The sequence below is a fragment of the Streptomyces sp. NPDC017448 genome, from assembly GCF_044330565.1.
Taxonomy (GTDB): domain Bacteria; phylum Actinomycetota; class Actinomycetes; order Streptomycetales; family Streptomycetaceae; genus Streptomyces.
The window spans coordinates 158417-215451 of the sequence record NZ_JBIRLM010000009.1 but is presented as its reverse complement, the minus strand read 5'-3'; the positions used below and the strand labels follow the sequence as shown (position 1 = coordinate 215451).

At 72.7% G+C, this 57035-nt stretch carries 48 protein-coding genes, 1 tRNA gene and 1 pseudogene (1 of these 50 cut by a window edge); 33 read left to right on the top strand and 17 right to left on the bottom strand.

Going from position 1 to position 57035, the window contains the following annotated elements; all coding sequences use genetic code 11:
• The 3 genes from ACH4K1_RS17720 to ACH4K1_RS17710 all read left to right on the top strand — a co-directional run.
• Window positions 1–1231 carry the 3' portion of a nitrate/nitrite transporter gene (locus tag ACH4K1_RS17720; RefSeq protein WP_398090214.1) on the top strand. The gene continues 101 nt to the left of window position 1, outside the view, so 1231 of the gene's 1332 nt are visible here — the last part of the coding sequence; the start codon falls outside the window, past its left edge; its stop codon occupies window positions 1229–1231.
• Between the two features lie 172 nt (window positions 1232–1403).
• On the top strand, window positions 1404–2546 hold the full coding sequence (locus ACH4K1_RS17715; protein ID WP_398090213.1) for a uroporphyrinogen-III synthase: 1143 nt from the start codon (window positions 1404–1406) through the stop codon (window positions 2544–2546).
• Between the two features lie 204 nt (window positions 2547–2750).
• Window positions 2751–3314 (top strand): GNAT family N-acetyltransferase, encoded by a 564-nt coding sequence (locus ACH4K1_RS17710; RefSeq protein WP_398090212.1) that lies wholly within the window; start codon window positions 2751–2753, stop codon window positions 3312–3314.
• Here ACH4K1_RS17710 and ACH4K1_RS17705 read toward each other — a convergent pair.
• Complete coding sequence (locus tag ACH4K1_RS17705) at window positions 3247–3915, bottom strand: GNAT family N-acetyltransferase (protein ID WP_398090211.1); 669 nt, start codon at window positions 3913–3915, stop codon at window positions 3247–3249. The genes ACH4K1_RS17710 and ACH4K1_RS17705 overlap by 68 nt on opposite strands.
• Before the next feature lie 132 nt (window positions 3916–4047).
• Here ACH4K1_RS17705 and ACH4K1_RS17700 point away from each other — a divergent pair, with 132 nt between their 5' ends.
• The 4 genes from ACH4K1_RS17700 to ACH4K1_RS17685 all read left to right on the top strand — a co-directional run bounded on the left by ACH4K1_RS17700 (window position 4048) and on the right by ACH4K1_RS17685 (window position 9836).
• Window positions 4048–4746 (top strand): CGNR zinc finger domain-containing protein, encoded by a 699-nt coding sequence (locus ACH4K1_RS17700; RefSeq protein ID WP_398090210.1) that lies wholly within the window; start codon window positions 4048–4050, stop codon window positions 4744–4746.
• Between the two features lie 139 nt (window positions 4747–4885).
• Window positions 4886–7273, top strand: a complete 2388-nt coding sequence (locus ACH4K1_RS17695) for a HelD family protein (RefSeq protein WP_398090209.1) — start codon at window positions 4886–4888, stop codon at window positions 7271–7273.
• Window positions 7274–7741: 468 nt separating this feature from the next.
• The gene (locus ACH4K1_RS17690; RefSeq protein WP_398090208.1) at window positions 7742–9178 is read left to right on the top strand and encodes an NAD-dependent malic enzyme; all 1437 of its coding nucleotides are present in this window, start codon (window positions 7742–7744) and stop codon (window positions 9176–9178) included.
• 376 nt (window positions 9179–9554) lie between these two features.
• Window positions 9555–9836: an HU family DNA-binding protein gene (locus ACH4K1_RS17685; protein WP_017237029.1), complete on the top strand. Its 282-nt coding sequence runs from the start codon at window positions 9555–9557 to the stop codon at window positions 9834–9836.
• A gap of 222 nt (window positions 9837–10058) precedes the next feature.
• Here the strand turns inward: ACH4K1_RS17685 and ACH4K1_RS17680 are convergent, their stop codons facing one another.
• Window positions 10059–10523 carry a DUF2000 family protein gene (locus tag ACH4K1_RS17680; protein ID WP_398090207.1) on the bottom strand — a complete coding sequence of 155 codons (465 nt, stop codon included), beginning with the start codon at window positions 10521–10523 and terminating at the stop codon, window positions 10059–10061.
• A 49-nt stretch (window positions 10524–10572) separates the two neighbouring features.
• Here ACH4K1_RS17680 and ACH4K1_RS17675 point away from each other — a divergent pair, with 49 nt between their 5' ends.
• The gene (locus ACH4K1_RS17675) at window positions 10573–11394 is read left to right on the top strand and encodes an AraC family transcriptional regulator (protein ID WP_398090206.1); all 822 of its coding nucleotides are present in this window, start codon (window positions 10573–10575) and stop codon (window positions 11392–11394) included.
• Between the two features lie 123 nt (window positions 11395–11517).
• Here ACH4K1_RS17675 and murA read toward each other — a convergent pair whose 3' ends face one another.
• Window positions 11518–12858, bottom strand: coding sequence for a UDP-N-acetylglucosamine 1-carboxyvinyltransferase (gene murA, locus ACH4K1_RS17670; RefSeq protein ID WP_228991643.1), 1341 nt, complete (start codon window positions 12856–12858; stop codon window positions 11518–11520).
• A gap of 286 nt (window positions 12859–13144) precedes the next feature.
• Here murA and ACH4K1_RS17665 point away from each other — a divergent pair, with 286 nt between their 5' ends.
• From ACH4K1_RS17665 to ACH4K1_RS17610, 12 genes are all read left to right on the top strand, one after another.
• Window positions 13145–13705: a YqgE/AlgH family protein gene (locus ACH4K1_RS17665; protein ID WP_398090205.1), complete on the top strand. Its 561-nt coding sequence runs from the start codon at window positions 13145–13147 to the stop codon at window positions 13703–13705.
• A 76-nt stretch (window positions 13706–13781) separates the two neighbouring features.
• Window positions 13782–14075 (top strand): DUF3039 domain-containing protein, encoded by a 294-nt coding sequence (locus ACH4K1_RS17660; RefSeq protein ID WP_003968816.1) that lies wholly within the window; start codon window positions 13782–13784, stop codon window positions 14073–14075.
• A 241-nt stretch (window positions 14076–14316) separates the two neighbouring features.
• Window positions 14317–15621 (top strand): extracellular solute-binding protein, encoded by a 1305-nt coding sequence (locus tag ACH4K1_RS17655; RefSeq protein ID WP_398090204.1) that lies wholly within the window; start codon window positions 14317–14319, stop codon window positions 15619–15621.
• Between the two features lie 2 nt (window positions 15622–15623).
• Window positions 15624–16610 carry a carbohydrate ABC transporter permease gene (locus ACH4K1_RS17650; protein WP_398090203.1) on the top strand — a complete coding sequence of 329 codons (987 nt, stop codon included), beginning with the start codon at window positions 15624–15626 and terminating at the stop codon, window positions 16608–16610.
• Window positions 16611–16630: 20 nt separating this feature from the next.
• Window positions 16631–17518 (top strand): carbohydrate ABC transporter permease, encoded by an 888-nt coding sequence (locus ACH4K1_RS17645; RefSeq protein WP_398090263.1) that lies wholly within the window; start codon window positions 16631–16633, stop codon window positions 17516–17518.
• 4 nt (window positions 17519–17522) lie between these two features.
• Window positions 17523–19232, top strand: a complete 1710-nt coding sequence (locus tag ACH4K1_RS17640) for a beta-N-acetylhexosaminidase (protein ID WP_398090202.1) — start codon at window positions 17523–17525, stop codon at window positions 19230–19232.
• Window positions 19233–19554: 322 nt separating this feature from the next.
• Window positions 19555–20451, top strand: a complete 897-nt coding sequence (locus tag ACH4K1_RS17635; protein ID WP_073766548.1) for a xanthine dehydrogenase family protein subunit M — start codon at window positions 19555–19557, stop codon at window positions 20449–20451.
• Window positions 20448–22580: a 2Fe-2S iron-sulfur cluster-binding protein gene (locus ACH4K1_RS17630; protein WP_398090201.1), complete on the top strand. Its 2133-nt coding sequence runs from the start codon at window positions 20448–20450 to the stop codon at window positions 22578–22580. Before ACH4K1_RS17635 ends, ACH4K1_RS17630 begins: the two co-directional genes overlap by 4 nt.
• 103 nt (window positions 22581–22683) lie before the next feature.
• Window positions 22684–25044, top strand: coding sequence for a xanthine dehydrogenase family protein molybdopterin-binding subunit (locus ACH4K1_RS17625; RefSeq protein WP_398090200.1), 2361 nt, complete (start codon window positions 22684–22686; stop codon window positions 25042–25044).
• A gap of 328 nt (window positions 25045–25372) precedes the next feature.
• On the top strand, window positions 25373–25798 hold the full coding sequence (locus tag ACH4K1_RS17620) for a hypothetical protein (RefSeq protein WP_398090199.1): 426 nt from the start codon (window positions 25373–25375) through the stop codon (window positions 25796–25798).
• Between the two features lie 15 nt (window positions 25799–25813).
• Window positions 25814–28126, top strand: a complete 2313-nt coding sequence (locus ACH4K1_RS17615; RefSeq protein WP_398090198.1) for a hypothetical protein — start codon at window positions 25814–25816, stop codon at window positions 28124–28126.
• A complete protein-coding gene (locus ACH4K1_RS17610; RefSeq protein WP_228991633.1) occupies window positions 28126–28782 on the top strand; it encodes a hypothetical protein in 657 nt (218 codons plus the stop codon). Before ACH4K1_RS17615 ends, ACH4K1_RS17610 begins: the two co-directional genes overlap by 1 nt.
• Before the next feature lie 115 nt (window positions 28783–28897).
• On the opposite strand, the gene ACH4K1_RS17605 is transcribed toward ACH4K1_RS17610, so the two are convergent.
• Window positions 28898–28972: transfer RNA gene (locus ACH4K1_RS17605), tRNA-Cys, on the bottom strand.
• Window positions 28973–29210: 238 nt separating this feature from the next.
• Between ACH4K1_RS17605 and ACH4K1_RS17600 the strand changes: the two genes are divergently transcribed.
• The 5 genes and pseudogenes from ACH4K1_RS17600 to ACH4K1_RS17580 all read left to right on the top strand — a co-directional run bounded on the left by ACH4K1_RS17600 (window position 29211) and on the right by ACH4K1_RS17580 (window position 35199).
• Complete coding sequence (locus tag ACH4K1_RS17600) at window positions 29211–30716, top strand: MFS transporter (protein ID WP_398090197.1); 1506 nt, start codon at window positions 29211–29213, stop codon at window positions 30714–30716.
• Between the two features lie 42 nt (window positions 30717–30758).
• Window positions 30759–30978: pseudogene (locus ACH4K1_RS17595) on the top strand (type II toxin-antitoxin system death-on-curing family toxin); the annotation flags it as partial.
• A 156-nt stretch (window positions 30979–31134) separates the two neighbouring features.
• A complete protein-coding gene (locus ACH4K1_RS17590) occupies window positions 31135–32919 on the top strand; it encodes a DEAD/DEAH box helicase (protein ID WP_228991629.1) in 1785 nt (594 codons plus the stop codon).
• 676 nt (window positions 32920–33595) lie between these two features.
• The gene (locus ACH4K1_RS17585) at window positions 33596–34240 is read left to right on the top strand and encodes a helix-turn-helix domain-containing protein (RefSeq protein ID WP_308187645.1); all 645 of its coding nucleotides are present in this window, start codon (window positions 33596–33598) and stop codon (window positions 34238–34240) included.
• Between the two features lie 170 nt (window positions 34241–34410).
• Window positions 34411–35199: a S16 family serine protease gene (locus tag ACH4K1_RS17580; RefSeq protein WP_398090196.1), complete on the top strand. Its 789-nt coding sequence runs from the start codon at window positions 34411–34413 to the stop codon at window positions 35197–35199.
• Here ACH4K1_RS17580 and ACH4K1_RS17575 read toward each other — a convergent pair.
• The 8 genes from ACH4K1_RS17575 to ACH4K1_RS17540 all read right to left on the bottom strand — a co-directional run bounded on the left by ACH4K1_RS17575 (window position 35129) and on the right by ACH4K1_RS17540 (window position 41915).
• Window positions 35129–36556, bottom strand: coding sequence for an MFS transporter (locus ACH4K1_RS17575; protein ID WP_398090195.1), 1428 nt, complete (start codon window positions 36554–36556; stop codon window positions 35129–35131). The two genes, ACH4K1_RS17580 and ACH4K1_RS17575, sit on opposite strands and share 71 nt — an antisense overlap.
• 25 nt (window positions 36557–36581) lie before the next feature.
• On the bottom strand, window positions 36582–36776 hold the full coding sequence (locus ACH4K1_RS17570) for a hypothetical protein (protein WP_398090194.1): 195 nt from the start codon (window positions 36774–36776) through the stop codon (window positions 36582–36584).
• Between the two features lie 45 nt (window positions 36777–36821).
• Window positions 36822–37439 carry a helix-turn-helix domain-containing protein gene (locus tag ACH4K1_RS17565; protein WP_398090193.1) on the bottom strand — a complete coding sequence of 206 codons (618 nt, stop codon included), beginning with the start codon at window positions 37437–37439 and terminating at the stop codon, window positions 36822–36824.
• Window positions 37440–37512: 73 nt separating this feature from the next.
• On the bottom strand, window positions 37513–38403 hold the full coding sequence (locus ACH4K1_RS17560) for a glycine betaine ABC transporter substrate-binding protein (protein ID WP_398090262.1): 891 nt from the start codon (window positions 38401–38403) through the stop codon (window positions 37513–37515).
• A gap of 227 nt (window positions 38404–38630) precedes the next feature.
• Entirely contained in the window at window positions 38631–39497 is an 867-nt protein-coding gene (locus ACH4K1_RS17555) for an ABC transporter permease (RefSeq protein WP_398090192.1), read from the bottom strand.
• Window positions 39494–40759 carry a betaine/proline/choline family ABC transporter ATP-binding protein gene (locus ACH4K1_RS17550; protein ID WP_398090191.1) on the bottom strand — a complete coding sequence of 422 codons (1266 nt, stop codon included), beginning with the start codon at window positions 40757–40759 and terminating at the stop codon, window positions 39494–39496. The genes ACH4K1_RS17555 and ACH4K1_RS17550 overlap by 4 nt, the downstream gene beginning before the upstream one ends.
• Entirely contained in the window at window positions 40752–41399 is a 648-nt protein-coding gene (locus tag ACH4K1_RS17545; protein ID WP_398090190.1) for an ABC transporter permease, read from the bottom strand. Before ACH4K1_RS17545 ends, ACH4K1_RS17550 begins: the two co-directional genes overlap by 8 nt.
• Window positions 41400–41441: 42 nt before the next feature.
• Complete coding sequence (locus tag ACH4K1_RS17540) at window positions 41442–41915, bottom strand: Lrp/AsnC family transcriptional regulator (protein WP_003968841.1); 474 nt, start codon at window positions 41913–41915, stop codon at window positions 41442–41444.
• Between the two features lie 122 nt (window positions 41916–42037).
• Here ACH4K1_RS17540 and hppD point away from each other — a divergent pair, with 122 nt between their 5' ends.
• Window positions 42038–43183, top strand: coding sequence for a 4-hydroxyphenylpyruvate dioxygenase (gene hppD, locus ACH4K1_RS17535; RefSeq protein WP_398090189.1), 1146 nt, complete (start codon window positions 42038–42040; stop codon window positions 43181–43183).
• A gap of 100 nt (window positions 43184–43283) precedes the next feature.
• Here the strand turns inward: hppD and ACH4K1_RS17530 are convergent, their stop codons facing one another.
• A complete protein-coding gene (locus ACH4K1_RS17530) occupies window positions 43284–44984 on the bottom strand; it encodes a tetratricopeptide repeat protein (RefSeq protein ID WP_398090188.1) in 1701 nt (566 codons plus the stop codon).
• Window positions 44985–45082: 98 nt separating this feature from the next.
• Between ACH4K1_RS17530 and ACH4K1_RS17525 the strand changes: the two genes are divergently transcribed.
• Window positions 45083–46450 (top strand): FAD-binding oxidoreductase, encoded by a 1368-nt coding sequence (locus ACH4K1_RS17525; protein WP_398090187.1) that lies wholly within the window; start codon window positions 45083–45085, stop codon window positions 46448–46450.
• Window positions 46451–46472: 22 nt separating this feature from the next.
• On the opposite strand, the gene ACH4K1_RS17520 is transcribed toward ACH4K1_RS17525, so the two are convergent.
• Entirely contained in the window at window positions 46473–46955 is a 483-nt protein-coding gene (locus ACH4K1_RS17520) for an SsgA family sporulation/cell division regulator (protein WP_398090261.1), read from the bottom strand.
• 248 nt (window positions 46956–47203) lie between these two features.
• On the opposite strand from ACH4K1_RS17520, the gene ACH4K1_RS17515 reads away from it, so the two are divergent.
• Window positions 47204–48991 carry an RDD family protein gene (locus ACH4K1_RS17515; protein ID WP_398090186.1) on the top strand — a complete coding sequence of 596 codons (1788 nt, stop codon included), beginning with the start codon at window positions 47204–47206 and terminating at the stop codon, window positions 48989–48991.
• A 165-nt stretch (window positions 48992–49156) separates the two neighbouring features.
• Window positions 49157–49822, top strand: a complete 666-nt coding sequence (locus ACH4K1_RS17510) for an RDD family protein (RefSeq protein WP_398090185.1) — start codon at window positions 49157–49159, stop codon at window positions 49820–49822.
• A 63-nt stretch (window positions 49823–49885) separates the two neighbouring features.
• Here ACH4K1_RS17510 and ACH4K1_RS17505 read toward each other — a convergent pair whose 3' ends face one another.
• Window positions 49886–50188, bottom strand: a complete 303-nt coding sequence (locus ACH4K1_RS17505; RefSeq protein WP_398090184.1) for a hypothetical protein — start codon at window positions 50186–50188, stop codon at window positions 49886–49888.
• A gap of 410 nt (window positions 50189–50598) precedes the next feature.
• On the opposite strand from ACH4K1_RS17505, the gene ACH4K1_RS17500 reads away from it, so the two are divergent.
• Complete coding sequence (locus ACH4K1_RS17500) at window positions 50599–53001, top strand: immune inhibitor A domain-containing protein (protein WP_398090183.1); 2403 nt, start codon at window positions 50599–50601, stop codon at window positions 52999–53001.
• Window positions 53002–53125: 124 nt separating this feature from the next.
• Window positions 53126–53590: a hypothetical protein gene (locus ACH4K1_RS17495; protein ID WP_398090182.1), complete on the top strand. Its 465-nt coding sequence runs from the start codon at window positions 53126–53128 to the stop codon at window positions 53588–53590.
• 54 nt (window positions 53591–53644) lie between these two features.
• Here ACH4K1_RS17495 and ACH4K1_RS17490 read toward each other — a convergent pair whose 3' ends face one another.
• Window positions 53645–54235 carry an isochorismatase family protein gene (locus ACH4K1_RS17490; protein ID WP_398090181.1) on the bottom strand — a complete coding sequence of 197 codons (591 nt, stop codon included), beginning with the start codon at window positions 54233–54235 and terminating at the stop codon, window positions 53645–53647.
• 219 nt (window positions 54236–54454) lie between these two features.
• Window positions 54455–55783 (bottom strand): nicotinate phosphoribosyltransferase, encoded by a 1329-nt coding sequence (locus ACH4K1_RS17485; protein WP_398090180.1) that lies wholly within the window; start codon window positions 55781–55783, stop codon window positions 54455–54457.
• 79 nt (window positions 55784–55862) lie between these two features.
• Between ACH4K1_RS17485 and clpS the strand changes: the two genes are divergently transcribed.
• Both clpS and ACH4K1_RS17475 read left to right on the top strand, forming a co-directional pair.
• Window positions 55863–56180 carry an ATP-dependent Clp protease adapter ClpS gene (clpS, locus tag ACH4K1_RS17480; RefSeq protein WP_145800297.1) on the top strand — a complete coding sequence of 106 codons (318 nt, stop codon included), beginning with the start codon at window positions 55863–55865 and terminating at the stop codon, window positions 56178–56180.
• A 72-nt stretch (window positions 56181–56252) separates the two neighbouring features.
• Window positions 56253–56864 carry a DUF2017 domain-containing protein gene (locus tag ACH4K1_RS17475; protein ID WP_398090179.1) on the top strand — a complete coding sequence of 204 codons (612 nt, stop codon included), beginning with the start codon at window positions 56253–56255 and terminating at the stop codon, window positions 56862–56864.
• Window positions 56865–57035: the final 171 nt, after the last annotated feature.

Here is a 57035-nt window from a genome sequence, read left to right as displayed (position 1 = left end):
CTCCGAGCACATCGGATTCTCCGTCTGGACCCTGTGGTCGGTGATGGTCCTGTTCATGGGACCGGAGTACGGCATCGACCCGGCCGGAAAGTTCTTCCTCATCTCCACCGCCACCCTCGTCGGGGCGCTGGTGCGGGTGCCCTACACCTTCGCCGTCGCCCGGTTCGGCGGCCGCAACTGGACGGTCCTCAGCGCGCTGGGCCTGCTCGTCCCGACCCTGGCCGCCTTCTGGGTGATGGAGCCCGGCACCTCGTACGGGACGTTCGTCGCGGTCGCGGCGCTCACCGGGATCGGCGGCGGCAACTTCGCCTCGTCGATGACCAACATCAACGCCTTCTTCCCGCTGCGCGAGAAGGGCTGGGCGCTCGGCCTGAACGCGGGGGGCGGCAACATCGGCGTCCCCGTCGTCCAACTCGTCGGCCTGCTCGTCATCGGCACCCTGGGCGCCTCGCACCCCCGGATCGTCCTCGGCGCCTACCTCCCGCTGATCGTCGTCGCCGCCGTCTGCGCCGCCCTGTACATGGACAACCTCCGGCCCGTGGCGAACGACACCGGGGCCGTGCTGGAGGCCGTCCGGGACCGGCACACCTGGATCATGGCCGTCCTCTACCTCGGCACGTTCGGCTCGTTCATCGGCTACAGCTTCGCCTTCGGCCTGGTGCTCCAGAGCCAGTTCGGCCGCACCCCGCTCCAGGCCGCCTCGCTCACCTTCGCCGGGCCGCTGCTGGGCTCCCTGGTCCGGCCGCTGGGCGGACGGCTCGCCGACCGGTACGGCGGCGCGCGCATCACCCTGGCCGCCTTCGCCGCGATGGCCGCCGCCACCGGAGTCGTCATCCACGCCTCCCGAGCCGCCTCGCTGCCCGCCTTCCTCACCGGCTTCACCGCCCTGTTCCTCCTGACGGGCGTCGGCAACGGATCGACGTACAAGATGATCCCCGGCATCTTCCACACCAAGGCGCTGGGCCTGGGGCTGGACGGCGAGGCGGCCGCCGCCCACGGCCGCCGCCTCTCCGGCGCGGCCATGGGCCTCATCGGGGCCGTCGGCGCGCTCGGCGGCCTGGCCGTCAACCTCGCCTTCCGCCAGTCCTTCCAGGCGTACGGCACCGGAACCGCGGCGTTCTGGTCCTTCCTCGCTTTCTACGGAGTCTGCTCCGCCCTCACCTGGGCGGTATACCTTCGCCCCACCACGCCCGTGCCCGCACGGCCCCGGCCCGGTTACGCGGAGGTGTGAGGACGGCACGGGCGGAGGGCGCGGGAAGGAGACGGTCCGGCGACGGCCGACGTAACGGCGGGGAAATACGGGGGAACCGAGACCGTCACGCGCGGTTGGCAGGCTCGGGCCTTCCGTACCGGCGCGCAGGACCGGACGAGCCGTCGGCGGAGACACGGGAGCGGGAACACGCATGCAGGACGACGACACAGCGCACGGCCCCCTGGCGGGCTTCACCGTCGGGGTGACCGCGGCCCGCCGCGCCGAGGAGTTGGGCGCCCTCCTCCGCCGACGCGGGGCCGCCGTCCTGCACGCCCCCGCACTGCGGATCGTGCCGCTCGCGGACGACGGCGAACTCCTCGCCTCCACACGGAAGTTGATCGAGCACGCCCCGGACGTGGCCCTCGCCACCACCGCGATCGGGTTCCGCGGCTGGCTCGAGGCGGCCGACGGCTGGGGGATCGGCGACGCCCTGCGGGAGACGCTGCGGGCGGCCGAACTCCTCGCCCGGGGCCCCAAGGTCAAGGGTGCCGTCCGGGCCGCCGGGCTGACCGAAGCCTGGTCGCCCGGGTCCGAGTCGATGGCCGAGGTCCTCGACCGCCTCCTCGCCGAAGGCGTCGCCGGCCGCCGGATCGCCCTCCAACTGCACGGCGAACCGCTCCCCGGCTTCGTCGAGTCCCTGACGGCCGCGGGCGCGGAGGTCGTCGTGGTCCCGGTCTACCGCTGGATGCCCCCGCGGGACGTCGCCCCGCTCGACCGGATGCTCGACGCCACGGCCGCCCGGGGCCTGGACGCCCTCACCTTCACCAGCGCCCCCGCCGCCGCCTCGTTCCTGGGACGCGCCGAGGCGCGCGGCCTGCTCCCCGAGGTCCTCGGCGCCCTGCGCGACGACGTCCTGGTCGCCTGCGTCGGACCGGTCACCGCCCTCCCGCTCCAGGACCGCGGCGTCCCCACCCACCAGCCGGAACGCTTCCGGCTCGGCCCCCTCGTCCAGCTGCTCTGCGCCCGGCTCCCGCCCACCGCCCGGGTCCTGCCGGTCGGCGGCCACCGGGTCGAGATCCGGGGCCACGCCGTCCTCGTCGACGACGAACTGCGCGCGGTGCCGCCCGCCGGCATGGCGCTCCTGCACACGCTGGCCCGCCGCCCCGGCTGGGTGGTGACCCGCGCCGACCTGCTGCGGGCCCTGCCCGGCAGCGGTACCGACGAGCACGCGGTGGAGACGGCGATGGCCCGGCTCCGCTCGGCGCTGGGCGTGCCCCGGCTGATCCAGACGGTCGTCAAACGCGGCTACCGGCTGGCGCTTGACCCCTCGGCGGAGACCGGGCACGGGCGGTGACCTCCCGCCCACCGTGCCCTGCCGGGGGCCGGGGGAGGAGGGGTCGCGCGGCGAGGCGGCGCGGAGGCGGCGACGCGGGGCGGGGCGGGGACGGCGCGGCCGGGCGGGGCAGTGCGGCGGTCAGGGCGGCGGGGCCGTACCGGGGCGGCGGTCCGTGCTCCGGCCCGGTGGGCCGCGTCCGGCCGCCCCCGCTAGCGTGACCGGATGGACGATCACAGCCGCCTCCTCGCCCCCGAAGTGACCTTCCGGCCCGCCGAACTCGCGGACGCGCCCTCCTTCGCCGCGGCCCTCACCCGTAACCGCGCCTCCATGCGCCGCTGGGAGCCGGTACGCCCCGAGACCTTCTACTCCGTCGAGGGCCAGGCCGCCCGGCTCACCGCGCTGCTGGCCGACCGGGACGCCGGACGGGCCATGCCCTGGGTCCTGGCCGACGCCCGGGGGCGGGTGATCGGGGCGTTCACGCTCTCCGCCATCGAGCGGGGCCCCTTCCGCAACGGCCGGCTCGGCTACTGGGTCGACGCCGACCACGCCGGACGCGGACTGGCCACCGCCGCCGTCGGCGCGGTGTGCGACGCGGCCCACGACCTGCTGGGCCTGCACCGCGTCGAGGCGGCCACCGTCACCGACAACGCCGCATCCCAACGCGTGCTCGCCAAGGCCGGGTTCGAGCGGACCGGCACCGCACCGGGCTACCTGCACATCAACGGCCGGTGGCGCGACCACCATCTGTTCCAGCGCCTACTGCACGACGACCCGCCGACCGGTTGAGCGCCGCCGCCGGGGCCCGGCGCGCGTGCACATGGCCCTCCAGCGGATAGTCGGGCGGCAGCGCCGGGATCACGCGCGCCAACGCGTACCCGCCCTTCTCCGCCACCCGGCAGGAGGCCGCGTTGTCCACCTGGTGCAGCAACTCCAGCCGCGTCAGCCCCGATACGGCGAACCGCGTGAACGCCCAGTCGGTCAGCGCCGCCAGCGCCCGTGACGCCACGCCTCGCCCCCGTGCCGGAGCGGCCGTCCAATAACCCACCTCCGCCGTTCCGTTCAGCGGGTCCGGCCGCTTCAGGGCGATGTTGCCGAGCAGTTCGCCGCCCGGACCGCCGCCCTCCCCGTCCGCCTGCCCGGCTTCCGTCACGGCGAAGCCGTAGCGGGTGCCCGTCTCCCACCCCGTACGCTGCGCCTCCAGCCAGGCCGCCGCCCCCTCCGGTCCGCAGACCTGGACGGCCAGCCACCGCCGCATCGCCGGATCGTCGTAGGCCCGCAGCAGTGCGGGCAGGTCCTCCGGCCGCCACCGGCGCAGCAGCAGTCCGCCGGCGCCGAGCACCGTGTCCCCGTCGATCCGGTCCATGGGCGGCTCCCCCTCGTGATCCATGACCGCCACGGTACGGGGGCCGGACCGGGGGACGGGGGCCGGACCGGGGCGGCGGCGGGGGTTCCGGCCGGGCCCCGGCGGGTCCACTCTGGGGGTGGCCGTTCCACCGGCGACCGAGGCGGTGACAGGAGTATGGCTACGGGCAGGGGTACGGGGGCGGGGCGCTTCGACGCGGGCCGGATCTGTCTCGAACTGCTGGCCACGGAGCCTACGGGCGGAGCGCCGGGCGCCGGTGAACAGCTCGGCTCCCCCGCCCGGTTGGCTCGGTGGCTGACCGAGGTCCGGCTCGTCCCGCCCGGCACCGGGCTGACGGCGGTGGACGCCTCCTGGGTGGACCGCTTCCACGCACTGCGGTTCGACATCGGCCGGCTGATGGCGGCTCAGCTCGGCGGGCCCGGCGCCGAGGGCGCGCTGGAGCGGGTCAACTCCCTGGCCTCCGGGCCCCCTCCGGGCCACCGTGCGGTACGCGGCGCGGACGGGGTGCTCGTACGGGCCCTGAACGCCGCGCCCGACTGCGCGGGCCTCCTGGCCGTCGTCGCCCGGGACGCGGTGGACCTGCTCACCGACCCGGTCGCCCGGGCGGCCCTGCGCCGCTGCCAGGGCGAGGCGTGCCACCGGCTCTACCTGGACACCTCGCGCGGCGGACGGCGGCGCTGGTGCTCCGGCGAGGTCTGCGGCAACCGCGCACGGGTCGCCCGCCACCGCCGCAGAAGCCTGGGGGAGTCCGGCGGCGAGGGCCCGGGAGCCGCCGAGGCGGAGGGCTCCGGCGGGGCTCCGGGAACCCCCGGCGCCGCCGGGCCGGGGACGGAAGGTCAGCACGGCGTCGAATGAACCGCCCGCCCGCCCCGTACCGATGGCCGAGGCGGCGGGCCGGGCGGCGCGCGGTCCCGGCTCCTGGTCGGCAGGTGCGCTCGGGCCCCCCTTCGCATAGGGTTGACGGCTGCCCAGTGCCGTGAAGAAAGGGGCCTCGGTGGCCGCGCAGGATGCCGCTGTCGAATCGCTGCGGGACCGGGAAATCGGTGTCGAACAGGAACATCTCGACCGTGTTTACCACCGTCTCGAAGAGAAGATCGACGAGGCGGAATTCCTCATGAAGGACGCCGTGCAACGCGGCCAGGTCGGTACCCCCGGCGCGCTCGCGGAGCGGGACGCCCAGGTGTTCCGGGCGGGAATCCACCTCAACCGGCTGAACAGCGAGTTCGAGGACTTCCTGTTCGGGCGGATCGACCTGCTGCTCGGCAAGGACGGGGAGCGCGGCCCGGACGGCGCGTACACCTCCGTCGAGCCGGCCGACGACGCCGTACGCGACGACGCCACCGCCGACATCGCCGAGACGCTCCACATCGGCCGGATCGGGGTCCTGGACTCCGACTACGCGCCGCTGGTGATCGACTGGAGGGCACCGGCCGCCGCCCCGTTCTACCGCTCCACCCCGAAGGACCCGGGCCGGGTCGTACGCCGCCGGGTCATCCGCTCCAAGGGGCGCCGGGTGCTCGGGGTCGAGGACGACCTGATGCGCCCGGAGCTGACGGCGTTCCTGGACGGCGGGAAGCTGCCCGTCATCGGGGACGGCGCGCTGATGGCGGCGCTCGGCCAGGCCCGCAGCCACACCATGCGGGACATCGTCTCCTCCATCCAGGCCGAACAGGACCTGGTCATCCGGGCCCCCGCCGCCTCCGTCACCGAGGTCACCGGCGGCCCCGGCACCGGAAAGACCGCGGTCGCCCTGCACCGGGCGGCCTACCTGCTCTACCAGGACCGGCGGCGGTACGCGGGCGGCATCCTGATCGTCTCCCCCACCCCGCTCCTGGTCGCGTACACCGAAGGGGTGCTGCCCTCGCTCGGCGAGGAGGGCCAGGTCGCGATCCGCGCGATCGGCTCGCTCTCCGACGACGCGGCGGGCCTCGAAGGCGCCACCGCCTACGACGAACCGGCCGTCGCCCGGGTCAAGGGCTCCTCCCGGATGCTCCCCGTGCTGCGCAAGGCGGCCCGTGGCGCGCTGGAGCAGGGTCGGCCCGCCGCGCCCCGCCGGGAGACGGGTCAGCTCTCCTTCGGCGAGGAGCCCGAGGAGGGCCCGGCCCCCGCGGCCGCGGCCCCGGACCGGCTGCGCGTGGTCGCCTTCGGGGCCCGGGTCGAGCTGGAGGCCGACGAGCTGCGGCGCATCCGCAACAACGTGCTGGGCGGCACCGCCCCGGTCAACCTGCTGCGCCCGCGCGCCCGCAAGCTGCTGCTGGACGCCCTGTGGAACAAGTCGTCCGGACGCGGTCGGTACACCGATCCCGAACTCGCCGCCGAGCTGCGGTCCTCGTTCGACGAGGACGTCTCCACCGAGACCCCGTTCCTGGAGTTCCTGGACGCCTGGTGGCCCGAGCTGACGCCGCGCCGGGTGCTGGCCGCGATGGCCGACGAGAGGCGGCTGGCCCGCTGGTCCCGGCGGGTCCTCAACCAGGGCGAGGTGCGCCGCCTGGCCCGGTCGCTGAAGCGGCTCGACGCGGCGGGCGAGGGGCCGCTCTCCGTCCACGACGTGGCGCTCCTGGACGAACTCCAGGCGCTGCTGGGCACCCCGGCCCGGCCCCGGCGCAAGCGCGAGGCCGACCCGCTGGACCAGCTCACCGGTCTGGAGGAGCTGATGCCGCAGCGCGAGGAGACCCAGTGGGAGCGGGCCGAGCGGCTGGCGGCGGAGCGCACCGAGTACGCCCACGTCATCGTCGACGAGGCGCAGGACCTCACGCCGATGCAGTGGCGCATGGTCGGCCGCCGGGGACGGCACGCCACCTGGACGGTCGTCGGCGACCCGGCCCAGTCCTCCTGGTCCGACCCCGACGAGGCGGCCGCCGCCCGGGACGAGGCGCTGGGCTCCCGGCCGCGCCGCCGTTTCACGCTGACCGTCAACTACCGCAACCCGGCGGAGATCGCGGAGCTGGCCGCGAAGGTGCTGGCGCTGGCCATGCCCGGCATGGAGTCCCCGGCGGCGGTGCGCTCGACCGGGGTGGTGCCGCGCTTCGAGCCGGTACGCGACGGGGAGCTGGCCGCCACCGTCCGCGCGGAGGCGGCCCGGCTGCTGGCGGAGGTGGACGGCACGGTCGGCGTGGTCGTCGCGATGAACCGGCGGGCCCAGGCCCGCGCATGGCTCGCGGAGCTGGGGGACCGGGTGGTGGCGCTGGGCAGTCTGGAGGCGAAGGGCCTGGAGTACGACGCCACGGTGGTGGTCTCGCCCGCGGAGATCGCGGACGAGTCCCCGGCCGGCCTGCGGGTGCTGTACGTGGCGCTGACCCGGGCGACGCAGCAGCTCACGGTGGTCTCGGGGGAGCGGGACCTGCCGGACGGGAACGGGGTTCCGGACCTGCTGCGGGACTGACCGCGGGCCGTCGGACGCGGCCGCGCCCGGCGGCCGGCCGGGCGGCCCGGGCGGATTTCCTCCGTCAACCCGTCGCACGGGAATCACTTTTCCGGGGTCTTTGTTACCGTGGTACTGGCACCGGCTCGATCCAAGCCCCCGGGCCCAACCTTCGTCGCTTCGAGCGACCACTTGCCGCGAGGCGAGCATGGCGGGCCGGTGCCACCCCAACGTAGAAGAACCGAAGAGGACAGGCCCGCGTCACCCCCAGGTGACGCGGGCCTGTCCTCTTTCAGGTCCCGTCCGCCGCCTTCTCCGGCCCTCGGGGGTTCCGCTGAACGGGTGACTTCTCGTATGGTGGAAACTACTTTCCGAAAGGCGGCAGTCATTACCGGCTACCCGCCGGTAGGTGCGACGATCGGGAAGCGCATCCGGAGCGTGGGTTCCGTATGTGCGGCAATGAAGCTCGGAAAAGCGAAGGACTCGGCCATGGCAACGGCGCCCAGCGTCTCGTACTCGATGACGGTCAGGCTGGAGGTGCCCGCGAGCGGCACCGCGGTCTCCCAGCTCACCACGGCCGTGGAGTCGTCCGGGGGCTCGGTCACCGGCCTCGACGTGACCGCGTCCGGCCACGAGAAGCTGCGGATCGACGTCACCATCGCCGCCTCCTCCACCTCGCACGCGGACGAGATCGTCGAGGGCCTGCGCGACATCGACGGCGTGGTGCTGGGCAAGGTCTCCGACCGTACGTTCCTCATGCACCTCGGCGGCAAGATCGAGATGGCGTCCAAGCACCCCATCCGCAACCGCGACGACCTCTCGATGATCTACACCCCCGGCGTGGCCCGGGTCTGCATGGCCATCGCGGAGAACCCCGAGGACGCGCGCCGCCTCACCATCAAGCGCAACTCCGTCGCAGTCGTGACGGACGGTTCCGCCGTGCTCGGCCTCGGCAACATCGGCCCGAAGGCCGCGCTGCCCGTGATGGAGGGCAAGGCGGCCCTCTTCAAGCGCTTCGCCGGCATCGACGCCTGGCCGATCTGCCTGGACACCCAGGACACCGATGCCATCGTGGAGATCGTCAAAGCGATCGCCCCCGGCTTCGCCGGCATCAACCTGGAGGACATCTCCGCGCCGCGCTGCTTCGAGATCGAGGCGCGGCTGCGCGAGGCCCTCGACATCCCCGTCTTCCACGACGACCAGCACGGCACCGCGATCGTCGTGCTGGCCGCCCTGACCAACGCCCTGCGCGTGGTGGGCAAGGACATCGGGGACGTGCGGGTCGTCATGTCCGGCGCGGGGGCGGCCGGCACGGCCATCCTGAAGCTGCTGCTCGCCGCGGGCGTCAAGCACGCCGTGGTCGCCGACATCCACGGCGTCGTGCACGCCGGGCGCGAGGACCTGGTCGCCGCCGACCCCGACTCGCCGCTGCGCTGGATCGCCGACAACACCAACCCGGAGGGCGTCACCGGCACCCTCAAGCAGGCCGTGGCCGGCGCCGACGTCTTCATCGGCGTCTCCGCCCCGAACGTCCTGAACGGCGACGACGTGGCCGCGATGGCGGACGGCGCGATCGTGTTCGCGCTCGCGAACCCCGACCCCGAGATCGACCCCGCGGTCGCCCGCCGGACGGCGGCGGTCGTGGCCACCGGCCGCTCCGACTTCCCCAACCAGATCAACAACGTGCTGGTCTTCCCGGGTGTCTTCCGCGGCCTGCTGGACGCCCAGTCCCGCACCGTCAACACGGAGATGATGCTCGCCGCGGCCGGCGCCCTCGCCGACGTGGTCGCCGAGGACGAGATCAACGCGAACTACATCATCCCCTCGGTCTTCAACGACAAGGTCGCGGGCGCCGTCGCCGACGCCGTCCGGGCCGCCGCGAAGGCCGCCGGAGCCTCCGCGACCACCCCCTCCACGATGGTCTGATCTCCCTGTTTCGGCCCCCTTTCGGGGGGTACGCGCGAAGTACCCCGGCCCGCACCCGCCCGCGCCGCACGGCGCGTCGCGGGTCGCGGCGCCCCAAACGCCCCTTTAGGGTGGGCGGGCAGCGGGCCCTGCGGGGCCCGGCATCCGCTGCGGACCGCTCGGCCAAGTCGACGGAGCGTCACCACGAGCAGACCGTGGCGCTTTTCATCGACCTCGAAGGGTTCCGGATTGGCTTTCCCGCCGCTGGTGGGGGCAGGATGCGTAATCGGGCGAGAGGGTCTGACATCAGACCCGGGTCCGGGGACTGTCAGAGGGCCCTGGCAGCATCGGCTTCGATCTCACGCCTCACAGGCAAGAAGAACACGGGAGTAACAACATGAACCGCAGTGAGCTGGTGGCCGCCCTGGCCGACCGTGCCGAGGTGACGCGCAAGGACGCCGACGCCGTGCTGGCCGCGCTCGCCGAGACCGTCGGTGAGGTCGTCGCCAAGGGTGACGAGAAGGTCACCATCCCCGGCTTCCTGACCTTCGAGCGCACCCACCGTGCCGCTCGCACCGCTCGGAACCCGCAGACCGGCGACCCGATCAACATCCCGGCCGGCTACAGCGTGAAGGTCTCCGCGGGCTCGAAGCTCAAGGAAGCCGCCAAGGGCAAGTAACCCCACGGCACGGCGAGGGCGGCCACTCCTGACCGGGAGTGGCCGCCCTTCCGCATGCCAGGGGCACATGCGGACCGGCCGCGGCCCGGCGGGCACGCCCCGGGCACATGCGCCTCGCATGTGCCCCCGGCGACGAGGGCTCCGCGCGGCCCGCCCGGGGCGTACGCGCTCCGCGGCAGCCTGCCGTCACGCCCCGTCACGCGCTCCGTACGCGCCCGGAGGCTACGGATGCATCCGCGCGCCCTTGATGACCTTGTCCACGGCGTTGCGCGGTCCGTACACGGCCAGGCCCACCAGGTCCAGCGCGTCCCGCCCCACCGCCCGCACGGCCGCCCGGTTGTCCCGGTCGTTCCCCGTGGCGAAGAGATCCGAGGTGAAGACCGAGGTCGCCAGCGACCGCGACAGCGCCTTGGCGTGCGCGCCGGTCAGCGTCTCCTTCGCCCCCTCGAAGACCAGGACGGGCTGGCGGAGCATCGGCAGGTACGCGGTCGCGTCGGCGTCCTCGTAGGGCTCCCCGACCACCTCCGGGACCACCGTGCCGAGACCGCTCACCAGGAAGGCGGTCACGTTCAGGCGCTGCCAGCTCTCCAGGTCGTCGCGGAGCAGCACCGCGATCTTCGTGTCGAAGCGGACGGGGGCGTGTTCGCCGCCGGGAACCCCGTCGGCCTGCGTCGTCGTGTTTCTCATGGTTCGAGACTGGCCGCTGCCCCCGGCCCCGGTCTTGTACGTTGTGAGCATGGTGGCGCGGCAGGAGGTCTCGGCCTGGCGCCCGGCCGTCGCCGGCATCGTGGAGGTCTTCCACGCCCGCTTCACCGAGCACGCCTACCCGATGCACGTCCACGACGCCTGGACGCTCCTGATCGTCGACGACGGGGCCGTCCGCTACGACCTGGACCGCCACGAGCGCGCCACGCCGGGCGGCACGGTGAGCCTGCTGCCGCCGGGTGTCCCGCACAACGGGTCGCCCGCCACCGCCGACGGCTTCCGCAAACGGGTCCTCTACCTCGACATGACGCTCCTCGACGCGGGCCTCGTCGGCCCCGCCGTCGACACCCCGGACCTCGCCGACCCGCTGCTTCGCACCCGCGTCGGCCGGCTGCACCAGGCCCTGGCGGACCCGGGAGACGCGTTCGAGGCGGAGAGCCGGCTGGCGTTCGTCGGCGAGCGGCTGCGGGGCCACCTGCGCCCCGGCCGGGCCCCCTCCGGCCCGCCGCCCGGCCGGGGCGTCGCCCGGGACCTGCGCGACCTGCTCGACGCGCGGCTGCGCGAGGGCGTCACCCTCGCCGAGGCCGCCCGCCTGGTCCACGCCCACCCCGTCCACCTCGTACGGGCGTTCAGCGCGGCCTACGCCATCGCGCCGCACCAGTACCTGACGTCCCGCCGGGTCGACCGGGCGCGCCGGCTGCTGCTCGACGGGGTGCCGCCCGGCCGGGCGGCCGTCGCCGTCGGCTTCCACGACCAGTCCCACCTCACCCGGCACTTCAAACGGATCGTGGGCACCACCCCCGGGCGCTACGCCCGCCAGGCCCGCCCGTACGGCCCCCCAGGGCCCCTCTGACGCCGGACAGCCCGCCGCCCCGGCTCCGAGACCGGAACCGGGGCGGCGGGCTGCTCACGGGGACCGCGCGGTGCGCAGTGCTGTGTGCGGCAGCACTGTGCGCCCTACGGGCGCGTGGGAGGGTCAGACGAGCGAACCGCCCGGCAGCTCGACCTTCGCCCCGAGCTTCTCCAGCTTCTCCATGAAGTTCTCGTAGCCGCGGTTGATCAGGTCGATGCCGTGCACCCGGGAGGTGCCCTGCGCCGCCAGCGCCGCGATCAGGTACGAGAAGCCGCCCCGCAGGTCGGGGATGACCAGGTCGGCGCCCTGGAGCCTGGTCGGGCCCGAGACGACCGCCGAGTGCAGGAAGTTGCGCTGGCCGAAGCGGCAGTCCGAGCCGCCCAGGCACTCGCGGTAGAGCTGGATGTGCGCGCCCATCTGGTTGAGCGCGGAGGTGAAGCCGAGGCGCGACTCGTACACCGTCTCGTGGACGATGGACAGCCCCGCCGCCTGCGTGAGGGCCACCACCAGCGGCTGCTGCCAGTCGGTCTGGAAGCCGGGGTGCACGTCCGTCTCCAGGGCGATGGCGTTGAGCGCGCCGCCCGGGTGCCAGAAGCGGATGCCCTCGTCGTCGATCTCGAAGGCCCCGCCGACCCTGCGGTAGGTGTTCAGGAAGGTCATCATCGAGCGCTGCTGGGCGCCGCGCACGTAGATGTTGCCCTCGGTCGCCAGGGCGGCCGACGCCCAGGAGGCGGCCTCCAGGCGGTCCGGGATCGCCCGGTGGGTGTATCCGTCGAGCCGGTCGACACCGGTGATCCGGATGGTCCGGTCGGTGTCCATGGAGATGATCGCGCCCATCTTCTGCAGAACGCAGATGAGGTCCTCGATCTCCGGTTCGACGGCGGCGTTGGACAGCTCGGTGACGCCCTCGGCGAGGACGGCGGTGAGCAGCACCTGCTCGGTGGAGCCCACCGAGGGGTACGGCAGGCGGATCTTGGTGCCGCGCAGCCGCTGCGGGGCCTCCAGGTACTGGCCGTCCGCCCGCTTCTCGATGGTCGCGCCGAACTGGCGCAGCACCTCGAAGTGGAAGTCGATCGGCCGACCGCCGATGTCGCAGCCGCCGAGGCCGGGGATGAAGGCGTGGCCGAGGCGGTGCAGCAGCGGGCCGCAGAACAGGATCGGGATGCGCGACGACCCCGCGTGGGCGTCGATGTCGGCGACGTTGGCCGATTCGACGTGCGAGGGGTCGAGGATCAGTTCGCCGGGCTCGTCGCCCGGGCGGACGGTGACGCCGTGCAGCTGGAGGAGCCCCCGGACCACCCGTACGTCACGGATGTCGGGAACGTTGCGGAGGCGGCTGGGCCCGCTGCCGAGCAGCGCGGCGACCATGGCCTTCGGCACCAGGTTCTTGGCGCCTCGGACGCGGATCTCGCCCTCCAGCGGGGTGCCGCCGTGGACAAGCAGGACATCGTCTGTGCCGGTCATGTATCTCGCGTTCCGGAGTGGTCGGGCAGGGGGCCAACGAAAAGGGTAATGGCCTCCTACCCCCGTTCCGTAAGGCGAAGGGGGGTGTCCGGCCATCGCCTACGCACCGCGACACCCTCCGCGTACCCGATCTTGCGGAGGGTCACCGTCCGGATGGGCGACGGGGGCCGGGGGCCCGCTGCGCTCCCCGTGCCCCCGTGCGCCCTGAGCTGCGCTCGCTCTCGTGAGGGCGGTATCACGGTCGCTCGGCCCCCGCGGCGGCCGAAGATGCGGGATCATTCGAGCCATGACCGAGGTGTCCTCGCTCACAGGGCGGCTGCTCGTGGCCGCACCCGCCCTCACGGACCCGAATTTCGACCGCGCGGTGGTGCTGCTCCTCGACCACGACGAGGAGGGCTCCCTCGGCGTGGTCCTCAACCGCCCGACCCCGGTGGGCGTCGGCGACGTCCTGGCGCCGTGGGCCGCCCTGACCGGTGAGCCCGACGTCGTCTTCCAGGGCGGGCCCGTCTCGCTCGACTCGGCGCTCGGCGTGGCGGTGATCCCCGGTGAGGAGGGGCCGCTCGGGTGGCGGCGGGTGCACGGGGCGATCGGCCTGGTGGACCTGGAGACCCCGCCGGAGCTGCTGGGCCCCGCCATCGGCTCGCTGCGGATCTTCGCCGGGTACGCGGGCTGGGGACCGGGCCAGCTGGAGGGCGAGCTGGCCGAGGGCGCGTGGTACGTGGTCGAGTCGGAGCCCGGCGACGTCTCCGCCCCGCACCCCGAGCGGCTCTGGCGGGCGGTGCTCCGCCGCCAGCGCAGCGAACTCGCGATGATCGCCACGTATGCGGACGATCCGTCGCTCAACTGACCGGACGGCCCTCCGTTCGACCGGGGGTGGCCCTTCCCTCCGCCGAAGGCCGTCTCTTTCAGTACCCTTGGCGGTTATGAGCACTCTTGAGCCCGATCGCGGGGCAGGTACGGGGACCCTCGTCGAGCCGACGCCGCAGGTGTCGAGGGGCGACGGCGACCACGAGCGCTACGCCCACTACGTCCAGAAGGACAAGATCATGGCGAGCGCCCTGGAGGGCACTCCCGTGGTCGCGCTGTGCGGCAAGGTCTGGGTACCGGGACGCGACCCCAAGAAGTACCCGGTCTGCCCCATGTGCAAGGAGATCTACGAGTCCATGGGCGCCGGCGGCGACAAGGACAAGGGCAAGGGCGGCAAGGACAAGAAGTAGGACCGGCCCCTCCCTCTGCCCCGAGGCCCCCGGGGCGCACGACACCGTGCGCCCCGGGGGCCTTTCGTGCGCCCGCTCACGGACGGTGACCGTCCCGTGGCGTTGCACGGGCTGCATTCGCTGGTCACAGAGTGGTCGAGACCACTTGTCGTCACCGGAACGCGGATCTACTCTCCTGCCAGTTGTGCAGAACGAAACGCACGTTGCACATGATGCAACACATGACCGGTAGGGGTTCCGGATGAAGCTTTCTGCCCGAATTGCCGCCCCGGCTGCGGCGCTTGTGCTGGCCGGCCTCACCGCCACCGCCTGCGCGCCGCAGACCTCCGACACGAGTGCGAAGGGTGACGACAAGAGCGGCACCCTCCGTGTCTGGCTCTTCCAGGAGGTCGGCAACAAGCCCAAGGAGAAGGTCGTCGAGGCGGCCGTCGCCGACTTCGAGAAGGCCCACGAGGGCGCGGAGGTCGAGGTCGAGTACATCCCCGTCGACACCCGCGCCCAGCGCATCAAGGCCGCCTTCAACGACCCCGAGAGCGCCCCCGACCTCGTCGAGTACGGCAACAGCGACACCGCCGGATACGTCAAGGACGGCGGACTCGCGGACATCACCGAGGAGTTCGGCGCCTGGGACGAGGCCAAGGACACCGACCCGATCGCCAAGCAGTCCGTCACCGTGGGGGACAAGGTCTACGGCGCACCCTTCTTCGTCGGCGTCCGGGCCCTCTACTACCGCACCGACGTCTTCGAGGACCTCGGCATCGACGCCCCCAAGTCCCAGGCCGAGCTGATCTCCACCGCCAAGAAGATCCGCAAGGCCAAGCCCGACCTCTACGGCCTCGCGGTGGGCGGCGCGTACACCTACGGCGCGATGCCCTTCATCTGGGCCAACGGCGGCGAACTCGCGGGCGAGACCGGCGGCACGTACAAGTCCGGCATCAACAGCGAGAAGTCCCGCAAGGGCATCGAGGCGTACACCTCCCTCTTCGGCGACGACAACTGCCCGGCCGCCAAGTGCGCCTCCATGGGCGGCAACGCCACCGTGACCGCCTTCGCCTCCGGCAAGGCCGCCATGGCCATCGGCGGCGACTTCAGCCACGCGGCCGTCGAGGCCGGCGCGGTCAAGGGCAAGTACGCCGTCGTCCCGCTGCCCGGCGTCGCCGAGGGCTCCATCGCCCCGGCCTTCGCGGGCGGCAACAACCTCGGCGTCCTCAAGAGCAGTTCCCACCGCACCCTCGCCGTGGAGCTGATGAAGTCGCTGTCCGGCAAGAAGACCCAGGCCGCGATGTTCGACGCGATGGGCTTCCTGCCCACCTACACCGACGTCCTGGACAACGCCGCGAAGAAGGAGCCGTTCGTCGCCCCGTTCGTCCGGACCCTGGACGCGGGCGCCAAGTTCGTCCCCGCCTCCCCGGCCTGGGGCCAGATCGACGCCTCCCTGATCCTGCCGACGATGTTCCAGGAGATCGTCTCCGGCCGTAAGGACGTGGCGACCGCCTCGGACGACGCGGCGAAGAAGATGGACGCGGCCTTCACCGAAGCCGGCTGACGATGACCACGCACACCTCTCCGCTCAAGGCCCCGCCCGCGGGCGGGGCCGGGGCGGCCGGCAACCCCCCGGCCGCCCGCCCGCCCCGGCGCGGCCGGACCGTCTCGCCCAAGGGCCACTCCGGCTGGACCCCCTGGCTCTACCTGCTGCCCGCCCTCGTCCTGCTCGCCGGGCTGCTGGTCTACCCGATCTACCAACTCGGCCTGATCTCGTTCCTGGAGTACACCCAGGCCCAGGTCAGCGGCGGCGAACCCACCACCTTCCAGGGCTTCGGCAACTACGCCGCGCTCTTCGAGGACAGCCAGTTCTGGCAGGTCCTCCTCGCCACCGTGGTCTTCGCGGCGGCCTGCGTGGTCTCCACCCTGTTCGTCGGCTGCGCGCTCGCCGTCCTGCTCACCCGCATCCGCGCCCTGCCCCGGCTCGCGCTGATGATGGCCGCGCTCGGCGCCTGGGCCACCCCCGCGATCACGGGCTCCACCGTCTGGGTCTTCCTCTTCGACCCCGACTTCGGACCGGTCAACAAGGTGCTGGGGCTCGGCGACTTCTCCTGGACGTACGGCCGCTACAGCGCCTTCGCGCTCGTGCTGCTCGAAGTCCTGTGGTGCTCGTTCCCGTTCGTGATGGTCACCGTGTACGCGGGCATCCGGGCCATCCCCACCGAGGTGCTGGAGGCCGCCTCCCTGGACGGCGCGTCCCAGTGGCGGATCTGGCGCACCATCATGGCGCCGATGCTCAAGCCCATCCTCATCGTCGTCACCATCCAGTCGATCATCTGGGACTTCAAGGTCTTCACCCAGATCTACGTCATGACCAACGGCGGCGGCATCGCCGGCCAGAACCTGGTGCTCAACGTGTACGCGTACCAGAAGGCGTTCGCGTCCTCGCAGTACAGCCTCGGATCGGCCATCGGCGTCGTGATGCTGGTGATCCTGCTGGCCGTCACGCTGGTCTATCTGCGCCTGGTGCGGCGCCAGGGGGAGGAACTGTGAGCGCGACGACCGACAGCGCCGTGCACGAGCGGACCGCACGCGGCGGCAGGCGGGGGAGCGGCGGCATCGCCGGGCTCCTGCGCGTCAAGCGCCCCGGCAGGCTGGCCGCCGAGGCCGCCGCCCTGCTGATCGCCGTCGCGGTCGCCTTCCCGCTGTACTGGATGGTGCTCTCCGCCTTCAAACCGGCCGGGGAGATCCAGTCCACCGACGCCCGCCCCTGGACGCTCGCCCCCTCGCTCGACTCGTTCCGCCGGGTCTTCGAACAGCAGGACTTCGGGCGCTACTTCCTCAACAGCCTGCTCGTGGCGGGCACGGTCGTCATCCTCTCCGCGCTGGTCGCCTTCCTGGCCGCCACCGCCGTGACCCGCTTCCGCTTCAAGTTCCGCACCACCCTGCTGATCATGTTCCTGGTCGCGCAGATGGTGCCGGTCGAGGCGCTGACCATCCCGCTCTTCTTCCTGATGCGGGACTTCGGCCAGCTCAACACCCTCGGTTCGCTGATCCTGCCGCACCTGGCCTTCTCGCTGCCGTTCGCCATCTGGATGCTGCGCGGCTTCGTCAAGGCCGTCCCCGAGGCGCTGGAGGAGGCCGCCTACATCGACGGGGCGAGCCGCACCCGCTTCCTCTGGCAGATCCTCTTCCCGCTGGTCTTCCCGGGGCTCGTGGCGACCAGCGTCTTCTCCTTCATCACCACCTGGAACGACTTCCTGTTCGCGAAGTCGTTCATCATCAGCGACACCTCCCAGTCGACGCTGCCGATGGCGCTGCTGGTCTTCTTCAAACCGGACGAGAACGACTGGGGAGGGATCATGGCAGGCTCGACGGTGATGACCATCCCCGTACTGGTCTTCTTCGTACTCGTACAGCGACGCCTCGTCTCCGGACTGGGCGGCGCGGTTAAGGACTGACGTCATGACACCCGAGAACCCCCTCGTCACGGGCGCCGTGGACACCGCGGCCCTCGGTCTGATCCCGGCCCCGCGCACCCTGACCGCGGCCGCCGCCGGACCGTACCCGCTCGACTGCACCACCCCGCTGACCGCCGCCCCGGGCACCGAGGGCGTCGCCCGCTGGCTGCGCACCACCCTCGGCCCGCCCACCGGACTGCCCTTCCCCGAGGGCGACGGCACCGGAACCCGGCGGGGCGACGGCTCGGGCGTCGGCTCCACCGGGCGGGGCGTCGTGCTGGAGCTCGACGCCTCGCTCGCCCCCGAGGGCTACCGCCTGGCCGTCGAGGCGAACGCCGTCCGCATCACCGGCGGCACCGCGGCCGGCGTCCTCCGGGGCGCGCAGACCCTCCGTCAGCTCCTCGGCCCCGACGCCTTCCGGCGCGCCCCCCTCGCCCCGGGCCGCACCTGGGAGGTCCCGCCCGTCGTCGTCGAGGACGAACCCCGCTTCGGCTGGCGCGGCATGATGCTCGACGTCTCCCGGCACTTCCTGCCCAAGGACGACGTCCTGCGCTACCTGGAGCTGCTGGCCGCCCACAAGCTGAACGTCCTCCACCTCCACCTCACCGACGACCAGGGCTGGCGCGTCGAGATCAAGCGCTACCCGCGCCTGACCGAGGTCGGTTCCTGGCGCGCCCGCACCAAGTACGGCCACCGGGCCTCCGACCTGTGGGACGAGTCCCCCCACGGCGGCTTCTACACCCAGGACGACATCCGCGAAATCGTCGCGTACGCCGCCGAACGGCACATCCGGGTCGTCCCCGAGATCGACATCCCGGGCCACTCGCAGGCCGCGATCAGCGCCTACCCCGAACTGGGCAACACCGACGTCGTCGACACCACCGCCCTCACCGTCTGGGACACCTGGGGCGTCAACCCGAACGTCCTCGCCCCCACCGACACCACCCTGCGCTTCTTCGAGGGCGTCCTGGAGGAGGTGCTCGAACTCTTCCCCGCCGAGACCTCGCCCTTCGTCCACATCGGCGGCGACGAGTGCCCCAAGGACCAGTGGAAGGAGTCCCCGGCCGTCCAGGCGAGGATCGCCGAACTGGGCGTGAAGGACGAGGACGGCCTCCAGTCCTGGTTCATCCGCCACTTCGACTCCTGGCTCACCGCCCGGGGCCGCCGCCTCATCGGCTGGGACGAGATCCTGGAGGGCGGCCTCGCCGACGGGGCCGCCGTCTCCTCCTGGCGCGGCTACGCCGGCGGCATCGCGGCCGCCGAGGCCGGGCACGACGTGGTCATGTGCCCGGAACAGCAGGTGTACCTGGACCACCGCCAGGACGGCGGCCCCGACGAGCCCATGCCCATCGGGTACGTACGGACCCTGGAGGACGTCTACCGCTTCGAGCCCGTCCCGCCGGGGCTGAGCGAGGAGGCGGCCCGTCACATCCTGGGCGCCCAGGCCAACGTGTGGACCGAGGTCATGCAGAACCGGGACCGCGTCGACTACCAGGTCTTCCCGCGCCTCGCCGCCTTCGCCGAGGTCGCCTGGTCCGCCCTCCCCGCCCCGGCCGACCGGGACTTCGCCGCGTTCGACGCCCGGATGACCGCCCACTACGCCCGGCTCGACGCCCTCGGCGTCGACTACCGCCGCCCGGGCGGCCCGCTGCCCCGGCAGCGGCGCCCCGGCGTGCTGGGCCGCCCGATCGACGGGGCCCCGCCGGTGGTCTGACCCCGCACCGGCCCGCCGGCCGCAGCCGCCCCCGCCCCCGGGGCCGCTGCGGCCGACGCGCGCCCGGGGCCGGCGTCTCCGCCGGCACGAGGGTGCGAACGGCACAAGTCGTACGGGCCTCGCTGAAGAGTGGCAATTCACCCGCACCGTCGAAGACCTGTCAAACCGGAACATCTCGCAGGTCAGGGACGGAGCCGCCCTTCGCGGACCCTCGCGTCGGCCCGGTCGGAAGATGTGCCAGAGTTGCCACGTCCGGGCTGTGAACACGTACCGTACGGCGGAACAGGCCAGACAGCCGGGAGACCGGGAAGGGGCAGCTGGGTTGACCACGCACGCACCGCAGGCGGCGCAGCCGGTGACGCTGCCGGCCTCGTTGGACGAGGCCGTGGCGGCTCTCCGCGCCATGCCCGCCGCCGTACCGGTCGCCGGGGGCACGGACCTGATGGCAGCCGTCAACAAGGGGCTCCTGCGCCCCTCGGCGCTGGTCGGCCTCGGCCGGATCAGCGAGCTGCGCGGCTGGCACTACCAGGACGGCCACGCCCTCCTGGGCGCCGGGCTCACCCACGCCCGCATGGGCCGCCCCGACTTCGCCGCCCTCATCCCCGCCCTCGCCGCCTCCGCCCGCGCCGCGGGACCGCCCCAGATCCGCAACGCGGGCACGCTCGGCGGCAACATCGTCACCTCCGCGCCCACCGGCGACGCCCTGCCTGTGCTGGCCGCGCTGGAGGCCGAACTCGTCGTCGCGGGCCCCGACGGCGCCCGCCGCGAGATCCCCGTCTCCCACCTGCTGGCAGGCCGCGAGATGCTGGAGCCGGCGGAGCTGATCGGGTTCGTCCGCGTACCGCTGCTGCACGCGCCGCAGGTGTTCCTCAAGGCCACCGGCCGCACCGGCCCCGGCCGTGCCACCGCCTCGGTCGCCATCGTCCTGGACCCGGCCCGGCGCGGGGTGCGCTGCGCCGTCGGCGCGATCGCCCCGATGCCGCTGCGCCCGCTGGAGGCGGAGCGCTGGATCGCCTCGCTGATCGACTGGGACGGTGAGCGCGGGCTGGCCCCCGACGCGCTGGCCGCCTTCGGCGAGTACGTCGCCGCCGCCTGCATCCCGGACCACGCACCACCGGCCGACGGGTCAGAGGCTCCGCCGCTGTCCCCGGCCGTCCTGCACCTGCGGCGCACCGTCGCCGCGCTCGCCCGACGCGCGCTGGGGAGGGCACTGTCGTGAGCAATGAGGAAAACTCCCACCAGCCTGACCAGCACGGTCAGTACGGGTGGCAGGGGCACTCCGAGGGCCCCGACTCCGGGTACGGCGGCTGGGAGCCGACCCCGCAGGGCGACGGCTTCGACGCCGACGCCACCGCGTTCGTGCACCTCCCGCCGGAGGACCTGGCGGACATCCCGCTGGCCGCGCCCGGCCACGGGTACGTGCCGCCGATGATCGTGCCGCTGACCCCGGCCGCCGGTCTCGACCCGGCGGCGACGGGCAGCTGGGTGGTCCAGACCCAGGCGCAGCAGGCCGCGGCCGAGGCCGAGGCCGAGCGGCGCGCCCGGGAGGCCGCCGCCGCCCAGGAGACCGGCGCGGTCCACTGGCCCGACCCCAACCGGCAGAGCGACGTGCCGAGCGGCTACCGGGGCCCGTACGAGAACACCTCGCACGCCACGGCCCAGTGGAACTTCACCGGGGCCCCGGCCGAGCCGCCGACCGCCCCGGCGCCCGAGCACCACGACGCCCTGGACGGGCCGGTGCACCCCGACCACGCGGGCCACGCCGGGCACACCGGGCACACCGGGCACACCGGGCACGTGGACTACGCGGGTCACGCCGACGCCTTCGGAGCAGTGGGGAACACCGAGGACTTCGGGCACGGCGATGATTTCGGGCACGGCGATGATTTCGGGCACGCCGAGGACTTCGGGCACGGTGACGACTTCGGGCAGGCGGGGGGCACGGGCAGCGCAGGCCGTGTCGACCACGCGGACCACGCCGGGCACGTGAACCACGCCGGGCACGTGGACCACGCGGCTGCCGCCGATCACACAGACCACGTCGACCACACAGACCACGTCGACCACGCGGGTCACGTCGACCACGCGGGTCCGTCCGCGCCCGCCGACGCCTTCGGCCACACCGGCCCCCCGGTCCCGTGGGCGGCCCCCGCGGCGGACGGGGAGCTCCCTGAGGCGTCGGGCGCTTACCCGGCCCCGACGCAGACGCCGTCCTGGTACGCGGACAGCGCCCGCCCGGCCACGCTGCCCGGCGGCGCTCCCGCCCCCTGGGCCGACCAGATCCCGGAACCGGCCCCGGAGCCGGAACCCGCTCCGGAACCGGCCCCGGAAGCGGATTCGGCAGCGGATTCGGAAATCGACCCCGTACCCGCCCCCGAGGAGAGGCCGGCCCCGGAACCGGAACCCGCGGCGGACGATCGGGCCGACGCACCGGAGGAGCAGGCGGAACACCCGGCAGGTGCGGCGCAGTCGACGGAGGCGGAGGACGGCTCCGCCGCCGTCCCCGCCGACGCTCCCGGGCCCGAGACCCCCGACACCGCCGCCGACGCGGAGGATTCCGCGGCCGAGACGGAGGCTTCCACCGCCGAGACGGAGGCGCAGGAGGCCGAACCCGACGCCGGGGCCGACGCCGAATCCGACGCGCACGCGGTGCCGGCCGCCACCCCGGACGCGGTCCCGGACACCCCGGAACCGGAACGTGGAACGGCGGCGGAAGCGGTCCTCGCCCAGGCCCCCGCCCCCCTCGACGCGCCCAGCGACCACCCCGCCACCTCCTACGTGCTGCACGTGAACGGCGTGGACCGCCCGGTCAGCGATGCCTGGATCGGCGAGTCCCTGCTGTACGTGCTCCGCGAGCGCCTCGGGCTGGCCGGGGCCAAGGACGGCTGCTCGCAGGGCGAGTGCGGTGCCTGCAACGTCCAGGTCGACGGCCGGCTGGTCGCCTCCTGCCTGGTCCCGGCCGCCACCACCGCGGGCAGCGAGGTGCGGACGGTCGAGGGCCTCGCCGTCGACGGCGAGCCCTCCGACGTCCAGCGCGCCCTGGCCTCCTGCGGGGCCGTCCAGTGCGGCTTCTGCATCCCCGGCATGGCGATGACCGTCCACGACCTCCTGGAGGGCAACCACGCCCCCACGGAGCTGGAGACCCGCCAGGCCCTCTGCGGCAACCTCTGCCGCTGCTCCGGCTACCGGGGCGTGCTCGACGCGGTGGCGGAGGTCGTCGCGGCCCGCGAGGCCGGCGCCGAGGCGGTCGCGGCCGCCCCGGACGAGGCGCGTATCCCGCACCAGGCCGAGCCGGGGGCCGGCGGCGTACGGCAGGGGCCCCGCCCGCACGAGGGAGAGGCGTTGTGAGGCACGCCCGCGGCCCCGCCGTACGACAGCGGCGCCCGCACCACGCGAACCCAGGGCTCACCACCCGTCGCAGCGCCGACGGGGCGAACGACAAGGAGGCGGCGTGAGCGGCGACGCGGCCACCGCGGCCAACGCGACCAGCACCAGCCTGCCCAGGATCGACGCGCTGGCAGGCGCACCGGGCGGGAGCCCCGACCCGGACCAGGGACCGCCCCGGCAGGGCCTCGGGGCGTCCCTGCGGTCGGCGGACACCCGCGCGAAGACCGAGGGCACCTTCCCGTACGCCGCCGACCTCTGGGCCGAGGGCCTGCTCTGGGCGGCCGTGCTGCGCTCCCCGCACCCGCACGCGCGCATCCTGTCGATCGACACCTCGGGGGCCGAGGAGATGCCCGGCGTGCGGGCGGTCGTCACCCACGAGGACGTCCCCGGGGACGGCAACTACGGCCGCCACGTCGTGGACCGCCCGGTGTTCGCCTCCGACCTGGTGCGCCACCACGGTGAGCCGATCGCCGCGGTCGCCGCCGACCACCCGGAGACCGCACGGCTGGCCGCCGCCGCCATCGCCGTACGGTACGAGGTGCTGGAGCCGGTCACCGACCCGGAGAAGGCGTTCGCGGCGGAGCCGCTGCACCCCGACGGCAACCTGATCCGGCACATCCCGCTGCGCTACGGCGACCCGGAGGCGACCGGCGAGGTCGTCGTCGAGGGGCTGTACCGCATCGGCCGCCAGGACCCGGCCCCGATCGGCGCGGAGGCCGGCCTCGCCGTGCCCCGCCCGGACGGCGGCGTGGAGATCTACACCGCCTCCACCGACCCGCACACCGACCGCGACCTGATCGCCGCCTGCTTCGGCCTGGAGCCCGACCGGGTCAAGGTCGTGGTGACCGGGGTGCCCGGCGCGACCGGCGACCGCGAGGACCCGGGCTTCCAGATTCCGCTGGGGCTGCTCGCGCTGCGTACCGGCTGCCCGGTGAAGCTGGCCGCGACCCGCGAGGAGTCCTTCCTCGGCCACACCCACCGCCACCCCACCCTTCTGCGCTACCGCCACCACGCGGACGCCGAGGGCCGGTTGATCAAGGTGGAGGCGCAGATCCTGCTGGACGCGGGCGCGTACGCCGACGCCTCCTCCGAATCCCTGGCCGCTGCCGTGGCGTTCGCGTGCGGCCCGTACGTCGTCCCGCACGCCTTCATCGAGGGCTGGGCGGTCCGGACGAACAACCCGCCGTCGGGCCATGTGCGCGGCGAGGGCGCGATGCAGGTCTGCGCCGCGTACGAGGGCCAGATGGACAAGCTGGCCGCCCGGCTCGGCATCGACCCGGCCGAACTCCGCCTGCGCAACGCGCTGTCCACCGGCGACATCCTGCCCACCGGCCAGACGGTGACCTGCCCCGCCCCGGTGGCCGAACTGCTCAAGGCGGTCCGTGACGAGCCGCTGCCCGCTCTCCCCAAGGACGGCCCGGAGGACGAGTGGCTGCTGCCGGGCGGCCCGGAGGGGGCGGGGGAGCCCGGTGCGGTGCGTCGGGGCGTGGGCTACGGCGTGGGCATGGTCCACATGCTCGGCGCCGAGGGGGCGGACGAGGTCTCCACGGCCACGGTCCGGGTCCACGACGGCGTGGCCACGGTGATCTGCGCGGCGGTCGACACGGGCCAGGGCTTCACCACGCTGGCCCGCCAGATCGTCCAGGAGGTCCTGGGCGTCGAGGAGGTCCACGTGGCCGCGGTCGACACCGACCAGCCGCCCGCCGGTCCGGCGACCCACGGCCGCCACACCTGGGTGTCGGGCGGGGCGGTGGAGCGGGCGGCGAAGATGGTCCGCACCCAGCTGCTCCAGCCGCTGGCCCACAAGTTCGGCATGTCCACGGAGCTGCTCCAGATCGCGGACGGCAAGATCACCTCGTACGACGGCGTGCTGTCCACGACGGTCGCGGAGACGCTGGACGGCAAGGAGCTGTGGGCGACGGCGCAGTGCCGCCCCCACCCCACGGAGCCGCTGGACGAGTCCGGCCAGGGCGACGCGTTCGTCGGCCTCGCGTTCTGCGCGGTACGGGCGGTGGTCGACGTCGACGTCGAACTCGGCTCCGTCCGCGTGGTCGAGATGGCGGTCGCCCAGGACGTCGGCCGCGTCCTGAACCCGGCGCAGTTGGCGATCCGTATCGAGGCGGGCGTCACCCAGGGCATCGGTGCGGCCCTCACGGAGAACCTCCGCACCGCGAAGGGCCTGATCCGCCACCCCGACCTGACCGGTTACGCGCTCCCGACCTCGCTGGACGCCCCGGACATCCGGATCGTGAAGCTGGTCGAGGAACGCGACGTGGTGGCCCCCTTCGGCGCCAAACCGGCTTCCGCCGTCCCCGTCGTCACGTCCCCCGCGGCGGTCGCCGCGGCCGTCCGCTCGGCCACGGGCCGCCCGGTCAACCGGCTCCCGATCAGGCCCCAGGCGGCGGTGGCGGCCCCGAAGGGCTGACGCGGGGAAAGAGGTCCGGACGGCGGTCCCGACGCCCGGCGGGGACCGTCGCCGACGGCGGTGCCGAGGCCGTACCGGGCAAGGGGGGTCGCCGCCGCCCCCGGCTCTCGGATCTCGGCATGAAAACCCTGCTCTCCACCGGACCCCCGATTCGGCGGTCGTGAACCCGGCCGTGCCCTCGGACAGGAAGACGTCGGTCCTGCGCGCGCCACCGGGGCTCCGCCGAATTCGGGTCCGAGGAAAGGCTCAGATCCTTCTCGCCCGCCCTCTGTTCGCCGCCGTACGGTTGCCGCGAAGGCGGTCCGCACGAGGAGACCCGAGGGAGTACGTGACATTCGAGAAAGAATGGGCCGAACTGCGGTCGGCGGCGGCCCGGCGAAATGCTACGCAGATCAATGGGGTACCGGCTGAGGGCGGGGGCGGGGGAGCGGCCGACCTGGTGGTGCACCGGGACGATCTCGGCGCCATCGGGAACGACGCCTACGAGCTCCGTACGAGGCTGTCGAAGGACGGCGACCACGCCCGCCCCGCCACCTTCGACGCGGCGACGGCCCTGACCAACGGCAACTTCGCGAGCGGCGCGGCGGTTCTGAAGGTGCACGACCGCTGGCAGAAGCACCTCAAGACGCTGCTGGATTCCTGTGCGCACATTTCGAACCACCTGGACTACACCAAGGCGCAGCACGCGAAGGACGACGTCAAGATCGGCGGAGATCTGGCGGCGGTCTCCAAGCTGTCGGAATACCTGAAGTAGGGCTCGGGGGAGCGCATGCTGAGTTACGAGGACATCGTCGAGGCCCCGTTGGGGAAGCTGAAGGCGGTGGCCGACGACTGGTCGGAAATGGCGGCGAAGCTGGACAAGCTCGCCGGCGAAGCATCGGACGGCATGAAGGCCAAGGCATACAAGGCGAGCTGGGAAGGCATCAACGCCGGGGTCACGAAGGCGTTCGTCGGCAAGACCGCCAAGGAGTTCGCGGACGCCGCTGCCGAGGCCAAGGGCGTGAAGGCGCTACTCGAAGAGGGGTACGCGGCCTTCAAGAAGGCCAAGGACGACCTCGTCGCCATCCGAGACCACGAAGGGCCGGCGGCCGGCATCCGGGTGGACGGCAGGGGCAAGGTCACGGCCCGTTCTCCGATCTCCGAGAACAGCGCGGCGCGCCACGATCCCGACTTCACCACCCACCTCCAGCAGGAGACGGAGAACATCCGGCTGTGGCAGAAGAGGATCGACCTCATCGTCGACACCTGCAACGACACCGATGCGGCCTTCAAGAACTCCCTCGAGGCCAACGTCACCGACCGCCGGGACTTCAGCGCCCCGAAGTACACCGCGTTCGACCAGGAAGAAGCCGCCCGGGCCGTGGCCCTGGCCGTCAAGGGCCGCGATCTGACGCACGCCGAACTCCAGGCGCTGAACGAACTGCTGCGCGACAACGGGCGGTCGCGGGAGTTCGCGAAGATCTTCTACGAGAAGCTCGGCCCGGAAAAAGCGCTCGCCTTCTTCGGTCAGCTCGCCACGGACACGCACGAGGGCATGAGGGTCGACAAGGAGCGGCTCAGGGACGTCCAGGAACTTCAGGAGAACCTGGGACTGAACCTGGCCACCGCCTCGCGCGACAAGGCGTTCTCGGCGGAGTGGGGCCCGGAGCTGCGCAAAATGGGAACGGAACGCATTTTGCTGAGCAAGCACGACAGCAGTGGGCCGTTCGGGTACCAACTGCTCGGCGGCATCATGCGGTACGGGAGATATGCCCCGTCGTTCCTCCATCCTATCGCCGAGCATGTAGTGCAATTGCGGCAGAAGGATCACGGCTTCTTCTACGGATCGAAGGGCTCTCCCAGCGGGTCGGAGAATCCACTGAACCCCTCGGGGGTGAACGGATCCGGTTACGACCCGGTGAACAGCATGATGGAAGCCCTGGGGCACAGTCCGGAGGCCGCGAAGCAGTTCTTCTCCGCCGAACCCACCGCGTACAACGAGGACGGCACCCCGAAGAAGGGTGACGCTGATCTCGGGAAGGACAAGGAAGGGCAGGAGATCACCAGTTACCTGGACTTCTTCCAGAACGAAGACTACGAGCCGTTCTACGACATCACAGGTCACGGCCGTGACGACATGAAGAAGTCCATGGAGTACATGCCCGATGCGCTGGGAAAGGCGCTGGAGGCGGCGGTCACCGGGCACGCCTGGGACGACCCCTCACCCACGCTCAAGCGCGACGAGGTGACGGCGGGCATCATGAAGAACGTGATCGACACCTACGGGGGAGACTCCGGGCTCAGGGACCGTCACGAGCCGATGAAGGACAGCCTTGCGCGCATGGGCGCCGCCTACATCGACGACTTGAATTACTCGACCTACAACTTCGGCGGCTACGGCGATGAAGCAGGGCGCGAAGAGCTGTTCAAAAAGAGCGGCGACGGAACTAAAAGGACCGATTTCGGAGTGGAGCCGACGCTCAGATTCCTTTCCGGAGTCGCCGCAGGCGACGAGGGCTACCGGACGCTGAGCGGCGCTCAGCAAGTGTACGAGGCCAGCGGACTCCGGTCGTACGGCGACAACAAGGGGGATGCGGTGGCGTTCGGCGGAAACGCGACCAAGGTTCATGGAATTCTCGATGAGTCGCGCAGCATCGGAATCGGCGATGAATTCGCGGAGGATGAGGACGCGAAAAATCTGGCGCTGGAGAAGAGTGCGGAGTGGCGCAAGGCCGGCGTCAGTGGAGCGGTGACCATTGTGGTGGGAGTGGGGTCGGCCGTTGTGCTCGGGCCTGCCGCCGGTGTTGTCTCCACAGTTGCGGTGCCGCTGGTAATGGAGACGGTCGGCAGTGTGGTGAGCACGCAGTACGGCTCTGACACTCTGCAATACCTCAAAGAATCCGAGTACAACAATGACGACCAGGCGCTCACCAGTATCGCTTCGGAGAGTACGCAGGGCAGGCGCAGTGCTGCGGCCGCGATGTTCCACTACGCCGACTCCGCAGGTATGACGAAAGAGGAGAAGCGTGATCTTTTCCGTGATGTTGAGCAGGATTACAACCACGGCGTCACGGCCGCGCGTCAGCCGATGAAGGTCAACTGATGAAGAAGCGATCATTCCCTGCGTTCGCGATGTCCGGTTTCGTGCTGTGCGCGCTGGTGTTGGCCGGGTGCTCGGATGGTTCCGGGGCGGACGAGGGGACGCGTACTTCCGCGAGCCTTCGAGGGTGTGGTCAGTTCCTGGGGGCGGAGAACGTTCGCAGGGCGGTCGGCTCCGTGGACGGAGGCGAGGTGATTGCCACCGTGCGCAATAGTCCGGGGCAGCTGGCTGCGATATTAGATCGTGAGGCTGAGGAGTGGTCGGCTGATGATCTACTGCACAACTCATACAGTGCTTGTCGCATTCAGATCCCAGCCGAGGACGGTGGCGCATTGGTGATCGAGGCGACGGTCCAGTGGTCGGTACTCACCATCGATTCGATGAGCGAGCCGAAGTATGCCAAGAGTTGGCGACAGGTGAATGACCAGGTGTTCGTCGAGCCGGAGGCGGGGCAGCCCAGCATGAAGCTCCTCGTCACGTGCGGTGTCCCTGGCGCCGCACCAGGACAGGAAGCGGGGCTTCCCCTGCAGGCGACGGTTACTGACCCCGGCCTGGCGGTCGAGCAGCGCCAGGCCCTGCTGTCGACGTTCGCGCGCACTTTGGTGGACGAGCTGGCCTGCACCGGAAATCCGGCTGTGCCGGCGCAACTCATCCGCTGACCTCAAGGGTGCCGTCGTGCGGCTCGCCCTGGCCGGCCGGTCCTTCTCCGGGGCGGACAGGGCAGGCGCGGAAACGGAACCGGCCGCCCCCGTGACAGGGGCGGCCGGTGTGCGGTGGAGACCGTGACCGGATTCGAACCGGTGTAACTCGAGTTGCAGTCGAGCCCCTGAGCCTCTCGGGCACACGGTCGGGGGTGGTGCGGTGGGTCCTCGTCTTCCCTGCTGACAACGACGCTACGGGCCCCCGCCCCCTGCCTCAAGGCATCCGGCCCGCCCGCAACGCGACTGCCATGCGCCGTTCACAACCGGGTCCGTCCGGGCGGCCGGCCCGGACCCCTGGGCCGCACCCGGGACCTACGACGAAGGGCCGAGCCCGGGACCGTACATCGACAGGGTTCATACCGGCTGACGCCCCTTACGCTGAGGGCATGACCGCCCTCGAACCCCGTGACGGCACCGACGCCGCCCACCTCGCGCCGCCCGCGACCGACGCCCCTTCCCCCGACCCGCTGTCCGACCTCCCCCGCGAAGCCGTCGAAGGGGTCCTCGGACGCACCTACCGGGCGCTGAGCATCGGCATCGTCTCCGTGGTGTTCCTCATCGCGTTCGAGGCCACGGCGGTCGGCACGGCCATGCCGGTCGCCGCCCGGGAGCTGAACGGGATCCCGCTCTACGCGTTCGCCTTCTCCGCGTACTTCACCACCAGCCTCTTCGCCATGGTCCTCTCCGGGCAGTGGGCCGACCGGCGCGGGCCGCTCCAGCCGCTCGCCACCGGCATCACCGCGTTCGGCGCGGGCCTGCTGCTCTCCGGGGCCGCCACCGGGATGTGGACCTTCATCGCGGGCCGGGCCGTCCAGGGACTCGGCGGCGGGCTGGTGATCGTCGCCCTGTACGTGGTCATCGGACGGGCCTACCCCGAGCACATCCGGCCCGCCATCCTGGCCGCCTTCGCCGCGAGCTGGGTGATCCCCTCCGTCGTCGGCCCGCTCGCCGCCGGCACGGTGACCGAGCAGCTCGGTTGGCGCTGGGTCTTCGTCGGCATCCCCGCCCTCATCGTGATACCGCTCGCCCTCGCCCTCCCGGCGATCCGGCGCACGGCCTCCGGGCCCGCCGACCCGGCCGCCGCCGCGGAGCCGTACGACCGCCGCCGCATCCGCCTCGCGCTGGGGATCTCGGCCGGGGCGGGGCTGCTCCAGTACGCCGGACAGGAGCTGGACTGGTTCGCCCTCCTGCCCGCCGCCGCGGGCGCCGCCCTGCTCGTGCCCGCCGTCCGCGGGCTGCTGCCCACCGGCACCGTGCGGGCCGCGCGCGGGCTGCCCTCGGTGGTCCTGCTGCGCGGGGTCGCCGCCGGATCGTTCATCGCCGCCGAGTCCTTCGTGCCGCTGATGCTGGTCACCCAGCGCGGACTGTCCCCCACGATGGCCGGGCTGTCGCTGGCCGTGGGCGGGGCGACCTGGGCGCTCGGATCGTTCGTCCAGTCCCGGCCGCGCACGGAGCCCCACCGGGAGCGGCTGATGGTGGTCGGCATGCTGCTCGTCGCCGCCTCCATCGCCGCCGCGCCCTCCGTGCTGATCGACGGCGTCCCGGTCTGGACCGTCGCCGTCGCCTGGGCCTTCGGCTGCTTCGGGATGGGCATCGTGATCGCCTCCACCAGCGTGCTGCTGCTCAAACTGTCGGCCCCCGAGGAGGCGGGCTCCAACTCCGCCGCCCTCCAGATATCCGACGGCCTCTCCAACGTCCTGCTGCTGGCCATCGGCGGCGCGGCCTTCGCGGCCCTCGGCGGCAAGGCCCTCGGCGCCGCGGCCCACGGGGCCGTGGAGGCCACCGCCACCGCCTCGCACCCCGGCGCCTTCGCGGCGGTGTTCCTGCCGATGGCGGGGGTGGCGCTGGTGGGGGCGTGGGTGGCCACGCGGGTCGTCGTACGGGAGAGGTAGCGGTACCAGGGCGGCCCGGGGGGCCTGTTCCGTTGGGGGAGGGCGCTCCTCCAGTCCCTGGCGGTCCACCGCCCCCTCTTCGACGGCAACAAAAGGACGGCGTGGCTCTCGTGCGTCACGTTCCCGGCCGTGAACGGCGTCGGTCCGCGCCCCGACACCGATGCCGCGGAACGCCTGGTGATCAGTGTCGCGACGGGGGGAGACGGACGAGATCGAGGCGGTCTCCCAGGGGCTGCGGGACCTGGTCGCCGACGCGATGTGAGCACGGTCTCGTCGGGCGTCGTCACGACTCGTTCGTACCGGGTTTCCACCGGGCCCCCGGTAGGGTGGCCCGGTTGTCGTATCGCAGGCCGGGCCCGATCGGGCCGGGCCGGTGCGGACAGCGCCCCACGCACCCGAGAGCCCCGAACCGGAGACCGTGACTACTACCACCGCCTCCCACCACCTCTCACCCGCCTTTCCCGGCCGCGCCCCCTGGGGCACCGCCGGCAAGCTGCGAGCCTGGCAGCAGGGCGCCATGGAGAGGTACGTCCAGGAGCAGCCGCGCGACTTCCTCGCCGTCGCGACGCCCGGAGCCGGCAAGACCACGTTCGCGCTGACCCTGGCGTCGTGGCTGCTGCACCACCATGTCGTACAGCAGATCACCGTCGTCGCCCCGACCGAGCACCTCAAGAAGCAGTGGGCGGAGGCGGCCGCGCGGATAGGGATCAAGCTCGACCCCGAGTACAGCGCCGGTCCGCTGAGCAAGGAGTACCACGGGGTCGCCGTGACGTACGCGGGTGTCGGCGTCCGTCCGATGCTCCACCGCAACCGCTGCGAGCAGCGCAAGACGCTCGTGATCCTCGACGAGATCCACCACGCCGGCGACTCGAAGTCCTGGGGCGAGGCGTGCCAGGAGGCGTTCGACCCGGCGACCCGGCGGCTCGCGCTGACCGGTACGCCGTTCCGCTCGGACACCAACCCGATTCCGTTCGTCCAGTACGAGGAGGGCAACGACGGCATCCGCCGCTCCTCCGCCGACTACACCTACGGCTACGGCAACGCGCTCGCGGACGGCGTCGTGCGCCCGGTCATCTTCCTCAGCTACAGCGGCAACATGCGCTGGCGCACGAAGGCCGGGGACGAGATCGCCGCCCGGCTCGGCGAGCCGATGACCAAGGACGCCATCGGCCAGGCGTGGCGTACCGCGCTCGCCCCCACCGGCGAGTGGATCCCCAACGTGCTCGCCGCCGCCGACAAGCGGCTCACCGAGGTCCGCAAGGGCATTCCCGACGCGGGCGGCCTCGTCATCGCGACCGACCAGGACTCGGCCCGCGCGTACGCCAAGATCCTCAAGAAGGTCACCGGCGAGACGCCGACCGTGGTCCTCTCCGACGAGAAGGCCGCCTCCAAGAAGATCGACCGGTTCAGCGCCGACGAATCGCGCTGGATGGTCGCGGTGCGGATGGTGTCCGAAGGCGTCGACGTGCCGCGGCTCGCCGTCGGCGTGTACGCCACCACCATCTCGACGCCGCTCTTCTTCGCCCAGGCCGTCGGCCGCTTCGTACGCTCCCGCCGGCGCGGCGAGACGGCTTCCGTCTTCCTGCCGACCATTCCGATGCTCCTCGACTTCGCCAACGAGATGGAGGTCGAGCGCGACCACGTCCTCGACAGGCCGAAGAAGGGCGGTGACGAGGAGAACCCGTTCTCCGAGGAGGACAAGCTCCTCGCCGACGCCGAGAGGCTGGAGGACGAGGAGACCGAGGACCAACTGCCCTTCGAGGCGCTGGAGTCCGACGCCGTCTTCGACCGGGTGCTGTACGACGGCGCCGAGTTCGGCATGCAGGCCCACCCCGGCTCCGAGGAGGAGCAGGACTACCTCGGCATCCCCGGGCTGCTGGAGCCGGACCAGGTGCAGCTCCTGCTCCAGAAGCGGCAGAGCCGGCAGATCGCGCACAGCCGCCAGAAGCCGGCCGAGGAGGCCGACCTCCTGGAGAAGCCCGCCGAGGCCCGGCCCGTGGTCACGCACAAGCAGCTGCTGAGCCTGCGCAAGCAGCTCAACACGATGGTCTCCGCCTACACCCACCAGAGCGGCAAGCCGCACGGCGTGATCCACAACGAACTGCGCCGCGTCTGCGGCGGCCCGCCGAGCGCGGAGGCCACGGCCCACCAGATCCAGACGCGCATCGCGAAGGTCCAGGAGTGGGCCACGCGCATGAAGTGAGCGGGAGGACGGGCCCGGGGCGGAAGAGGGCGGGAAGCGTATGCGTATGCGTACGCGTCCCGCCCTCCTCCTCGTTCTCGTCGTGTCCGTCAACCGTTCGCGGGTTCGGGAACCCGGGCGGGCAGCGCGGCCTCGTCCGCACAGCCGAGTTGCCCGGCCAGGCCCCGGGCGAGGTCGTTGCGACGTTCCCGGGCGGTGTCTCCGAGGACGGCCGTCTGCCAGGAAGCTACCGAGGGGGCGCGGCCCGAGGCGGCCCGGAGCGGAGTGCGGTGGCCGGTCCGGCGGGGGCGGGAGGGGGGGCAGGGTAAAGAATCATGGGGCGGTTGTTCACGGAACGTTAACGGTTGTTCACCTCTGCGTGCTGCCCTTCGCGCCGGGGTCGTGACACGTGGACGCGCGTAGATGTTCGTTTACCGGACGACACCGCGCTGACCGGCCCTTATGCGTCGGCCGTTTCGGGGTCCTGATTCCGGAGACCGGATTCTGGACGAGGACTTCCGCTGAGCGGACTGGCTCGCTACTGTCCCCGCCATATGAACGCCCCGTGGCAACGCCGCCGCGGAGCGCAGCCGGTGCCTTGCCAGGCCGGCGGCCTCTCCGTGCGTCGCCGCTGGGACCGGCGTCGCAACCTCCGGAGCCGGGCCGCCGTCGCTCACCCCGAAGAGGAGAGGGCGTCGTGACAGCGGAGACTTCCCAGACGCTCGACCGAGGACTGCGCGTCCTCAAGCTGCTCGCCGACACCGACCACGGGCTGACCGTCACCGAGTTGTCCAACAAGCTCGGCGTCAACCGGACCGTCGTCTACCGGCTGCTCGCCACCCTGGAGCAGCACGCCCTGGTGCGCCGCGACCTGGGCGGCCGCGCCCGGGTCGGTCTCGGTGTGCTGCGGCTCGGCCGACAGGTGCACCCGCTCGTCCGGGAAGCGGCGCTTCCCGCCCTGCGCTCCCTGGCCGAGGACATCGGGGCCACCGCCCACCTCACGCTCGTCGACGGCAGCGACGCCCTCGCGGTCGCCGTCGTCGAGCCCACCTGGACCGACTACCACGTCGCCTACCGGGCCGGCTTCCGCCACCCGCTGGACCGGGGCGCGGCGGGCCGGGCCATTCTGTCCGCCCGGCAGGCGGCGGACGCCGACCACCCCGGCTACACCCTCACCCACGGCGAGCTCGAAGCCGGCGCCAGCGGGGCGGCCGCGCCCCTGGTCGGGGTCTCCGGCGTGGAGGGGAGCGTCGGCGTCGTCATGCTCGCCGACGCCGTCCCGGAACGGGTCGGACCCCGAGTGCTCGACGCCGCCAGGGAAGTCGCGGACGCGCTGCGGTAGCCGTACGCCCCCCCGGCGCCGCCCCGGCATACATCCCCGGGGAGCCCGGCGCGCACGCCGGGCTCCCCGGCGGACGTACGCCGCGGAATCCGGCGTGCGCGCCGGGGCGAGGAGCGGGACCGCGTACGCCTGGCGCGTTCCCGCTCCGGCTCGGCGGTTAGATTGGGGGCGTGCTCTCTCGTCTCTCGCGTCCCCGCTTCCTCGCCCTCTGCGCGCTGCCGGTCCTCGCCCTGTTCGGTACGGCGGCCTTCGCGCCGCTGCCGTTCACCGTGGCGCGGCCCGGGGTGACCGCGGACGTGCTCGGCGAGAACGACGGGCGGCCGGTGATCACCATCACCGGTGCGGAGACCCGGCCCACCGACGGCCAGCTGAGGATGACGACGATCCTCGCCACCGGGCCGAAGGCGGACGTCCGCGTCGGTGACGTGTTCGACGCGTGGTTCCGGACCGATCTGGCGGTCATGCCGCGCGACTCCGTCTACCCCACCGGCGGATCGGAGAAGGAGATCGAGAAGCACAACCTCGACGACATGAAGCAGTCGCAGAACGTCGCCGTCGACGCCGCCCTGAACTACCTGGACCGCGAACCCGGTTCGATGCGGGTGGCAGTGGACCTCGGCGACATCGGCGGCCCGAGCGCCGGGCTCTTCCTCTCGCTCGGCATCATCGACAAGCTCGACGGCGACGGGTCCGGCGGCGGCCTCACCGGCGGCCGCACCATCGCCGGTACGGGGACGATCACGGCGGACGGCAAGGTCGGCGCGGTCGGCGGCGTGTCCATGAAGGCCCAGGGCGCCCACCGCGACGGGGCGAGCGTCTTCCTCGTCCCCGAGGCCGAATGCTCCCAGGCGGAGGCCGAGGCGCCGGACGGGCTGCGGGTCGTCCCCGTCAACACGCTGGGGGACGCAGTCGGCTCGCTGAAGGCCCTCCGGTCGGGCGGGAAGGTGCCGCACTGCTGAGCTGCGGCGGCACGGCGGTCGCGCCGGGTACGGCGGTCGCCTCCCCTTCCGCGGCCCTGCCGGGGCCCGCGGCCGCTCCGGGCGGCACGGACGGCCGCTCGCCCTCCGCCTCCCCTCCCTTCTCCGCCTGCGGCACGTCGTCCAGCGTGCGCCACGACGGGAACACCAGCGGGCTCAGCGTGGCCAGGAAGTAGACCCCGCCCATCGCCAGCAGCGCCCGCTCCACCCCCGCGCCCTCCACGAGCAGCCCCGCCGCGAGTCCGCCCAGCGGCATCGCGAACTCGCAGCCCGCCGTCAGCGTCCCCGACACCCGGCTGCGCAATCGGTCCGGCACGCGTTCGTAGATCACCGTCGTCAGGATCGGGTTCAGCACCCCGCCCGCCACCCCGCCGAGCAGCATCGTCACCGCCAGCGGAAGCGTCGTGCCGGTCACCGCGGCGACCAGGAACCTCGGCGCACCGCACAGGAGCACGCACACCGTGAACACCGCGCGGCGCGAGAAGCGGTGCCCCACCGCCCCGTACACCAGGGCCCCCACCAGGCCGCCCGCCCCGAACAGCGCGGTGAGCAGGCCGATGGCGGTCGCGCCGCCCAGCTCCGCGTCGGCGTGCACGGGGAGCAGGACGGCGTTCCAGCCCTGGTCGACGCCGTTCATGAACATCACCATGGCCACGACCGCCAGCAGCAGCCGGTGGCCCAGCACATGGGCGTATCCCTCGCGGAGCTGCGAGCCGTAGGCGCGCAGCGAGACCGGGGCCTCGGACGCACGCGGCTCGGCCGCGCGCACCCCTCGTACCCCGGCGGCGATGAGCAGGGCCGACAGCCCGAAGGTCGTCGCGTCCAGCAGCAGGGCCGTCTCCGCGCCGGCGAAGGCGATGAGGACGCCTGCCAGGGCCGCGCCGACCATCCGGGCCCCGCGCGAGACCGCGTCGAAGAGGCCGGCGGCCCGGGGGAGCGTGGTCCCGGCGTGCTCGGCCAGGTCCGGGATCAGCACGTAGCGCGCGGTGTTGCCCGGAGTGTGGGCGAACCCGTTGAGCGCCATCAGCGTGCACAGCATCCAGAAGTCGAGGGCCCCGGCCAGGTGCAGCAGCGGGATCGCCGCGATGGCGGTCGCGCAGACGGCGTCGGACGCGACGGCCGTGCGCCGTCGGCCGATCCGGTCGATGACCGGGCCGCCGATCAGCGCGGCGACGACGATCGGCAGAGTGGCGCAGAACGCCACGACCCCGGCCCGGCCCGCACTGCCGGTGGTCTCCAGGACGAACCAGGGGACACCGATCAGGGTCAGCGAAGTCCCCGCGGTGGAAACAGCGTTGGCGGCCAGGGTGGCGGCCAGCGGGATGCGGCGGTTCCTCATGGTCCCTCTCCCCCCGAGGCGGTGGTCACGCCGGGCGGAAGGCGGTGGCGCGCGGGACGACCGTGTCGCGGCCCTGGGCCGTCAGCCGCAGGCCCACCTCGACCAGGACCCAGCCGAGCCGGGCGCGCAGGCTGGCGCGGGGGAGGCGGAACTCTGCCGCCCTGCAGTGGAGTTCGGCCGAATCGATCGTGTGCAGGAGGTGGTGGACGTCGGCGTGCATAACGGTTTTCCCTTCGAACGGAGGAGAGGGGGGCGGGCGACCGGCTCATGCAGAGCGGCGCGGGAAGAGGTGCAGGTGGGTACGGACGACCGCCGAGCCCTCGGCGCCCTCGGGGACGGCGTCCCGGTAGCTCTCCACCAGTTCGTGGACCTTGCGGGACAGCTCCAGGGCCAGCTCGGGGGTGAGGCGGATCTTGAAGTCGCTCATGTCCCAGCTGCGTTGCCATTCCTCCGGCCAGTCGTCCACGGTGCCCAGCCAGGTGTTCAGCTCCTCGGCGTGGGAGGTGGCCGTCTCGTGCAGGACGAAGTCGATGGCCCCGCGCACCTCCGGGTCGGCGTGGCGCCGGAAGTCGGCGCTTTCGAGCATCGAGCCGTCGTGGACCGAACGCCACCAGCGCTCTCGACCCTTGCCCAACTCCGGGGCGTCCTCGACCAGTCCGGCCTCCGCCAGTCGGCGCAGGTGGTAACTGGTCGCTCCGCTGGACTCGCCCAGCCGCTCGCCGAGCTTGGAGGCGGTGGCCGGGCCGAACTCGCGCAGCGTGTTCAGCAGTCGGAGCCGCAGGGGGTGCGCGACCGCGCGTAGCGTGCGGGCGTCCACGCTGTGGACCCTGTGGCCGGTGCCGGTACGGCGGGAGGGCCGGGGGGCGTTCTCGTTCTCGGGCATGCTGCGACAGTAGAGTTGCAAAGGAAGCTTTGCAAGCTTTTTTGCAACGGGTCCTTTGCAACTTTCCCGCCGCTCACCCCGTCTCGATGAACCCCTTCTCCACCAGCCACTCCTTCGCCACCTCGTGCGGGTCCTCGCCGTCCACGTCCACGCGGGCGTTGAGCGTCTGCGCGACCTCGGTCGTCAGCGCGCGGGCGAGCGGCGCCAGCAGCTCGGCGATCACCGGGTACTTCTCGAAGGTCGCCTCGTGGACGACCGGGGAGGCGTTGTAGTTGGGGAAGAAGTTCCTGTCGTCCTCCAGCACGTCGAGGTCCATCGCCTTGATGCGGCCGTCGGTGGTGAACACCTCGCCCAGCAGGCAGGAGCTGGACCGGGAGACCTGCGTGTAGATGATCCCGGCGTCCATCTTCCGGATGCCGCCCGCCGGGATGCTCATCCCGTACTTCTTCTCCATGCCCGGAAGCCCGTCGTCGCGGGAGGCGAACTCGTTCTCCACGCAGATCGTCACCGCCCCAGGGTCCCTCTTCGCCAGCGCCGCCACGTCCGAGAGGGTCTTCAGCCCGTACCTGGCGTTGTTCTTCTTGCTGATGGCCAGAGCGTAGGTGTTGTCCAGCGGGGCGGGGGGCAGCCAGATCACCCCGTTGCCCTCGTCCTCGTCCCGTACCGCCTCGTACTGTTTCCCCGGGTCGACGATCGGGTCCGCGTGGCCCAGGAAGGTGATCCAGCCGGTGCCGGTGTAGTCCCACTGCGCGTCGGCGTCGCCGTTGATGATGGCCTCGCGGGCACTGATCGAGCCGGGGAGGTTGGTGCGGTCGAGGACCTCCGCCCCGGCCGCCTTGAAGACCAGGCCGGTCATCTGGCCCAGGATGATGTTCTCGCTGAAGTTCTTCGAGGTCACGGTCAGGGTCGCGCCCTTGAGCGGTTCGCCCTGCCCGACCGGCCCCGGCGACACGTCGTCCACCATCGGGGAGCCGCTCTTGAGCCCGCACCCGCCCAGGAGCAGGGCGAAGGAGAGGACCGCGGCGCCGAGGGCCCCGCGCCGGGTTCCCGCCCGGCCCCCGCGCTCGGCCCCGCGCCGGGTTCCCACCGGCCCCCCGCGCCCCGCCCCGCGCCGCCCCCCGCGCCCGGTCCGGATCGGACCCCCGTACCGGGTTCCCGCCCGGCCCCCGCGCCCGAAACCGTACGCCGCCCTCACCGCTCCTCCAACCCGCGCGGGGTCAGCGCCAGTTCGGCCAGCGAGGCCAGCCAGTCCACCAGCAGCGCCAGCACCACCGTCAGCACCGAGCCGATGACCAGCACCGGCATCCGCTGCGTCTGGATGCCCGAGGTGATCAGGTCGCCGAGACCGCCGCCCCCGCCGAAGGTGGCCAGCGTCGCCGTACCGACGTTCAGCACGAGCGCCGTCCGTACGCCCGCCAGGATCAGCGGCACCGCGAGCGGCAGCTCCACCCGCAGCAGCACGCCCCGGCCGGACAGCCCCATCCCGCGCGCCGCCTCGATCATGTTCGGCTCGATCGCCCGCAGCCCCGCCACCGTGTTGGAGAGCACCGGCAGCACCGCGTAGACCACGATGCCGATGATCGCCGTACGCGGGCCGACGCCCAGCCAGATCACCAGCAGCGCCAGCAGCCCGATCGCCGGGGTCGCCTGCCCGATGTTGGCCAGCGCGGTGAAGACGGGGGCCGCCCTTCGCAGCCGCCGCCGGGTCAGGGCGATGCCCAGGGGGATCGCGATGACCAGCACCCAGAACGTGGAGACCGCCGTCAGCCGCACGTGCTGCCACCAGCGCAGCTGCACATTGCCGCCGGTCAGCGAGTTCTCCGCGATCGAGTCCAGGTGGACATTGGTGATCCACACGTAGGTGACCGCCAGGACGGCCACCAGCACCGTCGGCAGGACCACCAGCTTCCGCCGGGTGATCCGGCGCGCCGGGGCGGCCGGGGCGGGGGAGGGGCTGCCCTCCTCGTCGTGGAACGCGTGGCCCTCGACGTCGTGTTCGCCCGGCGGCCGGGTGGGGGGCGGCTCCTTCCCGGAGCGGGCCCGGTGGCTGGGGCTCATGTTCCGCCGCCACCCCCCTCCAGCTCCTGCTCCGTCCGGTGGGCGTGCTCCTCCTCCAGCTCGTGCCGGTGCTCCATCGCGGTCAGCCGGTCGGCCTCCAGCAGCTCCTGCACGTTGTCCATCAGCGTCTTCATGTCGACGACCCCGATGAACTCGCCGCGCCGCCCGGTCACCGCCACCCGGCCCCCGCTGTCCGTCAGCACCGCCTCCAGCGCGTCGTGCAGCGTGGCGTCCCGGGTCACCGTGTCGTGCACCAGCTGCCCGGCCCGTGCCGGCGAACCGCGCGCCCGCATCAGGTCGCCGCGCCGCAGCCACTTGTACGGGCGGTTGCGGCGGTCCAGCATCAGCAGCTCGTTGTGCGGGCCGTCGCGCAGCTTGTCGAAGACCGTCTGGAGCGGGTCCTCGACCGTCACCGTCGGGAAGTCCGCGATCCCCACGTCCCGTACCCGGGTCAGGTTCAGCCGCTTGAGGGCCGCGCCCGCCCCGACGAACCCGGAGACGAAGTCGTCCGCCGGGTTGGTCAGGATCGCCTCGGGGGTGTCGAACTGCGCGATGTGCGACCGCTCCCGCAGCACCGCGATCCGATCGCCCAGCTTGATCGCCTCGTCGAAGTCGTGGGTGACGAAGACGATCGTCTTGTGCAGCTCGTGCTGGAGCCGGATCAGCTCGTCCTGGAGGTGGTCGCGGGTGATCGGGTCGACCGCGCCGAACGGCTCGTCCATCAGGAGGACGGGAGGGTCGGCGGCCAGTGCCCGCGCCACGCCCACCCGCTGCTGCTGGCCCCCGGAGAGCTGGCGCGGATAGCGGCCGTGGAACTCGCGCGGGTCCAGGCCCACCAGGTCGAGCATCTCCTCCACCCGGTCCTTCACGCGGGACTTGGACCAGCCCACCATCTTCGGGACCAGCGCGATGTTGTCGGCGACCGTCATGTGCGGGAAGAGGCCGGAGGACTGGATCGCGTACCCGATCTTGCGGCGCAGCTTCACCGGGTCGATGTCGGTGACGTCCTCGTCGCCGATCCGGATGCGGCCCGACGTCGGCTCGATCAGCCGGTTGATCATCTTCAGGGTGGTGGACTTCCCGCAGCCGGACGGGCCGACGAAGACCACCGTCTCGCCCGCCCTGATCTCCATCGACACGTCCTCGACGGCCGGGTTCGGGTTGCCCGGGTAGCTCTTGGTGAGGTTCTCCAGCTGGATGGCGGCCCCGGAGGCGGCGGCGGCCCCCTCCGCCGGAGCGGACGCGGTCCCGGTCTCAGCCACGGATCCCCCTCGGGATGGTCAGCCGTCCCAGCAGGACGTACGCGGCGTCGAAGAGCAGGGCGAGGACGACGATGCCGAGCGTCCCCGCGAGGACCTGGTTGATCGCGTTGGCGCTGCCCAGGGAGGCGATCCCCCGGAAGATCTCGTTGCCGAGGCCGGGTCCGGAGGCGTACGCGGCGATGGCGGCGATCCCCATCAGCATCTGCGTGGAGACCCGGATGCCGGTCAGGATCGGCGGCCAGGCGAGCGGCAGCTCCACCCGGCACAGCCGCGCCGTCCGCGACATCCCGATGCCCGTCGCCGCGTCCACCAGCGACGGATCGACGCCCCGCAGCCCGACGATGGAGTTCCGGACGACCGGCAGCAGCCCGTACAGCGTCAGGGTGATCACCGTCGGCGCGACGCCGAGGCCCACCAGCGGGATCAGCAGGCCGATCGCGGCGAGGGAGGGGATGGTGAGGACCGTCGCCGTGGAGGTGATCGCCAGAGAGCCGCCCCAGCCGCTGCGGTAGCTCGCCACCCCGATGGCCACACCCAGCACGGTGGCGATGACCATGCACTGGAAGACCGCGCTGACGTGCTGGAACGCGTCCGTGAGGAGCTGCTGGTGGCGGGTGTCCAGGTACTCCCAGAAGCTCACACGGCGCTCCTTCGGGTCGGGCGGGCCTCCCGAGCCCTTCGCTCAGTCGGTGTCCTCGGCCGCCTGTTCCACCAGCGGGATGATCCGCAGCGGAACCGGGTTCTCCATGACGATCGCCGTGGAGGCCCGGACGATGCCATCAAATCCGACGACCCGGTCGATCACCCGCTGGAGATCGGCGTTGGAACGGGCCACCAGACGGCAGAACATGTCGCCGTGCCCGGTGGTGGTGTGCAGCTCCAGCACCTCCGGCACGCCTCCCAAGTGGGCCCGTACGTCGGCACCTTGGCCCTGTTTGATCTCCAGCGTGGCGAACGCGGTGACCGGGTAGCCGAGCGCCGCCGGGTCCACGTCGGGCCCGAACCCCCGGATGACGCCATTCGACTGAAGGCGGTCCAGCCGCGCCTGCACGGTCCCGCGCGCCACCCCGAGCCGCCGGGATGCTTCGAGGACGCCGATACGCGGTTCGCGCGCCAGGAGCACGATGAGCCGCCCGTCCAGATGATCGATCGCCATGACGCCGCCTCCGGTGGTCACCCTGTACAGATGGTCCGGACATCATGGCGACCGGCTGAGCATATTGACCAGTGAATGCGCAAACTATTGCGCACCTTGCGATGTGGGGAGAGCCTTCGAACATGACTGAGACTCTGCACACCAGCCCCGACACCGCAGCGCAGGCCGACCGCTTCCCGGTCAAGGGAATGGACGCGGTCGTCTTCGCCGTGGGCAACGCCAAGCAGGCCGCGCACTACTACTCGACCGCCTTCGGCATGAAGCTGGTCGCCTACTCCGGGCCGGAGAACGGCAGCCGCGAGACCGCGAGTTACGTCCTGACCAACGGCGCCGCCCGGTTCGTGTTCACCTCCGTGATCAAGGCGTCCACCGAGTGGGGCACGTTCCTCGCCGACCACGTGGCCCAGCACGGCGACGGCGTCGTCGACCTGGCGATCGAGGTCCCGGACGCCCGCGCGGCGTACGCGTACGCCGTCGAGCACGGCGCGCGCGGCCTCACCGAGCCGCACGAGGTCAAGGACGAGAACGGCACCGTCGTCCTCGCCGCCATCGCCACGTACGGCAAGACCCGCCACACCCTGGTGGAGCGCTCCGCCTACGACGGCCCCTACCTCCCCGGCTTCGCGGAGGCCTCGCCGATCGTCGAGCCCCCCGCCAAGCGCACCTTCCAGGCTATCGACCACTGCGTCGGCAACGTCGAGCTCGGCCGGATGAACGAGTGGGTCGGCTTCTACAACGAGGTCATGGGCTTCACCAACATGAAGGAGTTCGTGGGCGACGACATCGCCACCGAGTACTCCGCCCTCATGTCGAAGGTCGTCGCGGACGGCACGCTCAAGGTCAAGTTCCCGATCAACGAGCCGGCCATCGCGAAGAAGAAGTCGCAGATCGACGAGTACCTGGAGTTCTACGGCGGCGCCGGCGTCCAGCACATCGCGCTCGCCACCAACGACATCGTCTCCACGGTCCGCTCGATGCGCGCCGCCGGCGTGCAGTTCCTGGACACCCCCGACTCGTACTACGACACCCTCGGCGAGTGGGCCGGCGAGACCCGGGTGCCGGTGGAGACCCTGCGCGAGCTGAAGATCCTCGTCGACCGCGACGAGGACGGCTACCTGCTGCAGATCTTCACCAAGCCGGTCCAGGACCGGCCGACCGTCTTCTTCGAGATGATCGAGCGCCACGGCTCCATGGGCTTCGGCAAGGGCAACTTCAAGGCCCTCTTCGAGGCGATCGAGCGCGAGCAGGAGAAGCGCGGCAACCTCTGACCCGTACCCGTACCCGGGTACGGAGAACGCCGCCGCGGCCCGGGGCAGTACCCCGGGCCGCGGCGGCGCCCGTCGCTCCCGCCTCCCTGACGGAGTCCCCTCACGTGCCCGTCGCCGGCGGGGCCGCGCCGCCCGCCCCGGCCGCTGCGGGCTCCTTCGGCGGCTTCGACGCGGACGGGGTGGGGGTGGGGGACGGTGCGGGGGCCGGAGACTTCGAGGCGGCCGGGGCGCCGGGCCTCCTCGGCCCGGACTCCGCCGCCGGACCCGGCTCCCGCTTCGGCGCGGGCTCCGGGGCCGGCGGGGGCGCGGGCGGCCGCGTGTCGCCCGGGCCGCCCGACGGCGGCTCGCCCAGCTCCTCCAGCGCCTCACGGGCCAGGGGCGCGTCCAGCGGCGAGAACGCCGGGTTGGTGCGCACCGCCTGCTCCAGGTTCCGGCGCGCCGGACCGTAACGCCCCAGCTCCCGCTGGATCACGCCCAGGTGGTACGCGTACGACGCGTTCCGCACACCCGTGTCGGCGGCCCGCTGCGCGTACTCCAGGCCCTCCTCGGAGCTCCCCGCCCGGTGCAGCGCCCAGCCCAGCGCGTCCGCCACCGCCGCGCTGCGGTGCTGCCCCCGCCACCGGGCGCGCAGCAGCTCCACCGCCGCGTCCGGGTCGCCGTGGTCGGCCTCGAACCGGGCCAGCGGCAGGGACTCGTCCACCCCGGCCCTCTTCGCCGCCGCCACCATCTCCCGCAGCTTCGCGTACTGGGTGCGGGCGTCCCCGTCCAGCCCCAGCGACGCGTACAGCTCGCCCAGCTCCAGCGCGTACTCCGGGCGCGGCAGCTTCTCCAGCGCGCTCTGGTACGCCGCCAGCGCCTCGTCCGTCCGCTCCAGCGCCACCAGCGCCCGCGCCCGGCCCGCCAGCGAGGCGTGGTGGCCGGGGTCCGTGCGCAGCGCCGCGTCGAACTGGTCCACCGCCTCCTGCGGCTCGCCCCGCTCCCAGGCCAGTTCGCCCAGCCGGTGGAGCGCCTCGGCCTTCTCGGCGGGCCGCACCGCCCGGTCCGCGGCCTCCCGGGCGGTGGCCAGCGCGTCCTCGCGCCAGCCCTGGCCCCGGTACAGGTCGGCGGTGCGGGCCAGGGCCGGGACGCCCTTGCGCAGCTCGCCGAACTTCTCCGTGGCCGCGGTCGCCGCCTTCTGGTCCCCGAGCCCGGTGTACGCGTCGATGAGGACCGGGTACACGCTCCAGGCCCCCGGCCGCTGCTTCCTCACGCTCTCGCCCCACCGCTTCGCCGCGAGGTGGTCGTGCCGGGCGTTGGCCAGGGCCGCCAGCCCCACCCACGCCTCCTCGTTCCCGCGCTCGCCCGGCCGCGCCTCCAGCGAACGCTTCAGGGCCTGCTCGGCGCGCGTGTAGTACGCCGGATCGCCCGACCGTCGCGCCCACTCCACGTACGCCGTGCCCAGCACCGCGAGGGACGGCGCGTCCTTCGGATGGGACTCCACCCACTTCTGCCGGTCCCCGATCAGGGCGGTGAGGTCCGAGAGGGAGGCGGGGGAGCCCGCGGCCGCCGCCGCCTCGGCCCGCTCGACCGGCCCCGGCTCCTCCGGCTCTCCGCCCTCCCGGCCCTCCACCGCCACCAGCGCCCCGGCCAGCAGCACTCCGGCGGCCACCGCCCCGAAGGCGGCCCGGCGCAGCGTCGTGCGCAGCGTGGGCGGCGGCGGGGGCACGGCGGTGGCGCCTTCGGCGGGCAGCGCGTAGGGGTGCCCGGGGGGCGGCTCGGGCGGTTGACGGGACTCCGGATCCTGCTGCGGCATGACATCCATGGCCATCACTCTGCGTCAGTCATACGAGCACACCGCGTTGAGGGATCGCCTCCCGCCCACGGGTTCACACCATTGGCCCCGGCTGCCACGCTGGAATCATGAGCGATCTCCTCGAACGGCTGCGCGCGGGGCTGCCCCCCGAGACGCTGATCACCGACCCGGACGTCACCGCGTCCTACGCCCACGACATGGCGAGCTTCTGCGAGGCCGGCGCCCCGGCCGTCGTGGTGCTCCCCCGTACGGTCGAGCAGGTCCAGCACGTCATGCGCACTGCCACCGCACTGCGCGTCCCCGTCGTCCCGCAGGGCGCCCGTACCGGCCTGTCCGGCGCGGCCAACGCCTCGGACGGCTGCGTCGTGCTCTCCCTGGTCAGGATGGACCGCATCCTGGAGATCAGCCCGGTCGACCGGATCGCCGTCGTCGAACCGGGCGTCGTCAACGCGGTGCTGTCACGCGCTGTGGACGAACACGGCCTGTACTACCCGCCGGACCCCTCCAGTTGGGAGACGTGCACCATCGGCGGCAACATCGGCACCGCCTCCGGCGGCCTGTGCTGCGTGAAGTACGGGGTCACCGCCGAGTACGTCCTGGGCCTGGACGTCGTCCTCGCCGACGGACGGCTGCTGACCACCGGCCGCCGCACCGCCAAGGGCGTCGCCGGGTACGATCTGACCCGGCTCTTCGTCGGCTCCGAGGGCACCCTCGGCATCGTCGTCAAGGCCGTCCTCGCGCTCCGGCCGCGGCCGCCCCGGCAACTCGTCCTCGCCGCGGAGTTCCCCTCCGCCGACGCCGCCTGTGACGCGGTGTGCCGGATCATGGAACGCGGTCACACGCCGTCACTCCTCGAACTCATGGACCGTACGACCGTGCGTGCCGTCAACGCGCTGGCCTCCATGGGGCTGCCCGAGACCACCGAGGCGCTCCTCCTCTGCGCCTTCGACACGCCGGACCCGGCCGCCGACCTCGCCGCCGTGGGGGCGCTCTGCACCGCCGCCGGGGCCACCGGAGTGGTCCCGGCCGACGACCCGGCCGAGTCCGAACTCCTGCTCCAGGCCCGGCGGCTGGCCCTCACCGCGCTGGAGGCCGTCAACTCCGCCACCATGATCGACGACGTCTGCGTACCCCGCTCACAGCTCGGCGCGATGCTCGCGGGCACGGCGGCCATCGCCGAGGAGTACGGCCTCACCATCGGCGTCTGCGCCCACGCCGGCGACGGCAACACCCACCCCACCGTCTGCTTCGACCAGGCCGACCCCGACGAGTCCCGCCGGGCCCGCGCCTCCTTCGACGCGATCATGGCGCTCGGTCTGGAGCTGGGCGGAACCATCACCGGCGAACACGGCGTCGGCCTCCTCAAGAAGGAGTGGCTCGCCCGCGAACTGGGCGACACCGGTCTCGCCCTGCAACGCTCCGTCAAGGCCGCCTTCGACCCGCTGAACCTCCTCAACCCCGGCAAGCTCTTCTGACACCCCTCCCGTACCGCCGCCCTCACACCTCGCCGTCCTGGGAGGACGTGTCGTCCGACGACCACGGGTCGCTCAGCCACAGGTCGTCGGCCGGCAGCGGGGCCAGCAGCTCGGCCAGCGCCTCGTCCATCCCGAGCCGGTCGCTCTCGGTGCCCGGCGGCACCACCCGCAGCGTCCGCTCCACCCAGGCGGCCACGGCGGCCGACGGCACCTCCAGCAGGGCGTTGCCGTCGGGGGAGGTGAGGGCCACGCAGATGACGCTGCGGCCCGCGACCTTCGTCGGCCAGATCCGCACGTCACCGTGGCCGCACGGCCGGAACACGCCCTCCACCAGCAGCTCCCGCGCGAACGTCCAGTGCACCGGCGAATCGGAACCGATGTGGAACGCGACGTGCACCGCGAACGGGTCGTCGGTGCGGTACGTCAGCCGGGCGGGCACCGGGATGGACCGCTCGGGGGACAGGACCAGCTTCAGCTCCAGCTCACGTTCCACGATGCTCATCATCGACATGCACAACCTTCCGGTGCTCAGGGGCCGGTCCCGTGACCGTCCCGCACCAGGAGAGAGCGCCCTCCCCGCGGGTTATGACGCGACTTCTCAAAAAAACTTCGGGCGGTCCCGAAAGGGGGTCCGAACAGGTGGACCGGCCCGGGGGCGGCCGGCTGTCTGATAGATGTGGACCCTTGTATTGAGGCCGTCCGCCCGCAGCGCCGGGGACGGCCTGTGGCCTCGAAGAGATACGGGATCCGCTGATGAGCGCGCCAACTCCGGCACCCGGTGACGAAAGCCCGCGCGAGGGCTACTACCCCGACCCCTCCATCCCCGGGTACGTCCGGTACTGGAACGGCGCCTCCTGGGTTCCCGGTACGAGCCGCCCCGCGCCCGCCGCCCCCGCCCCGGAGACCGGCGCGCCCACCGCGCCGGTGGAGGAGACGGGCCCGATCTTCTTCGACGAGGAGGAGGCCGCCCACCAGGACGGGCCGGGAGCGGTCGCGTCGGGCCGGGACCTGCCGGACGAGGGCGCGGCAGGCTCCGGCGAGCCCGCCGCGCGGCCGGGGGAGCCGGCCTCCGTCTGGCAGGCCGACACCGCGCGCCAGTCCGGCTTCGGCGGCGATCGGGACCGCCGGGTCGACTGGGGCGGGCCGAACCGGGAGCCCGCCGCCCGGCCCTCGCCCCTCACCGGCCCGCCCGTGCCCGCCGCCGACCCGCGCGCGCCGCTGGCCCAGGCCCCGGTCGGCGGGGTGCTGCCGGGGACGGGGGAGGGGGGCGGAGGACCCGCCGCCGAGGAGACCGCCGGGACGCGGCCCCCGTCCGAGGGGACGATCACCATCCGCGCGGCGGGGGCGCGGCCGGAGGACGCCCGGGGCGGCGGCGCGCCGGGGGCCGCCGTGGTGCGCCCGGACGCCCCGCAGCCCGGCCCCGTACCGCCGGGGGCCGGCCCCGGGGCGCCGCAGGGACCGCAGAACCTGAGCGCGGCCCGGCACGGCCTCGCCCCGGCCCCCGCGCCCCGGGCCCTCCCGGCCCAGGCCGGGCCGACGCCGCATCAGCCGCCGCCGGTCCAGGCGGCGCAGGCCCGGCCGAACCCCCCGGCACAGCAGGCGCAGCCCGCGCGGCAGGCACCGCAGCTCCCGCAGGCGCAGCAGCCACCGCAGTCCGCGCAGCTCCCGCAGCCACAGTCCGCACAGCAGGCTCCCCAGCCCCCGCAGCTTCAGCAGGCGCCGCAGCTCCCGCAGGCGCAGCGGTCGTCGCAGCCCTCGCCCCAGCGGGCACCGCAGTCTCCGCAGCCCCAGGCGTACGCCCCGGCACAGCAGGCGCACCTGCCGCAGGCGGCGGCTCCCGGCGGGCCCTTTGCGCCCGTCCCGGCCCCCGCCGACCCGGTACGTGCGCCGTTCACCGGGCCGGCCGGCGGTTCGGCCTCGTGGGCGCATCAGGCCCCCGGACCGGACCGGTCCGCGCCGCCGCACGGGCAACGTCCGCCCCACGGGGCCGACCAGCCCGTCGTGCCCTGGAAGCCGCCGGTCGACGACCCCTTCCAGCAGCTCGCCCGCGACCAGGCGTCGGCCCGGCCCGCCGGGCTCGGCAAGCGGTTCGCCGCCCGTCTGGTGGACAACCTGGTGCTCGGCGCGGTCGTCGGAGCGGCGGCGGTCCCGCTGACGGTACGGGCGCTCGACCACATCGACCGGAAGATCACCGCGGCCAAGGAGACCGGGCAGACCGTCACCGTCTGGCTGCTGGACTCCACCACCGGAACGCTGCTCGGCGCCCTGCTCGCCGCCTTCCTGCTGCTCGGCTTCCTCCTGGAGGCGCTGCCGACGGCCAAGTGGGGCCGGACGCTGGGCAAGAAACTGTTCGGGCTCGACGTACGGGACATCGAGTCGCACGAGACCCCGTCGCTGGGCGCCGCCCTGCGCCGCTGGCTGGTCTACGGAGTGCTGGGGCTGGTCGTGCTCGGGGTGGTCAACGTCCTGTGGTGCCTGTTCGACCGACCCTGGCGCCAGTGCTGGCACGACAAGGCGGCCCGGACGTTCGTGGCGGGCTGAACCCCCTCCGTACCGGCGTCCGCCGGCCGGAAAGCCGCCGTCCGCCTATCGGAGGACCGGGCCGGACGGGCGGCGGCATGCCGGTCGGAACTCGTATGCCGCCGGGCTTCCCCCGAACGCGCCTGAGCCGTTGCGGGCCCCGGTGGTGCGGGGTGCACTGCCCCCATGAGCAACGACCAGCCGACGCCCGGCCAGCCGCCCGAGGACGACGATCCGTTCCTCAAGAAGCCGCAGGAACCCCCGCCGCCGTCCTCCGGTCAGCCGTACGGCGGCGCCCCGCCCCCGCCCCCTCCGCCCCCGCCGAACGATCCGTACGGCAGCGGCGGCGGTTTCGGGGCCCCCGACCCGCTGGCCGGGATGCCGCCGCTCGCGGAGCCGGGGAAGCGCATCCTGGCGCGGCTCATCGACTTCCTCGTCATCTCCATCCCGCTGTACCTGATCTCGCTGCCCTGGGGCGGCGCGGTCGACGTCAACGGGGAGGGGGACGACGGGTTCGGGGACGCGGTCGCCGGCGGCTACGGCGGGCAGCAACTGGTGTGGTCGGTCATCGGCCTGGTGGTGTACGTCGCCTACGACACCTACTTCACGCACAAGGACGGCCGCACGCTGGGCAAGCGGCTGCTGAACATGCGCGTCGCGATGCTCAGCGACGGCCGGGTGCCCGACACCGGGGCCGCGCTGATGCGGGCCGTCGTGCTGTGGGCGCCGGCGCTCCTGTGCTGCCCCTGCCTGTGGTGGCTGATCAACATCGTGCTGATGTTCACCGACAAGCCCTACCGGCAGGGGTTGCAGGACAAGGCGGCCAAGACGGTCGTCGTCGCCGTCCGTTGACGGCTCCGCGGGCCTGCGCGGGCGCCGGGCGCCGCCCGGCAGGCGGCGGCTCGGCGGCAGACCCTAGGGGGCGTCCGACCGCGCCGGCGGGCCCCCCGCCGGAACCCGCTCCCGCACGTCGGCGGAGCGCGGCGCGTGGTGCGTCCGGGCGGCGGCCCGAACGGCGGCGGCGGGCCCGGTCCGGTCCGCTCGGGGGCGGGCGGCCGGCAGCCGCAGGGCCACCAGGAGTCCGAGGGCCAGCGCGACCGCCCCGGCGGCGGCCACGGCGACGACGGACTGGGCGCGGGACAGCAGCAGCAGGGCGAGCGTCGTGACGACGACGGTGGCCGAACCGTAGGCGAACTGTGCGGCAGTCGGACGCGGCATGGCGATTTCCGTCCTCGGGACGTCGGATGGGCGGACCGGTCGGCATCGTGCGTGCCGAACGACCCTACGACGGTGGATGCCCGCACGGACCGGTGGTAAGCGTGGCCTAACGCACGGTACCGGTGCACAGGGGGCGCACGGAGTCACGCCTCTCACCGGTCGGACGGTGGGACGCGCCCGTCGAACCCGTCCCGGGGGCCGGATCCGGACGCTCGGCGTTCCTTTACCGTTCCCATACCGTCCGCATACCGGAAACGCCCTCCGCATAGTGCACTTGGTCTGTCCAAGTCAAGGTCTGTCTTTTCTCTCATAACTCCGATCGAATGTCGTCACTTGTGACGCGTTGATGCGCGCGGCCCCTTTCACACCCCCCTGGCCGCAGCGCGCACGCCCGGGGAGGACTGCATCAAGTGACCAATCAGAGACGGGCGCTCCGCGCCGCCGCCGTTGTCGTGGCCATGGCCGCGACCGCCGCGACGGCGTCGACCTTCGCCACCGCCCAGGCGCATGACGGCTCATCGGGTTCCGGTGTCTCCAGCGTCGACCGCCGTGACCCGGCGCCGGCCAAGGGGCACGTGGAGCACAATCTGGAGGGCCCCTTCAGCGAGCAGCAGGCCGCCCAGCGCGAGGCCGCGCTGGAGCAGGTGCTCGCCGGGGAGAAGAAGGTCGCGAACCGCGGCGGTTCCAAGGTCGTCAAGCTCGACGACAAGAAGTACGTGGAGCTCGGCCGGGAGAAGACCGACAAGATCTTCACCATCCTGCTGGAGTTCGGCGACCAGGTCGACGACACCACGATGTTCGACCCGGACGGCGACGGCCCCAAGCCGCCCGTCAAGAAGTACGGCGGCGCCCCCGGCCCGGCGCACAACAAGATCGCCAAGCCGGACCCGAAGAAGGACAACAGCACCGCCTGGAAGGCCGACTACAACCAGGAGCACTTCCAGGAGCTCTACTTCGGCGAGGGCAAGGGCGTCGACTCGCTCAAGACCTACTACGAGAAGACGTCCTCCGGCCGCTACTCGGTCGAGGGCGAGGTCTCCGACTGGGTCAAGGTCCCCTACAACGAGGCCCGCTACGGCTCCAACTACTGCGGCCAGTCCAACTGCGCCAACGTGTGGGACGCGGTCCGCGACGGCGTCAACGCCTGGGTCGCCGACCAGAAGGCCAAGGGCCGCACCGACGCCCAGATCAAGGCGAACCTGGCCGAGTACGACCAGTGGGACCGCTACGACTTCGACGGCGACGGCAACTTCAACGAGCCCGACGGTTACATCGACCACTTCCAGCTGGTCCACGCCGGCGAGGACGAGTCGGCCGGCGGCGGCGCCGAGGGCACCAACGCCATCTGGGCGCACCGCTGGTACGCGTACGGCACCAACGCCGGTGCGACCGGCCCCGCGGACAACAAGGCCGGCGGCGCGCAGATCGGCGACACGGGCATCTGGGTCGGCGACTACACCGTCCAGCCCGAGAACGGCGGACTGGGCGTCTTCGCCCACGAGTACGCCCACGACCTCGGCCTCCCGGACCTGTACGACACCTCCGGCGGCGGCGAGAACTCGGTCGGCTTCTGGTCCCTGATGTCGGCGGGCTCCTGGCTCGGCACCGGCAAGGGCGAGATCGGCAACCTGCCGGGCGACATGACCTCGTGGGACAAGCTCAAGCTGGGCTGGCTCGACTACGACACGGCCAAGGCGGGCAAGACCTCGCTGCACAAGCTGGGCGTCTCGGAGTACAACACCGAGAACCCGCAGGCGCTCCTCGTCGAGCTGCCGAAGAAGGCCGTCACCACCACCGTCGTCAAGCCCGCCGAGGGTGCGAAGCAGTGGTGGAGCGACATGGGCGACGACCTGTCGAACACCCTGACCCGCTCGGTCGACCTCACCGGCAAGTCCAAGGCCGTGCTGGACCTTTCGGGCTGGTACGACATCGAGGCCGACTACGACTACCTCTACACCGAGGTGTCCGAGAACGGCGGCGCCAACTGGACCGCGCTCGACGGTACCGCCGACGGCAAGGCCATCCCGCGCGACGCCAGTGACAAGCCGGCCCTGACCGACGTCTCGGGCGCGTACAAGAAGCTCTCCTTCCCGCTGGACGCCTACGCGGGCAAGAAGATCGACCTCCGCTTCCGCTACCAGACGGACGGCGGCGCGGGCGGCAAGGGCTTCGCGGCCGACGCCATCACCGTCACCGCCGACGGCGCGGCGCTCTTCTCGGACAACGCCGAGGGCGACGACAACGGCTGGACCGCCAAGGGCTTCTCGCGGATCGGCGAGTCCTTCACCCAGGACTACCCGCAGTACTACATCGCGGAGAACCGCCAGTACGTCTCCTACGACAAGACGCTGAAGGTCGGCCCGTACAACTTCGGCTTCTCCACCACCCGTCCGGACTGGGTCGAGCACTACGCCTACCAGAACGGTCTGCTGGTCTGGTTCTGGGACACCTCCCAGAAGGACAACAACACCTCGGTCCACCCGGGCCAGGGTCTGATCCTGCCGGTCGACGCGCACGCCAAGCCGCTCAAGTGGAAGGACGGCTCGCTCCTGCGCAACAAGATCCAGCCGTTCGACGCCCCGTTCAGCTGGTACCCGAACAAGGGCTTCACGCTCCACAACGCGGACGTTCCGCTGTACATCAAGCCCAGCCTGGGCAACCCGGTCTTCGACGACCGCAAGGGCACCTACTGGTACAAGGAGAACCCCACGGGCGGTGTCAAGGTTCCTGACACCAACACCCGTATCTCCATCGTCCACGAGCCCCTCGATGGCCGCACGATGAGCGTGCTGGTCAGCCCCTCGGGTCGCTGATCATGTAAAGCCGCAGGTCACGCCATGATCGGCCGTCGCCCCCTAGCGGGCGGCGGCCGATCGTGTTTAGGTGCGTCTTGTTCATATCCTTATTGACACGACGTCTCACGGGGGAGCGCGGAGCATGGCAGGCGGAGGTTTCTGCAGGTTGCCGAACGGCACGGTGGTGGTCGCCCTGACCCTCACCAGACCGGCCGACGGCACAGGACCGCACGGCGGTACGGGAACGGGGCCCGGGGCCCCGGTGCGGGTGCTGGTGCACGCGGCGAACCGGGCGCGCGCCCTGACCCGGCTGCGCAATCTGGGGCTGCGGGCGGTCTACCTGCGCGGCAACGACCGGCCGCCCACGCCGGACGAGGTCACGGCGGTGCTGCACCACCCGGACGGGCTGCTGTGGCGGACCGCCCCGCAGGAGGGCCCGGCCGTCGCCCGGCCCGGCGCCCTCGGGGGCCAGCCGTCGCCGCCCCACCCCTCCTCGTCCGCCTCGCCGCAGCCGCTGCCGCTGCCGTCGTGCCAGGAGCTGTGGCGCCCGATCAGGGCGCTGCTGGGCCCCGCCGGGTACGCCGGACCGGCCCGCCCGGCCGCCTAGGGCGTGTCCGGCGGGCCGTGACCGGGCTCGGGCGGGGCCGTCGGCGGTGGGCGGCTACGGGGCGACGACGGGCGTGCCGGTCAGCTTCACGCCCGCCGTCCGCAGCTCGGCCAGGGCCCGCTCGGTGGTGGCCCCGGAGACGCCCGCGGTCAGGTCGAGCAGCACGTGGGTGACGAAGCCCTCACGGACCGCGTCCAGCGCGGTGGCCCGTACGCAGTGGTCGGTGGCGATGCCCACCACGTCGACCTCGGTGACCCCCCGGTCGCGCAGCCACTGGGCAAGGCCGGCGCCGTTCTCGTCGGTGCCCTCGAATCCGCTGTACGCGGCCGAGTACGCCCCCTTGTCGAAGACCGTGTCGATCGCCCCGGAGGCGACGGCGGGCGCGAAGTTCGGGTGGAAGCCGACGCCCTCCGTGCCGGCGACGCAGTGCACCGGCCAGGAGTCCACGTAGTCGGGGGTGGCCGAGAAGTGGTCGCCCGGGTCGACATGGTGGTCGCGGGTGGCCACCACGTGGCGGTAGGCGGGCTGGGCGTCGCCGATCAGGTCGGTGATGGCGGCGGCGACGTCGGCGCCGCCCGCCACCGCGAGGCTGCCGCCTTCGCAGAAGTCGTTCTGAACGTCCACGACGATCAATGCGCGGTGCATGGCGGGTGTCCTTCGGTGGGGGCGGGTGCGGGGAGGGGAGGGAGGCGAGGGCGGGGGGCCGGGTGGTGTGTTCGAGGGTTTCGAGGGTTCGAGCCTAGGCACTGAAACGTCACAATCAAGCCCGTCCGCGAAACCGCCGGTTCCGGACCCGGCCGGTCCGGGCGCCCGGACCGCCCCGGGCCGGGGTACCGAGGCGGCCGGGGCGCGGGCCGGGCCGTCTCAGACGTACTCGGTCGGGATCACCGGCTCGCCGCGCGACAGCTGGATCGCCGACATCGGCAGCGTCGCCCGCGCGGCCACGTGCCGGTCCCGGACCGCGTCCAGCGGCTCGCGGGCGACCACCTCGCCGTCCCGCACCAGCTCCACCAGCAGCTGCCGGTCGGCCAGCGCCTCGGGGACCGGTCCGGTGCCGATCACCTCGGCCTCGGCCACGCCGTGCTCGTCGGTCCGGCGGGCGGCCCACTTGCGACCCCCCTTCGACGCCTTCGCGCCGAGCGACTTCTTGGCCACCGGGACCAGCGGGGCGTCCGGCTCACCCGAGCCTGCGCGGGCCACCAGCTTGTAGACCATCGAGCAGGTGGGGTGCCCGCTCCCGGTGACCAGCTGGGTGCCGACCCCGTACGCGTCCACCGGCGCGGCGGCCAGCGAGGCGATGGCGTACTCGTCGAGGTCCGAGGTCACCACGATCTTGGTGTTCGTCGCCCCCAGCTCGTCGAGCTGCTGGCGCACCCGGTGCGCGACCAGGAGCAGGTCCCCGGAGTCGATCCGTACGGCGCCCAGCTCGGGGCCCGCGATCTCGACGGCCGCCCGGACCGCCTCGGTCACGTCGTACGTGTCGACCAGCAGCGTCGTGCCCCGGCCCAGCGAGTCCACCTGGGCCCGGAACGCGTCGCGCTCGGTGTCGTGCAGCAGGGTGAAGGCGTGCGCGCTGGTGCCGACGGTCGGGATCGCCCAGCGGAAGCCGGCCGCCAGGTCGGAGGTGGCGTCGAAGCCGCCGACGTACGCCGCGCGGGCCGAGGCGACCGCCGACAGCTCGTGGGTGCGGCGCGCGCCCATCTCGATGAGCCGGCGGCCCCCGGCGGCGGCCGACATCCGCGAGGCGGCCGCGGCGATGGCGGAGTCGTGGTTGAGGATGGAGAGGATCACCGTCTCCAGCAGCACGCACTCGGCGAAGGTGCCCTCGACGCGCAGGACGGGGGAGCCGGGGAAGTAGACCTCCCCCTCCGGATAGCCCCAGACGTCGCCGCTGAACCGGTAGCCGGCCAGCCATTCGAGGGTCGGCTCGTCCACGATCTCCTGCTGGCGCAGGAAGCCGATCATCTCGTCGTCGAAGTGGAAGTTCTCCACCGCGTCCAGCACCCGGCCGGTCCCCGCGACGACGCCGTAGCGGCGCCCCTCGGGCAGGCGGCGGGTGAACGCCTCGAAGACGGAGTGCCGGTCGGCGGTGCCGGCCCTGAGGGCCGCCTGCACCATGGTCAGCTCGTACTGGTCGGTGAAGAGCGCGGTCGACGGAACGCCGACCCGTCGCCCGAGGTCCGCTGTGTTCATGGCTGGGATGCTACCCCCTATTCGTCAAAGTGACGAGATGTGGGGTCCGTTTGTGCGCCGCGGCCGCCCGGGTGGCAGCATGGGACAGGTGAGCGTTGCTACTCCGCTGGAGATCGAACGACCTGATTCCGCCGAGGAGACCTTCGTGGTCCCCGAGCCGGACGTCCCGTGGGTGACGCTCGTCCACAACGACCCGGTCAATCTCATGAGCTATGTGACCTATGTCTTCCAGGCCTACTTCGGCTACTCGAAGGACAAGGCCCACCGGCTCATGATGGACGTGCACCAGAAGGGCCGCGCCGTCGTCTCCAGCGGAAGCCGCGAGGAGATGGAGCGCGACGTCCAGGCCATGCACGGCTACGGACTGTGGGCCACCCTCACCCAGGACCGCAACTGACCGACGGGCCGCCGCGCCCCGGCGCGCCCCTCCGTACCGCCCTGCCCCGTTCGACCCACCATCGGAGACCCCATGGCCGGCCATTTCGAGGCCACCCCAGGCGGCGGCGCGGCCGTCGCGCTCGACGAGGTCGAGATCTCCATCCTGCGCTCCCTCGCCGTCCAGCTGCTGGAGCTGATCGGCCCCGGCGACCAGCCCGCCGAGGGCGAGGACCCGCTCGCCGCCCTCTTCGCCGAGGGCCCCAGCACGCCCCCGTCCGACCCGGCGCTGGCCCGCCTCTTCCCCGACGCCTACGGCGGCCCCGACGCCCCCGGCGAGGGCGGGAAGCCGGAGGAGGAGCTGCGTGAGCTGTCCTCCGAGTTCCGCCGCTTCACCGAGATGGACCTGCGCTCCGGCAAGCGCGAGGACGCCCTCACCGTGGTCCGCACCCTGGACGCGCTCTCCCCGGTCGGGGACGGCGGCGCCGTCCTCACCCTCACCGCCGACGAGTGCCTCCGCTGGCTGCGGTCCCTCAACGACCTGCGGCTGACCATCGGCACCCGGCTGGAGGTCTCCGACGAGGACCAGGGCGAGGAGGGATCGCTCTACCGGCTCCCCGACAGCGATCCGCGCAAGCCCATGGTGATGGCCTACCTCTGGCTCGGCGCCCTCCAGGAGACGCTCGTCGAGACGCTGATGCCGTAACCGTTCCCCGGGCTTTTCCGCAGGCGGTTTCCGCCGGAACAGGGGCCGGGGGCCCCCCCCCCGCGGGCCGCCCCCCCCCGGGCCCCCCGGCCCCCCCCCCCCGGGGGGGTTGCCCCCCCGCAAGGAGGGGGGGTGTAGCCCCCCGGGCGCGGGGTGGGGGGTTTTGAGGGG

Coding starts and splice junctions, on each gene's coding strand:
- ACH4K1_RS17715 (WP_398090213.1), top strand. CDS start 1,404: ATGCAGGACGACGACACAGCGCACGGCCCCCTGGCGGGCTTCACCGTC.
- ACH4K1_RS17710 (WP_398090212.1), top strand. CDS start 2,751: ATGGACGATCACAGCCGCCTCCTCGCCCCCGAAGTGACCTTCCGGCCC.
- ACH4K1_RS17705 (WP_398090211.1), bottom strand. CDS start 3,915: ATGGATCACGAGGGGGAGCCGCCCATGGACCGGATCGACGGGGACACG.
- ACH4K1_RS17700 (WP_398090210.1), top strand. CDS start 4,048: ATGGCTACGGGCAGGGGTACGGGGGCGGGGCGCTTCGACGCGGGCCGG.
- ACH4K1_RS17690 (WP_398090208.1), top strand. CDS start 7,742: ATGGCAACGGCGCCCAGCGTCTCGTACTCGATGACGGTCAGGCTGGAG.
- ACH4K1_RS17685 (WP_017237029.1), top strand. CDS start 9,555: ATGAACCGCAGTGAGCTGGTGGCCGCCCTGGCCGACCGTGCCGAGGTG.
- ACH4K1_RS17680 (WP_398090207.1), bottom strand. CDS start 10,523: ATGAGAAACACGACGACGCAGGCCGACGGGGTTCCCGGCGGCGAACAC.
- ACH4K1_RS17675 (WP_398090206.1), top strand. CDS start 10,573: ATGGTGGCGCGGCAGGAGGTCTCGGCCTGGCGCCCGGCCGTCGCCGGC.
- murA (WP_228991643.1), bottom strand. CDS start 12,858: ATGACCGGCACAGACGATGTCCTGCTTGTCCACGGCGGCACCCCGCTG.
- ACH4K1_RS17665 (WP_398090205.1), top strand. CDS start 13,145: ATGACCGAGGTGTCCTCGCTCACAGGGCGGCTGCTCGTGGCCGCACCC.
- ACH4K1_RS17660 (WP_003968816.1), top strand. CDS start 13,782: ATGAGCACTCTTGAGCCCGATCGCGGGGCAGGTACGGGGACCCTCGTC.
- ACH4K1_RS17655 (WP_398090204.1), top strand. CDS start 14,317: ATGAAGCTTTCTGCCCGAATTGCCGCCCCGGCTGCGGCGCTTGTGCTG.
- ACH4K1_RS17650 (WP_398090203.1), top strand. CDS start 15,624: ATGACCACGCACACCTCTCCGCTCAAGGCCCCGCCCGCGGGCGGGGCC.
- ACH4K1_RS17640 (WP_398090202.1), top strand. CDS start 17,523: ATGACACCCGAGAACCCCCTCGTCACGGGCGCCGTGGACACCGCGGCC.
- ACH4K1_RS17615 (WP_398090198.1), top strand. CDS start 25,814: ATGCTGAGTTACGAGGACATCGTCGAGGCCCCGTTGGGGAAGCTGAAG.
- ACH4K1_RS17610 (WP_228991633.1), top strand. CDS start 28,126: ATGAAGAAGCGATCATTCCCTGCGTTCGCGATGTCCGGTTTCGTGCTG.
- ACH4K1_RS17600 (WP_398090197.1), top strand. CDS start 29,211: ATGACCGCCCTCGAACCCCGTGACGGCACCGACGCCGCCCACCTCGCG.
- ACH4K1_RS17575 (WP_398090195.1), bottom strand. CDS start 36,556: ATGAGGAACCGCCGCATCCCGCTGGCCGCCACCCTGGCCGCCAACGCT.
- ACH4K1_RS17570 (WP_398090194.1), bottom strand. CDS start 36,776: ATGCACGCCGACGTCCACCACCTCCTGCACACGATCGATTCGGCCGAA.
- ACH4K1_RS17565 (WP_398090193.1), bottom strand. CDS start 37,439: ATGCCCGAGAACGAGAACGCCCCCCGGCCCTCCCGCCGTACCGGCACC.
- ACH4K1_RS17560 (WP_398090262.1), bottom strand. CDS start 38,403: ATGGTGGACGACGTGTCGCCGGGGCCGGTCGGGCAGGGCGAACCGCTC.
- ACH4K1_RS17555 (WP_398090192.1), bottom strand. CDS start 39,497: ATGAGCCCCAGCCACCGGGCCCGCTCCGGGAAGGAGCCGCCCCCCACC.
- ACH4K1_RS17540 (WP_003968841.1), bottom strand. CDS start 41,915: ATGGCGATCGATCATCTGGACGGGCGGCTCATCGTGCTCCTGGCGCGC.
- hppD (WP_398090189.1), top strand. CDS start 42,038: ATGACTGAGACTCTGCACACCAGCCCCGACACCGCAGCGCAGGCCGAC.
- ACH4K1_RS17530 (WP_398090188.1), bottom strand. CDS start 44,984: ATGGATGTCATGCCGCAGCAGGATCCGGAGTCCCGTCAACCGCCCGAG.
- ACH4K1_RS17525 (WP_398090187.1), top strand. CDS start 45,083: ATGAGCGATCTCCTCGAACGGCTGCGCGCGGGGCTGCCCCCCGAGACG.
- ACH4K1_RS17520 (WP_398090261.1), bottom strand. CDS start 46,955: ATGATGAGCATCGTGGAACGTGAGCTGGAGCTGAAGCTGGTCCTGTCC.
- ACH4K1_RS17515 (WP_398090186.1), top strand. CDS start 47,204: ATGAGCGCGCCAACTCCGGCACCCGGTGACGAAAGCCCGCGCGAGGGC.
- ACH4K1_RS17510 (WP_398090185.1), top strand. CDS start 49,157: ATGAGCAACGACCAGCCGACGCCCGGCCAGCCGCCCGAGGACGACGAT.
- ACH4K1_RS17505 (WP_398090184.1), bottom strand. CDS start 50,188: ATGCCGCGTCCGACTGCCGCACAGTTCGCCTACGGTTCGGCCACCGTC.
- ACH4K1_RS17495 (WP_398090182.1), top strand. CDS start 53,126: ATGGCAGGCGGAGGTTTCTGCAGGTTGCCGAACGGCACGGTGGTGGTC.
- ACH4K1_RS17490 (WP_398090181.1), bottom strand. CDS start 54,235: ATGCACCGCGCATTGATCGTCGTGGACGTTCAGAACGACTTCTGCGAA.
- ACH4K1_RS17485 (WP_398090180.1), bottom strand. CDS start 55,783: ATGAACACAGCGGACCTCGGGCGACGGGTCGGCGTTCCGTCGACCGCG.
- clpS (WP_145800297.1), top strand. CDS start 55,863: ATGGGACAGGTGAGCGTTGCTACTCCGCTGGAGATCGAACGACCTGAT.
- ACH4K1_RS17475 (WP_398090179.1), top strand. CDS start 56,253: ATGGCCGGCCATTTCGAGGCCACCCCAGGCGGCGGCGCGGCCGTCGCG.